Below are 56,767 nucleotides of genomic sequence, written 5' to 3'. Positions count from 1 at the left end.
GCACCGTGGCGCGAAGCGCGCGGTGCGCGCACTGATCCTCACGCCGACGCGCGAACTCGCCGCCCAGGTCGAGGAAAGCGTCCGCGCGTACAGCAAGTACGTGAAGCTGCGCTCGACCGTGATGTTCGGCGGCGTCAGCATCAATCCGCAGATCGATGCGCTCAAGCGCGGCGTCGACATCGTCGTCGCGACGCCGGGGCGCCTGCTCGACCACATGCAGCAGAAGACCATCGACCTGTCGAATCTCGACATCCTCGTGCTCGACGAAGCCGACCGGATGCTCGACATGGGCTTCATCCACGACATCAAGCGCGTGCTCGCGAAGCTGCCGCCGAAGCGCCAGAACCTGCTGTTCTCGGCCACCTTCTCCGATGAAATCAAGGCGCTTGCCGACAACCTGCTCGACTCGCCCGCGCTGATCGAGGTCGCCCGCCGCAACACGACCGCCGAGAGCGTCGCGCAGAAGATCCACCCGGTCGACCGCGACCGCAAGCGCGAGCTGCTCACGCACCTGATCCGCGAACACAACTGGTTCCAGGTGCTCGTGTTCACGCGCACCAAGCACGGCGCGAACCGGCTTGCGGAGCAACTGACGAAGGACGGCATCAGCGCGATGGCGATCCACGGCAACAAGAGCCAGTCGGCCCGTACGCGCGCGCTGGCCGAGTTCAAGACCAGCACGCTGCAGGTGCTCGTCGCGACCGATATCGCCGCGCGCGGGATCGACATCGACCAGTTGCCGCACGTCGTCAACTTCGACCTGCCGAACGTGCCCGAGGATTACGTGCACCGGATCGGCCGCACGGGCCGCGCAGGCGCGACCGGCGAAGCCGTGTCGCTCGTGTGCGTCGACGAAAAGCAGCTGCTGCGCGACATCGAGCGGCTGATCAAGCGCGAGATCCCGCAGGAAGTGATCGCGGGCTTCGAACCCGATCCGAACGCGAAGCCGGAACCGATCCAGCAGCGCCGCGGGCAACAGCAACCGCGCGGTGGTGGCGGTGGCGGCGGCGGCGGCAATCGTCAGCCGCGTGGCAGCGGCTCAGGCCAGCCGGCCGCGAAACGCGACGGCAACGCGCAACCTAAGGCCGCGCAAGCGAAAGCTGCACCGCAGAAGGCCGCGAAGCCGCGCACGCAAGGCGGCGCCGCGGGCAATAGCGGCGGACGTCCGGCGGGCGGCGGCAACGGCGCGCGCCCGGCGAGCGGCAACGCCGCGCACGCGAACCGCAACCGTTCGTCGCGCAGCGGCCAGCGCGGTCACTGAAGCCGCGCGGCCGCGCGCCGCAGGTGCTCGATCTGGCGCTGCCAGCGTGCGAGCACCGCGGCGCGCTCCCCTTCCAGCGTGAACGTGACGCCTGTCGCGAGACGCGCATAGCCGACCCGCTGCGCATCGCCGTGCGCGATCGTCGCGGCGAATCCGGCCAGTCCGCCGAAGTCTCCTTCGAGCGGCGCCATCTCCAGTTGTGCCTGAAAGAACGCACCGTCCGCGACGAGCGTCAACGCGGCGGTGCGCCGTTGCGCGATCGCGCGCGCCGCCCGCGACTGCGGCCAGAGCGCGATCAGCAGCGTGCGCGCATCGTGTGCATAGATCTCGCCGACGCCGAGCAGCGTCGTGCGCAACTGGCCGTCGTCGGTCGCGACGATCAGCGACGCGGCGATATCGGCATGACGCTCGAGTGCGGTGCCGTCGAACAGCGACACGACGGCGGACGGCCACGCGTCGAACGTCCATTGCTCGAGCGCGTGGCGATGGGGATCGGTCATGATGGCGTGGCCCGGGTGCGGATCGGATGAGGATGCGCCAGCATACGCGCGACGGGCCGCGCCGCGGCGATCAGCGCATGAAAACGTGCCGCGTGATCTTCGTGAGCGGATAGTGCACGCCCGGCTGGATCCTCGCGGGCAGATCGAGCGGCTTGAGCAGCATCTTCACGCACATGTCGGCCGACAGGTTGCGCCGGACCAGCGAACTGATGCGTGCGACGCGCTCGCGGTTGTATTGGCTGTCGCCGACGCGATCCGGATAGCGGATCGCGAATACGTGGCGCAGCGCGATCTCGGAATCCTCGTTCTTGATTTCCATCACGCGGCGCGCGAGTGCCCCGAGCACCGCGAGCCGGCCGTTGCCCTCGACCTGGTTGTACTTCTTGAAGAACTTGAAGAAGTGCTTGTAGTGGCGCACTTCGTCCGTGCGGATGTTGTCGGTGATTTCCTTCAGCACCGGCTCGTCCGAGCATTCGTTGATCGCGCGATAGAGCGTGGCCGTGCCCGTCTCGACGACGCAGCGTGCGACCATTTCAAGCGCGCGGGTTTTTTCGAAGGCCTCGACCGAGCAGGTCTTCGAATACTCGGCAAAGAAATTCGCGAACGCGGTATCCCAGTCGAACTCGGGCCACACGTGCGCGATGTACGCCTTCAGCGCGCGGCCGTGCTGCAATTCTTCGTGCTCCCATGCATTGTTGAGCCATGCGGAGACTTCCGGATCGTCGTTGAAGAACTCGCTCAGATTGCTCGTATAGAGATCCGAGCCGCTTTCGATGAACGACGATGCGCACAGCAGCAGCAACAGATCCTCGTTCGCGGCGGCACGCTGACGATCGATCCGGTTCAGGTCGATGTCCTCGATACGCCACGGCATCACATGCGTGGTTTTGGTGTCCATGGTGGTGCGCTCCCAGTCGTCGCGCGGAGGCCGGCCCATGCCTGGGGCACAGGCGCCAGCCGATCCGCAGGCGGCGTTTTACTTGCGTTTATAGTGAATCGGTCCGGCCGAACCATGCTGGCATCTTAGCCGGACTTTGATGTTCGTGCTCCAAAGCACTGACCATGCCCGAGAGGCGCAGTTCCACGGCGTCCGTTGCCGTTCGTTAGACGGGACCTTCAAACCGCTTGCGCGCATTCGATGGTATGCGCCGGTGCCCAAACGAAAACGGGCGGCCGCAGGGCCGCCCGTGATGCAGGGAAACTGCCGGAAAACCGCCGGGAAAGCTGGAAGCGATCCGTCAGAAACCGGCCGCCAGCCCGTCGCGCCGGCTGTCGCTCGCGGCCACGTAGCCGCGCTCCGGATCGTCGGGATCGAGGCGCCAGACGAACTGCCCCGAACCGAAATCCATGTAAGGATCGTCGACCGACTTGATCGTGTGGCCGCGGGCGGCCAGCGCGTCGACCGTCGCGCGGTTCATCGTCGCCTCGACGTCGAGCGTGAAGTCGCGGTTGACCTTCCAGCGCGGCGCGCAACACGCGGCCTGCGGCTGCTGGCCGTAACCGAGCATCCGCACGACGGTCTGCAGATGGCCCTGCGGCTGCATGTCGCCGCCCATCACGCCGAAGCTCATCACGGCCTCGGTGCGGCCGTTGGCTTCCTCGGTGACGAACGCCGGGATGATCGTGTGGAACGGCCGCTTGCCGCCCGCGACGACGTTCGGCGAAGCCGGGTCCATCGAGAAGCCGTGCCCGCGGTTCTGCAGCGCAATGCCCGTGCCGGGCACGACGAGCCCGGAACCGAAGCCCATGTAGTTCGACTGGATGAAGCTCACCATCATTCCGCGTTCGTCGGCCGCCGACAGATAGATCGTGCCGCCCGAATGCGGGCGGCCGGCGGCGAAGTGCGTCGCACGTGCAGGATCGATCAGCTTCGCGCGTTCGGCGAGATACGCATCGTCGAGCATCTGTTCGGGCGTGACGTCCATCGCGCGCGGATCGGCGACGTAGCGATAGACGTCCGCGAACGCGAGCTTCATCGCCTCGATCTGCAGATGCTGCGAATCGACCGAGTCCACTGGCCATTCGGTCACGCCCGCATACTCGGCGATGCCGAGCGCGATCAGCGCGGCGATGCCCTGCCCGTTCGGCGGGATCTCGTGAATCGTGTGGCGGCCGAAGCGCTTGCCGATCGGCTCGACCCATTCCGGCCGGTACGCGCGCAGGTCGGCTTCGGTCAGCGCCCCGCCGCCTTCGCGTGCGAACGCGGCGATACGCTCGGCGAGCGCGCCTTCGTAGAATGCACGGGCACCGTCCTTCGCGAGCGTGCGCAGCGTCTGCGCATGACCGGGCAGGCACATGCGTTCGCCGACGAGCGGCGCGCGGCCGCGCGGCATGAAGGTGTCCGCGAAGCCGGGCAGGCCCTGCAGTTCGGGAACGGCCGCCGCCCACTTGTGCGCGACGATCGGCGGCACCGAATAGCCGCGCTCCGCGATCTCGATCGCCGGCTCGAGCAGGTCCGCGAACGGCAGCGAACCGAACTTCGCGTGCAGCGCTTCCCAGCCCGCGATCACGCCCGGCACGGTGACGGTGTCCCAGCCGCGCGTCGGCTTGTTCGCGATGCCGCGCGCGTCCGCGCCGTGACGCTTGCGGAAGTAGTCGACGTTCCAGGCGGCGGGCGCCACGCCCGATGCATTCAGCCCGGACAGCCGCTCGCCGTCCCACACGAGCGCGAATGCGTCGCCGCCGAGCCCGCACGACACGGGCTCGACGACCGTGATCGCGGCGGCGGCGGCCAGCGCCGCATCCACCGCGTTGCCGCCCTTCCACAGCATCCGCAGCCCGGCCTGCGCGGCAAGCGGGTGCGACGTCGACACGACGTTGCGCGCGAACACCGGGATGCGGGTCGACGGATACGGGTTGTGCCAGTTGAAGTCAGTCATCGCTACCACCTCGTCGAAAGCCGAATGAACGCGCCCGCACGAGCGGGCAATCCGCCATTGCAGCGCGATCGGCGCAATCGCGCAAATTCATTTGTCACATGAATCCATGCAATTTCCGCATGAATCATGCGCGCCGACGTCCGGCAGGCCGGCCGAACGCCGTTGCCGCCCTTACAATACCCGCTCCGTCTCACGACACGACCATCGAGCCATGACCCGAGATCCCCGCCTCACCCTCAACGCGCGCCAGCAGGAACTGCTCGAATGGGTGCAGCGCGACGGCTTCGTGACCGTCGACGATCTCGCCGCGCATTTCGCGGTGACGCCGCAGACGATCCGCCGCGACGTGAACTGGCTCGCCGACCTGAATCTGCTGCGCCGCTACCACGGCGGCGCGAGCCTGCCGACCAGCTCGGAGAACGTGTCGTACACGGCGCGCCAGCGGATGTTCCACGACGAGAAGCGGCGCATCGCGGCGCTCGCGGCGTCGCACATCCCCGACCAGGCGTCGCTGTTCATCAATCTCGGCACGACGACCGAGGAAGTCGCGCGCGCGCTGAACCGCCATCACGGGCTGCACGTGATCACGAACAACCTGAACGTCGCGTCGATGATGAGCGGCTACCCCGACTGCGAGGTGCTGATCACGGGCGGCATCGTGCGGCCGTGGGACAAGGGCATCGTCGGCGAACTCGCGATCGACTTCATCCGCCAGTTCAAGGTCGACTACGCGATCATCGGCACGTCGGCGATCGAGGCCGACGGCACGCTGCGCGATTTCGACACGCGCGAGGTGCGCGTGGCCGAGGCGATCATGCAGCATGCGCGCACGGTCTACCTCGTGACCGACCATTCGAAGGTGGGCCGCCCGGCGCTGGTGCGCCAAGGCCATCTGAGCCAGGTGCACGCGCTTTTCACCGACAAGCCGCTGCCGTCCGACATGGCCGATACGGTGGCCGCCGCCGGCACCCAGGTGTACGTCGCGGAATGACGCTCGCGATGCTGCACCGCACCTGAAACTTCAAGTGAAATCAAGAAGTTGGCGCCGCGCGCGAACCGCTTGTGGCATGCGTTTCTGTCAAACGGAAAATTAACGGGGCACGATTTGTCGTTGCCTGCGCGCTCGACTAGACTCCAGTTCCCCGGCCCGTTCGCCGATCCGCCTGTGCCAGGGCGGTGCGAATCGCAGGCCGGCGAATGCAGCTTTTCCCCCCAAGCCATACCCCCGCGGGGTATCGCGCGGCGGCGTACGCGCCGGCCGCGCGGGCAGTCCGATTGCCATGGAGAGAACGATGCTGAGTCCGCATGAATTCGCCACGCTCTTGCTTGTGAAGGACGCGCCTGATCAGCGCGATATGGATCGGGATGAACTGGACATCCTGCTCGAACAACAGCTCGTCCGCCTGGAAGGGCTCGGCTCGGGGCGCAAATACTGCGTGACCGAGACCGGCGACGCCGCGCTGCGATCCATCAAGTACCGCTATTCGTAAGTCCCGCTGTTCCTGACCTGATCGCGCGGCCGGCATCCGGCCGCGCGGTCGTTCCGGCCTCCCGCCCGTCCGTTCGCCGCTGCCGGCTTCAGCCGCCGCGCAGCGTCGGATCGACCGCCGCCCGCCAGCTGATGGCCTGCGCGCGCGCCCCGTTGAAATAGGCGATCCAGCCGGCGCGCGCCGCCGCGTCGGGCGCCACATAGTGGGCCGAAAGTTCGTTTACGAACGCACAATAGTTCGCTTCGCTCAGCCCGCGATACCGTTTCGCGACGTACGCGTCGTACAGCGTCGAGTAGACCGGCCGCGCGTCCGCGCCCCAGTCGCGCGCCGCGCCGCCGCACGCCGTCTGCAGGTCGACGAACGACGGCGCCCGCCAGTTGCCGGCGAGCGGCGGCGTACCGACGCCGCACCCCGCCAGAAGGACGGCGCACACGCCGGCCCACATCCCAATACGCATGATTCACCTCGCGAAACGGTCGATTCCGCCAGTATCGTCCGGGATCGTGTCGCGCGCTACTGGCCCCGCTTTTTCGAACTTTACTTTTTCGATTTCGTTCGTTAAATTTCGAATTCGAACATTTCATGTTCGCCCTATTTCAACAGACGATAAGGACAGCAGGTGACCCAACCGAATCGCTACGATCTGCTCGTCGTCGGCGGCGGCATCAACGGCGCGGGGATCGCGCGCGACGCGGCCGGCCGCGGCCTGTCGGTCATGCTCTGCGAGCAGGACGACCTCGCGTCGCACACGTCGTCGTCCAGCACGAAGCTGATTCACGGCGGCCTGCGTTACCTCGAGTACAACGAATTCGGCCTGGTGCGCAAGGCGCTGCAGGAACGCGAAACGCTGCTGCGCGCGGCGCCGCACATCATGTGGCCGCTGCGCTTCGTGATGCCGCACATGCCGAACCTGCGCCCGGCCTGGCTGATCCGCATCGGCCTGTTCCTCTACGATCACCTCGCGAAACGCGAACTGCTGCCCGGCTCGCGCGGCATCGACATGCGCCGCCATGCGGCCGGCGCGCCGCTGATCGACTCGATCAAGCGCGGCTTCGTGTATTCCGACGGCTGGGTCGACGACGCCCGCCTCGTCGTGCTGAACGCGATGGATGCGAAGGAGCGCGGCGCCGCGATCCTGACGCGCACCAAGCTCGTTTCCGCCGAACGCCGCGGCGAAGAATGGGAAGCGCGGCTGCAGCAGGCCGACGGGTCGATCCGCGTCGTGCATGCGCGCGCGATCGCGAACGCGGCCGGCCCGTGGGTCGGCGAAGTGCTGCACGGCGCGCTCGGCCGCGGTGCGCATCACAGCGTGCGGCTCGTGAAGGGCAGCCACATCATCACGCGCCGCCTGTTCGATCACGATCACGCGTACATCTTCCAGAACCCGGACAAGCGGATCATCTTCGCGATTCCGTACGAGCACGACTTCACGCTGATCGGCACGACCGACGTCGAATACACGAACGATCCCGCGAAGGTCGCGATCGATCGCGACGAGACGCAGTACCTGTGCGATTCGATCAACCGCTACTTCAAGCGCAAGATCTCGCCGGCCGACGTGCACTGGACCTATTCGGGCGTGCGCCCGCTGCTGGAAGACGAGAACGCGACGAACGCATCGGCCGTGACGCGCGACTATCGTCTCGAACTCGACGACGGCGCGGGCGCCCCGCTGCTGTCGGTGTTCGGCGGCAAGATCACCACGTTCCGCAAGCTCGCGGAAGAAGCCGGCGACATGCTGTGCCGCGCGCTCGGCCGCGACGCGAAGACCTGGACGGCCGGCGTCGCGCTGCCGGGCGGCGACATCGCGAACGCGAAGTTCGACGTATTCGCCGGCGCGTTCGCGAAACGCCATCCGTGGCTGCCCGCCGCACTCGCGCGCCGCTATGCGCGCGCGTACGGCACCCGTGCGGAGCGCGTGATCGACGGCGCGAAGTCGCTTGCCGATCTGGGCGCCGAAATCGCGCCGGGCATCCACGACGCGGAACTGCGCTACCTGCGCGACGCCGAATGGGCGACCTGCGCGCAGGACGTGCTGTGGCGCCGCTCGAAGCTCGGGCTGCACGTCGCGCCCGGCACGCTCGATGCCGTAACCGCCGCGGTCGACGCATGGTTCGCCGCCGCGCATGCGCCGCACGCCTGATTCGAATGCAGTTGCAGTTGCCTGACCGACGTTGACTCACCGACGCGCCGCCCACATGCGGCGCGCATCACAACTAAGCCAATCCACGGATGGAGATGAGAGACATGCAGGACCAGTACATCCTCGCGCTTGACCAGGGCACCACGAGTTCCCGCGCGATGCTGTTCGATCGCCAGGGCAATATCGTATCGATCGCCCAGAAGGAATTCGAACAGATCTACCCCCAACCCGGCTGGGTCGAGCACGACCCACAGGAAATCTGGTCGACGCAAGCCGGCGTCGCCGCGGAAGCCGTCACGCGCACGGGCCTGAACGGCACGTCGATCGCCGCGATCGGCATCACCAACCAGCGTGAAACGACGATCGTCTGGGATCGCGAGACGGGCCAGCCCGTCTACAACGCGATCGTCTGGCAGGATCGCCGCACGGCCGACTTCTGCGATTCGCTGAAGAAGCAGGGCCTCGAAGCGAAGGTGCGCGCGAAGACCGGCCTGCCGATCGACTCGTACTTCTCCGCGACGAAGATCCGCTGGATCCTCGACAACGTGCCGGGGGCGCGCGACAAGGCCCGCCAGGGCAAGCTCGCGTTCGGCACCGTCGACAGCTGGCTCGTGTGGAACTTCACGAAGCACGAACTGCACGTGACCGACGTGACCAACGCGTCGCGCACGATGCTGTTCAACATCCATACGCGCGAGTGGGACAGCGAGCTGCTCGAACTGCTCGACATTCCGCGCAGCATGCTGCCGGAAGTGAAGGCGTCGTCGGAGATCTACGGCCACACGAAGACCACCGTGTTCGCGTCGAAGATCCCGCTCGCGGGCATCGCCGGCGACCAGCACGCTGCGCTGTTCGGCCAGATGTGCACGACCTCGGGCATGGTGAAGAACACCTACGGCACCGGCTGCTTCCTGATGATGAACACCGGCGACAAGCCGATCGAGTCGAAGAACAACCTCGTCACCACGATCGCGTGGCAAATCGGCGACGACGTCCAGTACGCGCTCGAAGGCAGCATCTTCATCGCGGGCGCGGTCGTGCAGTGGCTGCGCGACGGCGTCGGCATCATCAAGACGGCCGCGGAAATCGAGGCGCTCGCGGCCAGCGTGCCGCATACCGACGGCGTCTACCTCGTACCCGCGTTTGCCGGCCTCGGCGCGCCGCACTGGAACGCGCGGGCGCGCGGCTCGGTGTTCGGCGTCACGCGCGGCACGAGCGCCGCGCATCTCGCCCGTGCGGCGCTCGATGCAATCGCATACCAGTCGCTCGACGTGCTGGCCGCGATGGAAGCCGATTCGGGCATCAGCATCGGCGAGCTGCGGGTGGACGGCGGCGCAAGCGCGAACGACCTGCTGATGCAGTTCCAGGCCGACCTGCTCGGCGTCGACGCGGTGCGTCCGCAGATCACCGAGACGACCGCGCTCGGCGCGGCCTACCTCGCGGGCCTCGCGATCGGCTACTGGAAGAACCTCGACGAAGTGCGGAACCAGTGGCAGCTCGATCGCCGCTTCGCGCCGTCGATGCCGAAGGAGCAGGTCGAGCAGCGCATGGCCGGCTGGCAGCGCGCGGTACGCGCCGCGAAGGCCTGGGCCGACGACACGCAGTAACCGCAACACGCTCGAACGAAATACAACAACACCGGCGGACCGCGCGACGCGCGAGTCCGCCGCAATCTACGAGAGACAACATGTCACCTTATATTGCGGAATTCATCGGCACGGCGATCCTCGTGCTGCTCGGCAACGGCGCGGTCGCGAACGTGCTGCTTGCAAAGACCAAGGGCAAAGGTGCGGACCTGATCGTGATCGTGATGGGCTGGGCGATGGCGGTATTCGTCGCCGTCTACGTGACCGCGTCGTTCAGCGGCGCGCACCTGAACCCGATCGTCACGATCAGCCTCGCGCTCGCGGGCAAGTTCGCGTGGTCGAAAGTCGGCGGCTACGTGCTCGCGCAGATGCTCGGCGGGATGGCGGGCGCGTTGCTCGTGTGGCTCGCGTATCGCCAGCACTTCGCGAAGGAAGCCGATGCGGACCTGAAGCTCGCCGTGTTCTGCACGGCGCCGGCGATCCGCAGCGTCACGCACAACGTGCTGACCGAAGCGATCTGCACGTTCGTGCTGATCCTCGGCGTGCTGTACCTCGCGTCGCCGCAGGTCGGCCTCGGCGCACTCGACGCGCTGCCCGTCGGCCTGCTGGTGCTCGGCATCGGCATCTCGCTCGGCGGCCCGACCGGCTATGCGATGAGCCCCGCGCGCGACCTGTCGCCGCGCATCATGCACGCGCTGCTGCCGATCCCCGGCAAGCGCGACAGCGACTGGCGCTATGCATGGGTGCCGGTCGTCGGCCCGCTGCTCGGCGGCGCGGCGGCAGCCGGCCTGTATCTGCACCTGCACGCGACGATCTGATCGCGGTTTGAACGAAGCGCGCGGCCTGCCCTGCCGCGCGCTTCACTGCCTTGCGTTTTTCTACCGGTCGTTCACGGCCGCCACCAGCGACTTCAGCTTCACGCCGACGTCCGCGACCGCCGCCGGCGTCACCTCGATCCCGCGCTCGACCAGCATTCTCGCCACCCGCATTTCCTTCGCGAATCCCGCTGCACGGCCGAAGCCGCTCGCCGCGACGAGCCGAGAGGCCGCGTCGAAATGGAAATGGATGTGCGCATCGTCGCCGAGCACGCGCGCGACCGACTGCGTGCCGAGCGCCGGCTCGCCGGCCACCTGCAACTGCGCATCGTATTGATCGGACCAGAACCACGGCGTGTCGCGATACGGTTCGCCCGCGCCGAGCATGTTGCGGGCGGCGACGTGCGCCTGCGTCTCGGCGCCGTGCCACGTCTCCTGCCGAAGCGGGCGGCCCGACAACACGCTCGGAAACACCGCGACGTCGCCGGCCGCGAAAATGCCGCGCGCCGAGGTCTCGAGCTGCGCATTCACGATGATGCCGCGCTCGACCGCGAGGCCTGCGTCGCGCGCCAGCTCGTCGGCCGGGTCGATGCCGATGCCGGCCACGACCGTGTCGGCGAGCAGCGTGTCGCCGTCGTCGAGCACGACGGCCAGCGCACCGCCCGAGGTCCGCTCGATCGCAACCGGTTTCCGGTTCAAACGGATCGCCACGCCCTGCTCGTCGTGAAGCGCATGCACGCGCGTCGCGATGGCTTGCGGCACCGCGCGGCCCAGCAGCCGCGGCGCCGCATCGAGCACGGTCACGCGGCAGCCGCGCTGGCGCGCCGACGCCGCGACTTCGAGACCGATGAAGCCGCCGCCGATCAGCACGATCCGCGCGTCGGGCACGAGCCGCGCGCCGATCGCGGCCGCGTCGTCGAGCGTGCGCAACGCGAATACGCCGTCGAGCGCCGCGCCCGGCACGGCCAGACGGCGCGCGCGGCCGCCGGTGGCCAGCAGCAGCGCGTCGTAGCCGAGCACGCGCCCGCCCGACATGCGCACTTCGCGTGCGGGCGGATCGATGCGCTCGACGGTCGCGACGATCCGCTCGATACGATCGGCCGCCCATGCTTCGGCATCGCGCAACCGGCATTGCGCCGCGTCGCGCTCGCCCGTCAGCACGCCCTTCGACAACGGCGGCCGCTCGTACGGCGGATGCGGCTCCGCGCCGATCAGCACGATGCGCCCGCGCCAGCCGGACGCGCGCAACACCTGCGCCGCGCGGCCGCCCGCATGGCCGGCGCCGACGATCGCCATCACCCGGTCGCTGGTCATCGCGTCATACCTCGATCAGGATGCGGCCGTCCTCGATCTTCGCGCGGTACGTTCGCAGCTTCTCGCAGGCGGGCGCGGACAGCGGCCGGCCGTCGCGCACGTCGAAGCGGCCATTGTGCTTCGGGCATTCGATCACGTGATCCATCACGAGCCCGTCCGCGAGATGCACCTGCTCGTGCGTGCACAGGCCGTCGCTTGCGTAAACCTCACCGTCGATCCGGTAGATCGCGTACGTGCGGCCGGCATGATCGAAGCGCGCGACGTCTTCGTCATCGATGTCGTGGAGCGCGCCGGTGTCGATCCATTGCGTCATGGTGTGTGTCTCCTTCGTTGGATGTTCGGCAACGTTCATGCACGCGCGGCATCGGGCACCGGCCGCACGACGCAATCGGACGGGTCGCGGGTCTGCCGAATCAGCGCCGGCACGATCTCCGCATAGGCCGCCAGCGTGCTGCGGTACGGCGGCGGCATGTCGGCCTTCACGGCGTCGTGCAGCTTCGGCAGCGCATGGAACGGCACCATCGGGAACATGTGGTGCTCGACGTGATAGTTCATGTTCCAGTACAGGAAGCGGAACACCGGATTCATCATCACGGTCCTGCAGTTGCGCCGGTGATCGAGCACGTTCTCCGGCATGCCCGCGTGCTGCGTGAGGCCGAAATACAGGTACAGCCACGCGCCGTAGAGGCTCGGCAGCCCGATGTAGAGCAGCGGCAGGATCGTGTGCCAGTACACCGCGGCGCCCGTCACCAGCATGTAGATCGCGAGATGGATGCGCGACTCGCGCACGACCTTCGGCCATTCCGATTCGGGCACGTAGGTCCGCTCCTCGTCGTCGAGCCGGCCGGTGACCGACACCGCGATCATCTTGCGCAGCTCGCCGGCCACGTGCTTCAGCGCGACGACGTTCAGCGCGAGCGCGAGCCAGTCGGTCGGCTTCGGCGCGGCGATTTCCGGATCGCGCCCGACGACCAGCGTATCGGTGTGATGGCGTGCATGGCTCCAGCGCCAGGCGGTCGCGCGGCGGAACACCTGGAACGACGCGACCTGATACAACGCGTCGTTCATCCAGCGCGTGCGGAACGCGGTGCCGTGCCCGCATTCGTGCCAGCGCGAATCGGCCGGGCTGCAGTAAAGCGTGCCGTACACGAAGAACGCCGGGATCGCCCACGCCGAATGCGCACGCCACGCCAGCCACGCGAGCGCGCCGCTGATCGCGATCGCCGCGTACCAGACCAGCGTATCGCGAATCGCACGCGCATCGCCGCGCTGCATCAGCTGCTTCATCAGCGGCCGCGGCACCGCGCACCGGTACCACGCGGCGTTGACGAGCCCGGCCGCATGCGCGCGCTCGCCGGCGCCGCCGATCATTCGGTATTCCTGACGGCGCGCTGCCGCGCGCTCGCGCGCCGGGTCGTCGGTATGGGCCACTTCTGTCTCCTCGGGTTCTCGTGCGCGGCAAGCGCTTCGCAACAAGACCGAAATTAGGCGACCGGCCGCCCCGCCTCAATCGAAACGTTGACGAAATTTCGCCATGGCTTTAGCGTTCCCGACAACGCCACGCGATCGATGGCGACCCTCACGATGGAGACGACCATGGCAGGTGAATCCGGGCCGCGCTGGCGCAAGCGCACCGCGCGCTTCGACGAGATCGCGGCGCTCGCCGGCGTCAGCACGACGACCGTCGACCGCGTCCTGAACGAGCGCGGCAGCGTCTCCGCGCAGGCGCGCGAACGCGTGGTGGCGGCCGCGCGGCAGCTCGGCGTGCCGCGGCAACTGCCCGACACGCGGCATGGGCTGATCCACGTCGACGTGCTGCTGCCGGATACCGACGCGCCGTTCTTCCGACGGTTGCAGCAGGCGCTGCAGCGCTCGCTGCAGATGCTCGACCGGCGCGTGGTCGTGCACCGGTCGATCCTGCCCGCCGCCGACGACGAGCGCGCCGCCGTGCTGATCGAGCGGCCCGCGTACCGGCGCGCGGCGCTGATCGTCACCGCGCACGACACGGCCCGCATGCGCGACGCGCTGGCCGGCGCGATCGCGCGTGGCGAGACCGTCGTCACGATGGTCACCGACATCGGCGGCATCGACCGTGCGCACTTTGCCGGCATCGACAACTATCGCGCCGGACGCACGGCCGGCTACTACATCGGCCGCCTCGCGGCGCGTCCCGGCCGCGTGCTGCTGCTCGGCGGCCGGATGGGCTACCGCGCGCACGCCGACCGGATGGCCGGCTGCCGCGACCAGCTCGCCGACGCGTTCGCCGCCCTACGCTGCGACGACGCGCCATTCGAGACGCTCGACCAGGACGACCGCTGCTATCGCGTCGTGTCGAAGGCGCTGCAGGCGCACGACGACGTGGTCGCGATCTACAACAGCGGCGCCGGGTCGGCCGGCATCGAAGCGGCGCTGCGCAAGGCCGGCGCGGTCGGGCGCGTCGTGTGGATCGGCCACGAGATGATCGACCAGCACCGCACCTTCATCGAAGCCGGCGCGATGGATCTCGCGATCGACCAGGATCCCGACGGGCAGGCGATTTCCGCGCTGCAGCACGTGCTGCATGCGTGCGGCATCGTCGAACAGCCGCCGCCGGACGACCCGGTCGAATTCCGCGTGTTCTGCCCGGCGAACGTGAGGACCAGCGCGTACCTGCAGGCGTGAATCCCGCCGCCCGGCGGGCCGCGTGCGCGTGGCGAAAAAATCGACCACGCCATTGGCGATTTTTCGTCAACGTTTGTCATGCAGTCCGCGCCACGCATCCGTACATTGGTCAGTCATCGATAGACGACAACGGACAGGAGACGATGGCTGAACCGATCCTCATCGGCGTGAACCTCGACGGCGTGCTCGAGCACGACGGGCTGCCGCCGCCCTCGCCCGCCGAGCGTTTCCGGAGGGTCGCCGCCGCCGGCGTGTTCGATTACATCGAAAAGAATCCCATGCGCGGCGAAGACCTGTCGCCCTATTTCGCGCTGGTCGACCGCCACGCGCTGCCCATTCGCGTCATCGGCGGCATCTGGTACGCGGGCCGCGACGAAGCGCATGTCGCCGAGATCGTCGCGGCAGGCGCGCGCTTCGGCAGCACGGTGCTCAACTGCCAGTTGTTCGCGCATCACGCGGACGGCCATCCGCTGTCGGACCGCGAAGTTGCCGACTTCTATCTGCGCGCGTACGCATTGGGCGAGCCGGTCAACTGCCTGCCGAGCCTCGAAGTGCACGTCGACATGTGGAGCGAGGATTTCGCGCGCGTGGCGCGCGTCGCGCGGCATGTCGAGCAGGCCGGCGCACCGTTCCGGATCACCCTCGATCATTCGCACCTGCTGTTCAAGATCGGCAATCGCGCCGAACTCGACGCAGCGGGCCTGCGCGAATCGGCCGACGGCGGCCGCGCGATGCTCGACCCGGCGTCTCCCGCCGCGATCTATGCCGACTGGATCGCGCGCGGTTGGGTCGGCCACGCGCATGCGCGCAGCGTGACGCCGAACAATCCCGACAACCGCTGGATGCGCCGCACGGACGGCAGGCCCGGCCGCGGCATCCAGTACCCGTTCGTCGCACCCGCGCCGGGCGCCTATCACGGCGAATGGCGTGCGGCGGCGCTCGACCCGTGGAAAGCCGCGCTGCGCCAGTTGCTGCAGACGCAAGTGCAAGCGCGGGCTCCCGCTCACGCGCAGCCGCCACGACTCGAACAGATCAGTTGCGAGTTCATCCCGTTTCCCGACTACGGCGGCGGCGCACGCTATTCGATCTTCGACAACAACGTCGCGTGCGCGCAATGGCTGCGCGACGCGTGGCAGGCACTCGCCGCGCACGCCGGCGCCTGATTCGGACCCCGCCCCACTCAAGCCCCAAGGACAGAACGATGACGCAAGCCTTCCACTTTTCGCTGAACCGGATGAGCGCGCCGCGCTTGCCGTTCGACCGCTACGTCGCGCTGTGCCAGCGCCTCGGCGTCGACACGATCGAGATCCGCAACGATCTCGATGGCGTCGAGCTCGCCGACGGCACGCCGGCTGCCGCCGTACGCGCGACGGCCGAGGCCGGCGGCGTGACGATCCTGACGATCAACGCGCTGCAGCGCTTCGAGCAATGGAACGCCGAACGCGCGGACGAGGCGACCGTGCTGGCCGACTACGCGGCGCAATGCGGCGCGCGTGCGCTGGTGCTGTGCCCGACCAACAGCCGCGGCGACACGCGCGGCGCCGACGCCCGCCATGCGGATCTCGTGACGGCGCTGAAGGCGTTGAAGCCGATCCTTCAAGCCCGCGGCCTGCTCGGCTTCATCGAGCCGCTCGGTTTCGAGGAATGCGCGCTGCGCCGCAAGTCGGACGCGGTGAAGGGCATCTACGCGGCGGCGGGCGAGCCGGTGTTCCGGCTCGTGCACGACACGTTCCACCATCACCTCGCCGGCGAAGACATCTTCTTCCCGAACCTGACGGGCCTCGTGCACATCTCGGGTGTCGAGGAAGCCGACCTGCCGGTCGACCGGATGCGCGACGGCCACCGCGTGCTGGTCGGCGGCGCCGACCGGCTCGGCAACATCCGGCAACTGCGCGAGCTGCTCGCGCGCGGCTACCGCAGCGCGTTGTCGTTCGAGCCGTTCGCGAGCGAGATCGCCGAAGCCGGCGACATCGAAGACCGGCTGCGGGCGAGCATCGACTACGTGCGCGGCGAGCTGACGGATCGCTGAGCGGACGGTCGTAACGGTGCGCAGGCCCACACCGGTCGCACATCGGGAAAACAACGGAATCCAGAGGAAGACGAAATGATCGAATTCGCTTTGTTCGGCGCGGGCAGAATCGGCAAGATCCACGCGGCGAATCTCGCGCGCCATCCGGGCGCGACACTGAAGTACGTGATCGACCGGCACGCGCCGTCGGCCGAAGCACTCGCCCACACGCATGGCGCGCAAGTCGCCGACATCGAGCGCGCGCTCGGCGATGCGTCGGTGCGGGCCGTCGTGATCGCGTCGAGCACCGACACGCACGCGGACCTGATCGTCGCGGCCGCGAACGCGGGCAAGGCGGTGTTCTGCGAGAAGCCGGTCGACCTCACCGTCGAACGCTCGCGTGCGTGCGCGGACGTCGTGCGGCGCACCGGCGTGACCTGCATGATCGGCTTCCAGCGCCGCTTCGACCCGACCTTCGCGGCGCTGAAGGCACGCGTCGAGCGCGGTGAGATCGGCGCGCCGGAAATGCTGGTCGTCACGAGCCGCGATCCGGGCGCGCCGCCGGCCGACTACATCCGCAGCTCGGGCGGCATTTTCAAGGACATGCTGATCCACGACTTCGACGTGTTCCGCTGGATCCTCGGCGACGAAGCGCAGACGCTGCACGCGACGGGCAGTTGCCTGACCGATCCGGCCGTGCGCGACGCCGGCGACATCGATTCGACCGCCGTGACGATTCGCACGCGACGCGGATTGCTGTGCCAGATCAACACGTCGCGGCGCGCGGCCTACGGCTACGACCAGCGCTTCGAACTGCTCGGCAGCCACGGGATGCTGCAGGCCGGCAACGTGCGGCCGACCGAGGTGAGCGCATGGCTCGCGGGCGGCATCGCGACGGACGTGCCGGAGCCGTTCTTCCTCGAACGCTACCGGCATGCGTACGCGGCCGAGATCGCGCATTTCGTCGACGCGCTGCGCGACGGCACGCCGGTCAGGACGACGATCGACGACGGGCTCGCCGCGCTCGAACTGGCCGAAGCCGCGATGACGTCGTGGCAAACGGGGCGCGTGATCGAGCTGTAACGCAGCAAACGGGGGCGGCGATCCGGGCAAGCGGGCCGCCGCCGCGCGCCCGGCGGCACACCGGCACGGCATGCCGCACCGGCACGGCCGCATCGGGCAAATTTGCCGCCCCGTCGCGCGGCCCGCGCGTGAAAGCACGTATGATGGCGAATCGATCGGCGTCGCCGATATCCCGCGTTTTCATCACCATGCTCGATCACCTCATCTGCGACTGCGACGGCGTGCTCGTCGACAGCGAAGTCATCGCCGACCGCGTGCTGCTCGACACGCTGTCCGCCACGTTCCCCAACCTCGATTTCGAAGCCGCCGCGAAGTCGGCATTCGGCCAGCAGACGTCGCGTTTCCTCACCGGCATCGAATCCCGCTTCGGGGTCGAGATGCCCGCCAACTTCATCGAGACCATCGAGCACAACATCGAAGTCGCGCTCGCGCAATCGCTCGCGCCGATCAGCGGCGTGCGCGACGCGCTGCTGAAGGTCACGCTGCCGGCCGCCGTCGTGTCGAACAGCAGGCTCGTGCGCGTGCGCAGCTCGCTGAAGCGCGCATCGCTCACCGAGATCTTCGGCGAGCGCGTGTTCAGCTCCGAACAGGTCGCGCGGCCGAAGCCCTACCCGGACGTCTACCTGCATGCGGCGCACACGCTCGGCGTCGCGCCGGCGCGCTGCGTCGTCGTCGAGGACAGCATCTCGGGGTTGAATGCCGCGCGGGCGGCCGGGATGAAGACGATCGCGTTCGTCGGCGCGAGCCACATCCCCGACAACTACGCGGATGCGCTGCGCGCGATGGGCATCACGCGGATCATGCGCAAAATGGACGAACTGCCGGCGCTCGTCGAAGCCGGCATGCGCGGCGAATTCGGCGACGTGCAGTCCTGATTGTCATGCGGGCCGGATCGGGTCGATCCGGCCGCGCCCCGGGCGCGCGAACGCGCCCGCCCTTCCCTCGCTCAGGCCGGCTCGCAGCAGCGTTCGCGCGCCGCCGCCAGCGCCTCGCGGAACTCGACGAGCTCCGCGATCGTCAGCATCGGCAGCCCGTGCCGTTGCGCGAAGCGCTCGACATCGTCGCCGCGCGTCATCGTGCCGTCCGGATTCATCAGCTCGCACAGCACGCCGGCCGGCTTCAGGCCCGCGAGGATCGACAGGTCGACCGTGCCTTCGGTGTGACCGCGGCGCGCCAGCACGCCGCCCGGTTGCGCACGCAACGGAAACACGTGGCCGGGCCGCACGATGTCGTGCGGCCTGGCGCCGTCGGCGATCGCCGCGCGGATCGTCGTCACGCGATCGGCCGCCGACACGCCGGTATGCACGCCTTCGCGCGCCTCGATCGACACGGTGAACGCGGTGCCGTTGCGGCTTTCGTTGGTCTGCACCATCGGCGGCAGCTCGAGCGCGCGCACCGTGTCGTCGGTCAGGCACAGGCACACGATGCCGCTGCACTCGCGGATCAGCAGCGCCATCGTCTCGGGCGTGATGCGCTCGGCGGCGACGATCAGGTCGGCTTCGTTCTCGCGGTCGTGGTCGTCCTGCAGCACGACCGCGCGGCCGGCGCGCATCGCGTCGAGCGCAGCGGCGATGCGCGGCGGCACCGGTTCGGAATCCAGCAACGGGAGATCGGCAAAGGCGTCGGCGGGCGCCGACGAAACGGACATCAAGGACATGTGAAACGCTCCTCGCAAATACGATTTGGGCGAAAAACGTTTCAGGGCATTGCAAACAGACAGAACGACAACCCGCTTCGCATGCAGCGCGAAGCGGCCCTGACGGACATGACTATCTGCACATCTTCTCTCATCCGGACTGTAACCGTCGGCTCTGGCATTCGACCAGATCTGCTGACCCCGCGCGGATGCGCGGGCGCTCGCGGGCTCGCCGGCTTACGCCAGCCTACCGCCGGTGGGGAATTTCGCCCCGCCCTGAAGACGCACTGATTGCCGGACGGGAACGCCCCGTCACCGGCGGGCCAAGCATACAACAGCCGCGCGCGACGCGCAGCGAACTACCGGTAAAACCTTACTGACGACCCCGTCTAACGGCGTCGTCCAAACGGCCGGCGGACCGACCCGCGGTCCAGCGAAAGTCGGGGAACGCAGTCGCGCCGCGCGGCCCGCGCGATCAGTTGGCGGCCGCGTGCGCCGCGTCGGGCACGAGCCAGCGCGGCGGCACCTCGGGGCTCACGGTCACGCGGAACGCACGCGCCTCGCTGTCGCCCGGGTTGCGCAGGCTGTACGGCTGGTCGGCATCGAACACGATCGCGTCGCCGGTCGCGAGCAACTGGCGGCGGTCGTGCACGCTGACTTCGAGCGTGCCTTCGCTGACGACGAGGTTGACCGTCGTGCCGGGTGCGCGGCGCGCGCCGGGTTCGGTATGCAGCGGCGCGATCCGCAGCTCGTGGAATTCGGCCGCGGCCGGCTCGCCTTCCGGGTACAGCGCACGTGCCGAGAAGCGGCCGTTCGAGCTGACGACGCGCGACGCGCGCTCGGCCGCCAGGTGCTCGAAACCGTTCACCGCATGGCGCCGCAGGAACGCGGCGACCGACACCTTCAGCGCCGCCGCGATCTTGCAGAGCACCTTGATCGACGGCACGCTGCGCGCCGATTCGATCTGCGCGAGCATCGCGCGCGACACGCCGGACAGCCGCGCGAGCGCATCGAGCGACAGTTGCCGCTCGGCGCGCAAGCGCGCGAGGTTCACGCCGACGACCTGCTCGAGCGCGTCGAGCGACGCGGACGCGCGCAGGTCGGCGGCATTGCCGGACTCGAAGGAAGACACGTCGCGCACGAGCGCCAGGGATGAAGACATAGCATTGCCTCCGGGCCGCCGCGCGGCCCTGCGTAGGGGGTAAGCCGGAATCGGAATCGGGTTGCGCCGGTCATGGCGCGTATCGAGACGCTATCACCCGCCCCTGCACGGGCAAACGAAGTTATCTTCACACCGTTATCAGCATCGCGGAGGAATGCGTTTCTCGCGAACCTTTTCCTGCCGCCATGGCGTCGCCCGCGGCAAGCGCCGCGGCGACGCTCACTGCGCCGCCCGCGCCGCGCCGCGCGCCGGGCCGCGCGCATCGAGCCGCATCGCGAACCCCGTGACGACGAGCGCCGCGAACGTCACCGCGACCGCGACCCACGGCAGCGCATCGAGCGCGAAGCCGTGCTCCAGCGCGACGCCGCCGAGCCACGCACCGCCCGCATTGCCGACGTTGAACGCGCCGATGTTCAGCGTCGACGCGAGATGCGGCGCGCTCGCGGCCTTCTCGACCACGCGCGCCTGCAGCGGCGGCACCGTCGCGAACGCGGCGATCCCCCAGACGAATACGGTGACGGCGGCCGCGACCGGCAGGTGGCTCGTCTTCGCGAACACGGCCATCACGGCCATCAGCGCGACGAGGATCGCGATCAGCGACGGCATCAGCGCGCGGTCGGCGAGCTTGCCGCCGATCGTATTGCCGATCGTCAGCCCCGCGCCGAACAGCACGAGGATCAGCGCGACCGCGCGCGGCGAATAACCCGACACGGTCTCGAGAATCGGCGCGACGTAGGTGAACACGACGAACACGCCGCCGAAGCCGAGCACGGTCATCAGCAGCGCGAGCCACACCTGCGGCTCCTTCAGCACGCGCACTTCGTGGCCGAGGCCGACCGGCCCGCTGTCGTGGCGGTTCGGCACCAGCGCGGCCACGCCGCCGAGCGCGAGCACGCCGAGCGCGGCGACGATCCAGAACGACGCGCGCCAGCCGAGCAACTGGCCGACGAACGTGCCGAACGGCACGCCGAGCACATTCGACAGCGTGAGCCCCGTGAACATCAGCGCGATCGCGCTCGCGCGCTTGTCGGCCGGCACGAGCGACGCGGCGACCACCGCGCCGATGCCGAAGAACGAACCGTGCGCGAACGACGTGACCACGCGCGCGACCATCAGCATCGCGTAGCCGGACGCGATCGCGCACAGCACGTTGCCGACGATGAAGATCGCCATCAGCAACTGCAGCGCGGCCTTGCGCGGCATGCGGCTCGTCAGCACCGCGAGCAGCGGCGCGCCGACCGCGACGCCCAGCGCGTAGCCGGTGACGAGGAGACCAGCCGACGGCAGCGACACGGCCAGGTCGTGCGCGACTTCGGGCAACAGGCCCATGATGATGAATTCGGTGGTGCCGATGGCGAAGGCGCTGATCGCGAGCGCCAGTAACGGAAGGGGCATGACGTTCTCCGGAAGGCGGCGGCCGCGGCGCCGGGTCGGTGCCGCACCGCACAAGAAGCGGGATGTGCGCGCATTGTCCCGAAGACGCCTATATTTGATAATTGGCGTGGCATTTGAACCATTTTCAAATATTTCTGGAAAATCGCATGGACCGACTGGGCGACATCCGGCTGTTCGTCGAGGCGGCCGAGCTGGGCAGCCTGTCCGCCGCCGGGCGCAAGCTGAACCTCACGCCGGCCGCCGCGAGCGCACGGCTCGCGAAGCTCGAGGCGAAGATCGCGACGCGCCTGTTCGAACGCTCGACGCGGCAATTGCGGCTCACCGACGAAGGCAAGCTGTACCTGAACTGCTGCCGCCAGGCACTGCAGGCACTCGACGACGCGGATGCGATGCTGCAGGAGGGCCGCAACGTCGTGAGCGGCAAGGTGCGGCTGTCGTCGACGTCCGATTTCGGCCGCAACCAGCTGCTCGACTGGCTCGACGCATTCACGACGCTTCATCCGGGCGTCACGTTCTCGCTGACGGCGTCCGATTCGTCGTCGAACCTTTGGCAGGACGAGATCGATCTCGCGATCCGCTTCGCCGCGCCGCCCGACGGCGCGCTGATTGCCCGCCGCCTCGCGACCAACCGGCGCGTGCTGTGCGCGGCGCCGTCGTTCGTCGAGCGCCATGGCGTGCCGGCCGATCCGCACGATCTGGCCCGCTTTCCGTGCAACGTGATCACGATCGCGTCCGGCCCGATGAACGTCTGGCACTTCACGCGCGGCGACGAAGTGCAGATCCATACGGTACCCGTGTCGACCGCGTTCGAGACCAACGACGGCGGCCTCACGCGCGAATGGACGCTGCGCGGCCACGGCATTGCGCTGAAGTCGCTGTGGGATATCGCCGACGACGTCCGCGCGGGCCGGCTGCGCGTGCTGCTGCCCGACTGGCGGCACCAGGATGCGCCGCTGCACGCGATCTATCACGGCAAGCGCTACATGGCGCCGCGCGTGCGCGTGCTGCTCGATTTTCTTGTCGAACGCTTCGCGCGCGAGGAAGCGGCGCTCAACGACTTGCTGAACGCGTGCCAATGACGGCCGCCCTCCCGTCATAGAGGGGTCGGAACCGCGAGCCGGCGTCGCGCGCCCGCAACCGGCCGCCCGTCCGCCGTGGCGTGAAAAGCTATAATGGACGGCTTTCCCGACGGCCTTTCCTGCCCGCTGCGCGCGATTCGCGTGCCGCGCACGGCCGTCCCGACTCACCCTTGACGACGCCCCCAGGTCAACCACTGCGAACGGCGAATCCCCATGACCAAGAAAGTTTACGTAAAGACCTTCGGCTGCCAGATGAACGAGTACGACTCGGACAAGATGGTGGACGTGCTCAATGCGGCCGAAGGCCTCGAAAAGACCGACACGCCGGAAGACGCGGACATCATCCTGTTCAACACGTGCTCGGTGCGCGAGAAGGCGCAGGAGAAGGTGTTCTCCGATCTCGGCCGGGTACGCGAGCTGAAGGAAGCGAAGCCGGGCCTCCTGATCGGCGTCGGCGGCTGCGTCGCGAGCCAGGAAGGCGCGTCGATCGTGTCGCGCGCACCGTACGTCGACCTCGTGTTCGGCCCGCAAACCCTGCACCGCCTGCCGCAGATGATCGACGCGCGCCGCGCGAGCGGCCGCGCGCAGGTCGACATCACGTTCCCTGAAATCGAGAAGTTCGACCACCTGCCGCCCGCGCGCGTCGAGGGGCCGAGCGCGTTCGTGTCGATCATGGAAGGCTGCTCGAAGTACTGCAGCTACTGCGTGGTGCCGTACACGCGCGGCGATGAAGTGTCGCGCCCGCTCGACGACGTGCTGACCGAAGTGGCCGGCCTCGCCGACCAGGGCGTGCGCGAAGTCACGCTGCTCGGCCAGAACGTCAACGCCTACCGCGGCGCGCTGACGGCCGGTTCGACCGACATCGCCGATTTCGCGACGCTGATCGAATACGTCGCCGACATCCCCGGCATCGAGCGGATCCGCTACACGACGTCGCATCCGAAGGAATTCACGCAGCGCCTGATCGATACCTACGCGAAGGTGCCGAAGCTCGTGAACCACCTGCACTTGCCGGTCCAGCACGGCTCCGACCGCATCCTGATGGCGATGAAGCGCGGCTACACGGTGCTCGAATACAAGTCGGTGATCCGCAAGCTGCGCGCGATCCGCCCCGACCTGTCGCTGTCGACCGACATGATCGTCGGCTTCCCCGGCGAGACCGAGGAGGATTTCGACAAGATGATGGCGCTCGTGCACGACATGAGCTACGACACCAGCTTCTCGTTCATCTACAGCCCGCGCCCCGGCACGCCGGCCGCGAACCTCGCCGACGACACGCCGCGCGAAGTGAAGCTCAAACGCCTGCAACATCTGCAGGCGACGATCGAGGAGAACGTCGCGCGCATCAGCCAGTCGATGGTCGGGAAGGTCGAGCGGATCCTCGTCGAGGGCCCGTCGCGCAAGGACCCGAACGAACTCGCGGGCCGCACCGAGAACAACCGGGTCGTGAATTTCCCGGCGCCGCTCGCGTCGCACCCGCGCCTGATCGGCCAGATGATCGACGTGAAGATCAACCATGCGTACCCGCACTCGCTGCGCGGCGAGCTCGTGCTCGTCAGCGACGACGCGAGCGCGGCCACCCACTGACCGACTGACGCCCGACAGGAGCCCGACGCTACTTTGAAGACCGTCCAAGCACTGGAATTCACCGCCCCGCGCGACGACAACGCGCGCCTCGCCAACCTCTGCGGCCCGCTCGACGAAAACCTGCGGCAGATCGAACAGGCGCTCGACGTCACGCTCGCGCGGCGCGGCCACCGGATCACGATCCGCGGGCGCGGCGCCAAGCTCGCGCTCGCCGCGCTCGAAAATTTCTACAACCGCGCGCGCGATCCGCTGTCGGTCGACGACATCCAGCTCGCGCTGGTCGAAGTGCGCCACACGGCCGGCAACGGCCGCCAGGAACCGCTCGACGTGCGCTTTCGCGGCGACCCCGACCATCCGTTCGACGAACCCGCCGGGCCGCTCGACGACGAAGCGCTCGAGGAAGCCGCGCCGAAGCTCTACACGCGGCGCGCCGACCTGCGCGGCCGCACGCCCGCGCAGCGCGAATACCTGAAGCAGATCCTGTCGCACGACGTGACGTTCGGCATCGGGCCGGCCGGCACCGGCAAGACCTATCTCGCGGTCGCGTGCGCGGTCGACGCGCTCGAGCGCGACCAGGTCAAGCGGATCGTGCTGACGCGTCCGGCCGTCGAGGCCGGCGAGCGGCTCGGCTTCCTGCCGGGCGATCTCGCGCAGAAGGTCGACCCGTACCTGCGGCCGCTGTACGACGCGCTGTACGACCTGCTCGGCTTCGACAAGACGGCCAAGATGTTCGAGCGCCAGATGATCGAGATCGCACCGCTCGCGTACATGCGCGGCCGCACGCTGAACCACGCGTTCATCATCCTCGACGAGGCGCAGAACACGACGCCCGAGCAGATGAAGATGTTCCTCACGCGGATCGGCTTCGGCTCGAAGGCGGTCGTCACGGGCGACACGAGCCAGGTCGACCTGCCGCGCGGCCACAAGAGCGGCCTCGTCGAGGCGCAACAGGTGCTCGGCGGCGTGCGCGGCATCGCGCTCACGCGCTTCACGAGCGCGGACGTGGTGCGCCATCCGCTCGTCGCGCGCATCGTCGAGGCGTACGACGAATTCCACGCGCAGCATCAGGACGGCTGAGCGGCGGCGCGCTGCCCCGACCTGCCGGCCCGGCCCGCCAGACGGCGCGCCGGGCTTTTTTTCGCCCGGGCGAATTCGGGCGCGATCGGTCGTTTGGTGTATCCTCAACGCGTCCCAATCGCCGCACGCGTCATGAAATCCTCCCGTTCCCGCAAATCCGGCCGCGCCCCGTCCGCCGCGTCGGAATCTCCCCGCCTTTCGCTGTTCGACGCGAAGGGCAAGGCCCGGACCGTCAACGCACAAGGGCTGCGAATCGACTTCCCGGACGGCCGCAGCCTGATGTTCGACCTGTCGGGCAGCTCGGGCGACGCGGCTGTCGCGATCGTCGCGCAGCACAACGATCCGGCGATGCGTGCGAAGCTCGCGCTGCAGCCCGAGCACTACGACAGCGTGACGCTGCACGTCGGCGCCGAATTCGCGCCGCGCGAGGACGATCCGGAAGACGAGCCGCGCGCGCTGGAATTCGAGCTGTCCGTGCAGTACGGCGACGAGATCACGAGCGACGTGCGCAAGACGCTGCCCAAGCGCAAGCTGATCGCCGAATGGATCGAGCCGGCGCTGTTCGCGAGCGCGCAGCTCACCGTGCGCTTCGTCGGCGAAAACGAAGGCCGTACGCTGAACGCCGGCTACCGCCACAAGGACTATCCGACCAACGTGCTGACCTTCGCGTACGACGCGGCGCCCGACGGCACCGTGATCGGCGACCTCGTGCTGTGCTGCCCGGTGGTCGAGAAGGAGGCGCACGACCAGGGCAAGCCGCTCATGGCGCATTACGCGCACCTGCTGGTGCACGGCGCGCTGCACGCGCAGGGCTACGACCACGAGACGAGCGACGAGGACGCGGCCGAAATGGAAGCGCTCGAAGTCGACATCCTCGCGAAACTGGGTTTCCCGAACCCGTATCAGTAAGCCTTCCCCCGATGCGTAACGCCGCGATGCTGCCGCCCGCCTACCCGCCGTCGATCGGCGAAGGCCGTCTGCTGACGGAGGACGAGCTCGCGGCGTCGCTCGCGCATACGATGCGCGACTGGGACGGCCGGCAGGATCTCTGGCTGTTCGGCTATGGCTCGCTGATCTGGAACCCCGGGCTGCCGACCGTCGCCGCCGTGCGCGGCAAGGTGCACGGCTATCACCGCGGGCTCTACCTGTGGTCGCGCGTGAACCGCGGCACCCCCGAACGGCCGGGCCTCGTGCTCGCGCTCGATCGCGGCGGCTCGTGCGCGGGCATCGCGTTCCGGCTCTCCGGCCCGACCGCGCAGCCGCATCTCGAGACATTGTGGAAACGCGAGATGCCGATGGGCTCGTACCGGCCCGCGTGGCTGCCGTGCTCGCTCGAGACCGGCGAACGCGTGAACGCGCTCGCGTTCGTGATGCGCCGCGACGCACCGACCTATACGGGCAAGCTGACCGACCCCGTCGTGAAGGAAGTGTTCGGCTGCGCGGCCGGCCGCTACGGCACGACGCTCGACTACGTGAGCCGCACGGTCGACGCGCTGCGCGCGAGCGGCATCCCCGACCGCGCGCTGGAAGGGTTGCTCGCGCGATGCCGGTGATCCGACACGACGCCCGGCCTGCCGCCATGCGACACAGCGCCGCCCGCGCATCCGCACGAGGAGACTGCCGATGAAACCGTCACGCTGGTCCCGCTGCAGAGTCGCCGCGCTGCTCGTCGCCGCGAGCGTCGCGCTGTCCGGCTGCGGGATACTCGGCTGCGGCGGCGCCGCGACCAACGGCGCGGCCGCCGGCGGCTGCTCGGCCGGCATGCGGTTCTGAGCCGCGCACCGGCGGCGCCCGCCTGCGGCAGAATGCCGCCGTCGTCGGCCGTTTCCCGCGTCGGGGCGCGCAGCCCTTCCCGCAGCCCTTTCCGCCACCGTTTTTTGGCCATCGCGCCCCGCCGGCTCTTTCTGCGATAGGATGGACCCGAGGACGACGTCGCGCCCGGCGCGGCCGCCTGCGAGCGGGGCCCGCGCGTGCCGCCCATCCTGGCCGTGCGGCCGGGTGACACGGCCGCGTCGTGCCCTTGGTGTATCCTTGCCTACTCCGTGACCGCGCGCCCCGGCATGACCCGGGCGCACCACCATGAACGATTCGTATCCCAGTCGTAAGCCAACCGACAAACCGCAAGAAAAGCGCTCGCTGCTCGAGCGCCTGACCGACTTCATCTCGCCCGAGCCCGAATCCCGCGGCGAATTGCTGGAAATCCTCCAGGACGCCCACGAACGCAACCTGATCGACGCCGATTCGCTGTCGATGATCGAAGGCGTGTTCCAGGTATCCGATCTGTGCGCGCGAGACATCATGGTGCCGCGCGCGCAAATGGACGCGATCAACATCGCCGACAAGCCCGAGGATTTCATCCCGTTCGTCCTCGAAAAGGCGCACTCGCGCTACCCGGTGTACGAAGAGAACCGCGACAACGTGATCGGCGTGCTGCTCGCGAAGGATCTGCTGCGCTTCTATGCCGAGGAAGAGTTCGACGTGCGCGGGATGCTGCGCCCGGCCGTGTTCATTCCGGAATCGAAGCGGCTGAACGTGCTGCTGCACGACTTCCGCGTGAACCGCAACCATCTGGCGATCGTCGTCGACGAATACGGCGGCGTCGCGGGTCTGATCACGATCGAGGACGTGCTCGAACAGATCGTCGGCGACATCGAGGACGAATACGACTTCGACGAGGAAGCCGGCAACATCATCGCGGGGCCGGACGGCCGCTACCGCGTGCGCGCGCTCACCGAGATCGAGCAGTTCAACGAGGTGTTCGGCACCGATTTCCCCGACGACGAAGTCGACACGATCGGCGGGCTCATCACCCATCATTTCGGACGCGTGCCGCACCGCGGCGAGAAGCTGCAGCTCGGCAATCTCGTGTTCGAGATCCAGCGCGGCGATGCGCGCCAGGTTCACGTGCTGCTGGTGCGCCGCAACCCGCTCGCCAGCCGTCGCGCCGAAACCTCGCACGAAGACTGACCGTTGCGCGCCAGCCGCGCCTCCTTCAACCGCTCGCCCCTCTTCCGCTTCACATGGACGATCCGATCCCGTCCCGCCCGGCTGGCGGCCTTCTTGCGCCGACGCCCGGCCGCGCACTGCCGCGCTGGCACTATCCGGCCGCGCTGCTCGCCGGCGCGGCCAACACGCTCGCCTTCGCGCCCACGCCGCATGGCGGCTGGCTGCAGCTCATCGTATTCGTCTGGTTTTTCGCGCAGCTGACGCGCACGTCGAGCTGGCGCGGCGCCGCGCTCACCGGCGGCGCGTTCGGCTTCGGCAACTTCATCAGCGGCGTGTGGTGGCTCTACATCAGCATGCACGTGTACGGCGAGATGGCCGCGCCGCTCGCCGGCGGCGCGCTCGTGCTGTTCTCGCTGTATCTATCGCTGTACCCCGCGCTCTCGGCCGGGCTGTGGTCGTTCTGCGCGGGCCATGCGTGGCATCGCCGCGAGCCCGACCCGCGGCCGTTCTCGCCGACCTGGCACGGCGCATTCGCGTTCGCGAGCGCGTGGGCGCTCGGCGAATGGCTGCGCGGCACCGTGTTCACCGGCTTTCCCTGGCTCGGCAGCGGCTACCCGCAGGTCGATGGCCCGTTCGCGGGCTTTGCGCCGGTGGTCGGCGTGTACGGGATCGCGTGGGTGCTCGCGCTGTTCGCCGCACTGGTCGTGCAGGCGCTCGCCGCCGCCCGCCCGTCGCCGGCGCGTGACGGCGGCGACGGCTCATCGAACGGCAACGCCCGCGTGCGCATCGCCGCGCCGGCAGTCATCGCCGTCGCGCTCGTCGCGGCCGGCCTCGGGCTGTCGCAAATCACGTGGACCGTGCCCGCGAACGCGCCGCTCACCGTGCGGCTGCTGCAGGGCAACGTGAAGCAGGACATCAAGTTCGAGCAGGAAGGCATCGACGCGGCGATCAAGATGTACCAGCAGATGATCGTCGAGAAGCCGGCCGACCTGATCGTCACGCCCGAGACCGCGATCGCGGTGATGATCCAGGAACTGCCCGAACCGTTCGCCGTCGCGATCCGCAAGTTCAGCGACACGACCGGTTCGGCCGTGCTGTTCGGCGCGGTCGGTGCGTCGGTGACGGAAGACGGCCGCTACGTCGATTACACGAACAGCCTGTACGGCGTGACGCCGAACTCGCGCGACATCTATCACTACGACAAGCATCACCTCGTGCCCTTCGGCGAATTCATTCCGTGGGGCTTCCGGTGGTTCGTCAATCTGATGAAGATGCCGCTCGGCGACTTCGCGCGCGGCGCGCCCGTGCAGAAACCGTTCCTCGTGCACAACCAGCCGGTCATGGCCGACATCTGCTACGAGGACTTGTTCGGCGAGGAAATCGCCGCGACGATCCGCGACAACCCGCAGCCGCCCGGCGTGCTCGTCAACGTGACGAATCTCGCGTGGTTCGGCGACACGATCGCGCTCGACCAGCATCTGCAGATCGCGCGGATGCGCTCGCTCGAAACGGGCCGGCCGATGCTGCGCTCGACCAACACGGGGATGACGGCCGCGATCGACGCGCACGGTCGCGTGCTCGGCCAGCTGAAGCCGTTCACGATCGGCTCGCTCGACGTGCGGATCGAAGGCACGAGCGGCTTCACGCCGTACGTGACGAGCGGCAACAACATCGTGCTCGCGGTGTCGTTCGTGCTGCTCGCGTTCGGCTTCACGTTCGGGCCCGGGCTGCGCCGACGCAACGGCCGGCGGCACGGCGGCGACGAAGCGCAATGACGCAACGGGCCGGCCGCGCGGCGGCCCGTGACCGCGAACCGGCCGTTCAGGCCTGCCGGGTCGACTGGTCCGATTGATTCGATTGATTCGACGGTTCCTGCCGCGCGGCGACCCGCCGCAGGTCGCGGCTCACTTCCTCCATTACCGGCCCCCACGCGCCGAACGTCGGCTGCCGGTACAACGTCGCGGTCGGATACCACGGGCTGTCCCGGCGATCGAGCAGCCACGGCCAGTGCGGATTCACGTCGAGCAGCACCCAGGTGCGCGCGCCGAGCGCGCCGGCCAGGTGCGCGACCGACGTGCACACGGTGATCACGAGATCCAGCGCGCCGATGAACGCCGCCGTATCGTCGAAGCTCTTCAGTTCGGCCGTGTAGTCCTCGATCGCGAAACCTGCCGCGCGCGCGGCGGCGACATCCGCGTCCGCCCCCGGCTGCAGCGAATGGAACGTGACGCCCTCGATGTCGCGAAACGCGTCGGCATAGCGCTCGAGCCCGACGCGCCGGAACGGATTGCGCTGATGGCCCGCACTGCCCGTCCACACGAGGCCGACCTTCAGCCGGCCGTCGCCCGCGAGCCGCGCGCGCCATGCGTCGCGTGCGCCCGGCTCGGCCCGCAGATACGGCACCGATGCGGCGAGCGTCGATGCCTCCATGCCGAGCATCAGCGGCAGGCCGATCAGCGGCACTTCGTAATCGAATGCCGGCAGCGCGTCGACGCCGCCGCCCGCGCCGAACGTGTCCGCGTGCGCGCCGAGGCTGCGCTGCATCAGCGTGCCGAGCGCCGGAAACGTATTCCACGCGAGCCGGCCGCCCTCGCGATGCACGCGTTCGGCGAGCGGCGCGACGAAGCGGCAGAACTGCAGCACGTCGCCGAGCCCCTGCTCGCCCCACACCAGCAGCGTCTTGCCGGCGAGCGGCTCGCCCTGCCAGCGCGGGCCCGGCAGCGCCGGCCGGCGGCCTCGCAACTCGCCCGCGCCGTCCCAGCGCGCCTCGTGGCCGCGCCAGCCGGCCGCGTGGTTGCCGCGCACGAGCTGGATGATCGCGAGATTGAAGCGGTACGACGCATCGTCGGGCGCCAGCTCGCACGCGCGCGTCGCATGGCGCTCGGCATCGTCCCAGCGCTGCGCCTCCTTCATCGCCATCGCGACGTTGTTCATCGCCAGCGCGTTGTCGGGCGCGAGGTCGGCGAGCCGCGCGGCGCACGCGAGCGCACCGTCCAGATCCTGCGCCGCGATTCGCGCGACGACGAGATTGATCCACGCCTGCACGTCGTGCGGATCGTGCTTCACGGCCGCATCGAGCAGCGCGATCTCGTCCGCGCGGTCACCGCCCGACAGCCGCAGCGCGATCGCGAGGTTGTTGCGCAGCGACGGCCAGCCGGCATCGAGCGCCAGCGCCGCGCGGTACGGTGCGACGGCATCCGCGTGGCGGCCGGCCATCTGCAGCGCGTAGCCGTGGTTGAAGTACGCGTCCGCGCCCGGCTGCGCACGCGCCGCGCATTCGGCGAGCGCAACCGCGTCGGCCATGCGCTGTCGGGCAACCAGCGTGGCCGTGAACTGCGCGATCGCCGCCGCATCGACCGCATGCAGATGGGCGGCGGCGGCGAGCCACAGCTCGTGCGCGGAGCGCTCGCCGCGCGCCTGCGCGTCGGCGGCGCGCCCGAGCAGTGCGAGGAACGGCGGAAGCAGCGGAATCAGAATGTCGGTCGGTTCGTCCATGCAATCGGCATCGGCAAGCAGTGACGCGGCACGCACGACGCGCACCGCAATACGCGCATCTTAACGCCCGCGCGAAGCGCCGTGACATGGGCGCCCGAGCCCGTATGCGCGGGCCGCCGGACCGGTGCGGCAATGCCTGCATCCGCCTTCCGGCCGCATCCGGTCGCCGATCCGGTAAAATTACGCGTTTCAGCACACTAACAAGCCGCGCCGCCGCGCGAGCCGACCCTCCGGGCCCGCCCGGAGCGCCGTCCGCAACGGAGCGCCAGCGCCACGAAGGCTCTTCATGCTTACGTTTCAGCAAATCATCCTGACGCTGCAGTCCTACTGGGACAAGCAGGGTTGCGCCTTGCTCCAGCCCATCGACATGGAAGTCGGCGCGGGCACGTCGCACGTCCACACGTTCCTGCGCGCGGTCGGCCCCGAGCCGTGGCGCGCCGCGTACGTGCAACCGTCGCGCCGCCCGAAGGACGGCCGCTACGGCGAGAATCCGAACCGCCTGCAGCACTACTACCAGTACCAGGTCGTGCTCAAGCCGGCGCCGGAAAACATCCTCGACCTGTACCTCGGCTCGCTCGCAGCGCTCGGCTTCGACCTGAAGCAGAACGACGTGCGCTTCGTCGAGGACGACTGGGAGAACCCGACGCTCGGCGCGTGGGGGCTCGGCTGGGAAGTGTGGCTGAACGGCATGGAAGTCACGCAGTTCACGTATTTCCAGGAAGTCGGCGGTCTCGAATGCAAGCCAGTGCTCGGCGAGATCACGTATGGCCTCGAACGCCTCGCGATGTACCTGCAGAAGGTCGAGAACGTGTACGACCTCGTGTGGACCGAGTGGGAAGAGCAAGGCCCGAACGGCCCCGAGCTGCGCCGCCTGTCGTATGGCGACGTGTACCACCAGAACGAGGTCGAGCAGTCGACCTACAACTTCGAGCACGCGAACGTCGACCTGCTGTTCACGTTCTTCAACAGCTACGAGGCGGAAGCGAAGAAGATGATCGACGCGCAGCTCGCGCTGCCCGCGTACGAACTCGTGCTGAAGGCCGGCCACACGTTCAACCTGCTCGACGCGCGCGGCGCGATCTCGGTCACCGAGCGGGCAGCGTACATCGGCCGTATCCGCGCGCTGTCGCGTCTCGTCGCGCAGGCTTACTACGACTCGCGCGAGAAGCTCGGCTTCCCGATGCTCGGCAACCCGCCGGGCGTGCCGGGCCTCACCACCGACGCCCAGGACGCCGCGCAGCCGGCATGGGCGCCGCCGCTCAAGGTCGAACGCAAGATCGATCAGGACTGACGAGACGAGATTCATTCCAACCATGACGCATAATCATCCCGCCCCCCTGCTCGTCGAACTGCTGACCGAAGAGCTGCCGCCGAAGGCCCTCGCGCGCCTCGGCGACGCATTCGCCGAAGGTCTCGCGCAACGCCTCGCGGCGCGCGACCTCGTCGAAGGCGAACTCGTGTTCGAACGCTACGCCACGCCGCGCCGCCTCGCGGTCGTCGTGCAGAACGTGCGCGCCGTCGCGCCCGATCGCCAGGTCCGCGAAAAGGTCCTGCCCGTGTCGGTCGCGCTCGACGCCGAAGGCAAGCCGACCGCCCCGCTCGCGAAGAAGCTCGCGGCGCTCGGCCACCCGAACGCGTCGATCGCCGATCTCGAGCGCGCGCAGGACGGCAAGGCCGAAGCGTTCTTCATCAACTATTCGGCGGCCGGCGCCACGCTCGCCGACGGCCTGCAGGCCGCGCTCGACGAAGCGCTCGCGAAGCTGCCGATCCCGAAATTCATGACGTACCAGCGCCCGGACGGCTCGGACGTGAAGTTCGTGCGCCCGGTGCATCGTCTGACGGTGCTGCACGACGACCGCGTCGTGCCCGTCACCGCGTTCGGCGTCGACGCCGGCGACACCACGCTCGGCCACCGCTTCCTGTCCGACGGCCTCGTCGCGATCCAGCATGCGCACGCGTACGCCGACACGCTGCGCGACAAGGGCCGCGTGATCGCGCATTTCGCCGATCGCCGCGAAACGATCCGCACGCAGCTGAACGAGCACGCGAACGGCGACACGGTCGTGATGCCCGAATCGCTGCTCGACGAAGTGACGTCGCTGGTCGAATGGCCGGTCGTCTATCCGTGCCGTTTCGAGGACGAATTCCTGCAGGTGCCGCAGGAATGCCTGATCCTCACGATGCAGACGAACCAGAAGTATTTCGCGCTGACCGACGTCGGCGGCAAGCTGCGCTCGCGCTTCCTGATCGTCTCGAACATCGAGACGAAGACGCCGGGCGAGATCATCGAAGGCAACGAGCGCGTCGTGCGCCCGCGCCTCGCCGATGCGAAGTTCTTCTTCGAGCAGGACAAGAAGAAGCCGCTCGCCGAGCGCGTGCCGCAGCTCGCGAACGTCGTCTATCACAACAAGCTCGGTTCGGCGCTCGCACGCGTCGAACGCCTCGAGGCGCTGGCCGGCGAGATCGCCCCGGCGATCGGCGCCGACACCATCCATGCGAAGCGCGCCGCGCGTCTCGCGAAGGCCGACCTGCTGACCGACATGGTCGGCGAGTTCCCGGAACTGCAGGGCACGATGGGCACGTACTACGCGCGCCACGACGGCGAAGCCGACGACGTCGCGCTCGCCTGCGCCGAGCACTACCAGCCGCGCTTCTCCGGCGACGCACTGCCGACCACGCCGGTGTCGACCGCCGTCGCGCTCGCCGACAAGCTCGAAACGATCGTCGGCATCTGGGGCATCGGCCTCGCGCCGACCGGCGAGAAGGATCCGTTCGCGCTGCGCCGCCACGCGCTCGGCGTGCTGCGCCTGCTGCTCGAGAAGCAGCTGCCGCTCGATCTCGTGGCGCTGCTGCGCACGGCCCATGCACGCTTCGACGGCGTGCCGGGCGTCGCCGAATCGACCGACGCCATCTTCGCGTTCTTCATGGATCGCCTGCGCGGCCTGCTGCGCGAGCGCGGCTATTCGGCCGGCGAAATCGACGCAGTGCTGAGCCTGAACCCGACGCGCATCGACGATCTCGTCGCGCGCCTCGACGCGGTGCGCGAATTCACGCACCTCGCGGAAGCCGAAGCGCTCGCGGCCGCGAACAAGCGGATCTCGAACATCCTGAAGAAGTCGGAAGGCGGCGCGAACGGCGCGGTGCAGCCGACGCTGCTCGTCGAGGCCGCCGAGAAGGCGCTGCACGAACAGCTCGCGGCCGTCACGCCGCACGTGCAGTCGCAGCTCGAGGCGCGTGCGTACACGGGCGCGCTGTCGGCGCTCGCCGCGCTGCGCGCGCCGGTCGACACGTTCTTCAACGACGTGATGGTCAACGCGGACGATCCGGCACTGCGCGCGAACCGTCTCGCGCTGCTGTCCGCGCTGCACCAGCAGATGAACTGCGTCGCCGACATCTCGAAGCTCGCCGCATAAGGGCCGCACGATGCCGATCAGCCCCAACCGAAAGCTCGTCGTCCTCGACCGGGACGGCGTGATCAACGTCGATTCGGACGCGTTCATCAAGACGCCCGACGAATGGATCGCGCTGCCCGGCAGCTTCGAGGCGATTGCCCGGCTCAACCACGCGGGCTACCGCGTGGTCGTCGCGACCAACCAGTCCGGCATCGGTCGCGGGCTGTTCGACATGGCCGCGCTCAACGCGATGCACCTGAAAATGCATCGCGCGGCGGCCGCGGTCGGCGCGCGCATCGACGCGGTGTTCTTCTGCCCGCACACGGCCGAGGATCACTGCGACTGCCGCAAGCCGAAACCCGGCATGATGCAGATGATCGCCGAGCGCTTCGAGATCGATCCCGGCCACACGCCGGCCGTCGGCGATTCGCTGCGCGACCTGCAGGCCGGCGTCGCGGTCGGCTTCCAGCCGCACCTCGTACTGACCGGCAAGGGCAAGAAGACGCTCGCCGCGGGCAATCTGCCGGACGGCACGAAAGTCCACGACGACCTGCGCGCGTTTGCGCTCGATTTTCTTTCACACGAACACGAGTGATGCGGCTGCCGCGCGCATCCTCCCCAACGCCAGACTCACGCCGATGCGCTTCGTCCGCTCCCTGCTGCTGCTGATCTACTTCATCCTGTACACGGTGCCGTACGCCACCGCGTGCTTCATCGCGTTTCCGTTCATGCGCCCCGACGCGCGCTACTGGATGGCGGCCGGCTGGTGCAAGTCGACGCTGTGGGTCGTGCGCTGGCTGAACGGCATCCACTATCGGATCGAAGGGATGGAGAACCTGCCCGACGGCCCGGCCGTGCTGCTGTCGAAGCACCAGTCCGCGTGGGAGACGCTCGCGTTTCCGGCGCTGATGCCCAAGCCGCTCTGCTACGTGTTCAAGCGCGAGCTGCTGTACGTGCCGTTCTTCGGCTGGGCGCTCGGGCTGCTGCACATGGTCAACATCAACCGCAAGGAAGGCAAGAACGCGTTCACCTCCGTGATCCGCCAGGGCAAGAAGCGCCTGTCGGAAGGCGCATGGATGATCATGTTCCCCGAAGGCACGCGCACGCCGGTCGGCAAGCAGGGCAAGTACAAGACGGGCGGCGCGCGTTTCGCGATCGAAACCGGCACGCCGGTCGTGCCGATCGCGCACAATGCAGGTCGTGTGTGGCCGCGCAACTCGTTCACGAAATTCCCGGGCGTCGTCACGGTGTCGATCGGCAAGCCGATCCCCAGCGAAGGGCTGACGCCCGACGCATTGAACTCGCAGGTCGAAGCATGGATCGAAGCGGAAATGCGCCGCATCGATCCCGATGCATATCGTCAGGCGGGCAACGCCGGCACCCGCGATGCCGCGCGCGCCTGAAGCCCCGGATTGCAGCCGTTGCGTACGACAAAAAGAAGCGAACTGATGAAACAGCGTCCGCGGCCACGGCCTGCCGTCGTGGCCCTCGATCATCGCCAGATGGATCTGCCGCTCTTCGACGGGCCGGCCGCGGCGCCGTCGGCGCCTGCCGCGCCGCCGGCGCCGCCCGAAGCCGCCCCCGCCGCGCCGCTCGATCCGGGCCCGGCACCCGATCGCTCACGCGTGCGCACGTTCGCGCTCGACAGCCGCGTGCTCGAATACCGGCTGAAGCGCTCGGCGCGCCGCACGATCGGCTTCACGATCGACGGCAGCGGGCTGTCGATCACCGCGCCGCGCTGGGTCACGCTCGCCGACATCGAAGCGGCGATCGCCGAGAAACAACGCTGGATCTTCGCGAAGCTCGCGGAGTGGAAGACGCGCACCGAGCAGCGCGCGCTGCCGCAGATCGACTGGCGCGACGGCGCGCAACTGCCGTATCTCGGCAAGACGGTGACGATCGCGCTCGGCGCGGGCGCCGTCGCCTTCGATGCCGATGCGCTGCGTCTGTCGCTGCCGCTGCCCGTGCAGGCCGACATGCAGCAGATCAAGGATCGCGTGCAGGGCTGGCTGCAAGGCGAAGCGAAACGCATCTTCGGTGAACGCCTCGTGGTCTACGCGGAAAAGCTCGGCGTCACGTATTCGATGTACGCGCTGTCGTCGGCCGCGACGCGTTGGGGCAGTTGCTCGAGCGACGGCAAGATCCGCCTGAACTGGCGGCTGATCCATTTTCCGATGTCGATCATCGACTACGTCGTCGCGCACGAGCTGTCGCACCTGCGCGAGATGAACCACAGCCCGGCCTTCTGGCAGACCGTCGAATCGATCTTCCCCGAGTTCCGCGAAGCGCGGCACACGCTCAAGCATCACCCGCCCGAACTGCTGCCGTCGCTCTGACACGCGCGGCTTGGCCGCCAACGAAACAGGGCGGTGCGGGTTACCCCGCACCGCCCTGTTTCGCTGCTGCGGCGCACGTCGCACGCCGCAGCCCGGTTCATCCGCCGCTTACTTCTTCTGGATGAACTCGATCTTGTAGCCGTCCGGATCCTCGACGAACGCGATCACGGTCGTGCCGTGCTTCATCGGGCCCGCCTCGCGCGTGACCTTGCCGCCTTGCGCCTTGATCTTCTCGCAGGCCGCGTATGCATCGTCGACCGCCACCGCCAGATGGCCGAAGCCGTTGCCGAGATCGTAGGACGGCGTCTCCCAGTTGTGAGTCAGCTCGATCACGGTGCCCGTGCTCTCGTCTTCGTAGCCGACGAACGCGAGCGTGAACTTGCCTTCCGGATAATCCTCGCGGCGCAGCAGCTTCATGCCGAGCAACTCGGTGTAGAACTTGATCGAGCGGTCGAGATCGCCGACTCGCAGCATCGTATGCAGCAAACGCATGTGTTGTACTCCTGTGGGGACTTTCCAGAGCCGGAAATTCTACCGGAGTCGGGTGTATTTCGCTGGCGGCGCCGGAGCGCCTAGTTGGGGCGCCTGGCTGGGGCGCTTAGCCGGGCGCGCCGAGCCAATGCGTGGCCGATGCGGCGCATCGGTTGGCCCCTCGCGAGCACGAGCGCCGCGGCGGAAAACGGCACGACCCGGCTCGCCCGGCCCCCACGCCGATCGGGTAACATCCTTCTACTTCGCACCAAAAGCGGGCATGCATGCCGCCGCCCGACCGCGACCACCCACTCTTCCCTACGTCCCACTGCCGTGCGAAACCGCCGATCCGAGCGCGCCGGACGCGCCGCCCGCCTGACCTCGTCGTCGCCGTACCGCACCCGCGAGGTTCGCCGATGACCGCGCTTGCCGCCGCCCCCGTGCGCCGCGCGCTCGACACGCGCGCCGTCGGCCTGATGCTGCTGCTGTGCGCGATCTGGGGCTTCCAGCAGGTCGCGATCAAGAGCACGAACGCCGCGATCGCGCCGATGTTCCAGGCCGGGCTACGCTCGGTGATCGCCGCGATGCTGCTCTGGGGCTGGGCCCGCACGCGCGGCACGCCGCTGTTTCAGGCGGACGGCACATTCGGCGCGGGGCTCGCGGCCGGTGCGCTGTTCGCCGGCGAATTCGTCTGCGTGTTCTTCGGGCTGACGCTCACGAGCGCGTCGCACATGGCGATCTTTCTGTACACGGCGCCCTGCTTCACCGCGCTCGGCCTGCACCTGTTCGCACCGGGCGAGCGGCTGCAGCGCACGCAATGGGCCGGCGTCGGCCTCGCATTCGCCGGCATCGCGCTCGCGTTCGCGGACGGTTTCCTGAAGCCGCGCGCGCCCGGCGCATCCGTGCTGGCCGGGCTCGCCGGCGACGCGCTCGGGATCCTCGGCGGTGCGATGTGGGCCGCGACGACGGTGGTCGTACGCTCGACGGCGCTCGCGCGGGCCAGCGCGAGCAAGACGCTGTTCTACCAGCTCGCGGTATCGGCGGTCGTACTGGTCGCGCTCGCCGCGCTGTTCGGCCAGGTGTCGTTCGTGCGGGTCACGCCGATCGCGCTGGCGAGTCTCGCGTACCAGTCGGTGATCGTCGCGTTCGTCAGCTACCTGTCGTGGTTCTGGCTGCTGACGCGCTACAGCGCGTCCCGGCTGTCCGTGTTCACGTTCCTGTCGCCGCTGTTCGGCGTCGCGTTCGGCGTGCTGCTGCTCGGCGAAACGGTCGGCTGGCGCTTCATGTCCGCGGCCGCGCTGGTGCTGACCGGCATCGCGCTCGTCAACGCGCCGCCGCGCCGGCGGACGTGACGACCGGCGCAAGACGCGCGGGCAATAAAAAAGCTGCCGGTCAGGCAGCCTCTTCGATACGGTCGACGGCTCGCGCCACGCGCGTCATCCGGCCTTGCGCCGCGCCGCAAGCACCTGTGCGACGCCGACGTATTCGGCCACGCTCACGTCCTCCGCACGGCGCGCGAGATCGAAGCCGAGCGCATCGAAATCGATGGTCTCGCGGTAATCGCCGAGCGTATTGCGCAGCATCTTGCGGCGCTGCGAGAACGCGGCCGTGACGATTTCGCCGAGCAGCACCGGGTCGACGTCCGGCAGTTCGTGCGGCTCGTACGGAATCATCCGGACGATCGCCGAATCGACCTTCGGCGGCGGCTGGAACGATTCCGGCGGCACGTCAAGCATCTTTTCCATCACGTAGCGGTACTGCAGCATCACCGACAATCGCGAAAACGCCTTCGTGCCCGGCTCCGCGACCATCCGCTCGACGACTTCGTTCTGCAGCATGAAATGCTGGTCGATGACCGCATCGGCGAACGTCATCAGATGAAACAGCAGCGGGCTGGAAATGTTGTACGGCAGGTTGCCGACGATCCGGAGCGACGGCTTGTCGCCAGGCGACGCGAGCGAACGGAAGTCGAACGCGAGCGCGTCGCCCGCGTGCAGCTCCAGCAGCGCGCCGAAGCGTTGCTGCAGGCGCCCGATCAGGTCGCGGTCGAGCTCGACCGCGTGCAGCGGCGACTCGGGCGTCGCGAGACGCTCGATCAGCGGCCCGGTCAGCGCGCCGAGCCCGGGGCCGATCTCGACCATCCGCTGGCCGCGCGCGGGGCCGATCGTCGCGACGATCGAGTCGATCACGCCGTGATCGACGAGGAAGTTCTGCCCGAAGCGCTTGCGCGCGAAATGGCCTTGGTGCTGTCTGCTGTTCGACATCGACTCAGTAAAACGAAAAATACGACGAATGGGGTAAAACCGGCAGCGTCAGGCTGCGCGGCGATGGCGCGCCATCGTGACGGCCGTGTCGAGCGCGGCGATCATGCTGCCCGGATCCGCGCGGCCCGTGCCGGCCAGATCGAGCGCGGTGCCGTGATCGACCGACGTACGGATGATCGGCAGCCCGAGCGTCACGTTGATGCCCTCGCCGAACGTCGCGTACTTCAGCACGGGCAGGCCCTGGTCATGGAACATCGCGAGCACGCAATCGGCGTCGGCCAGATGGCGCGGCTGGAACAGCGTGTCGGCCGGATACGGGCCGCGCGCGTCGATGCGCTGCGCGTTCGCGCGGGCCAGCGCCGGCGAAATCACGTCGATCTCCTCGCGGCCGAGATAACCGTTCTCGCCCGCGTGCGGGTTCAGGCCCGTCACGAGGATGCGCGGCGCGGCAAGACCGAAGTCGCGCCGCAGGTCGCGATCGATGATCGCGAGCGTCTCGACGAGCCCGTCGATCGTCAGCGCGGCCGATACGTCCTTCAGCGGCAGGTGCGTGGTCGCGAGCGCGACGCGCAACGGCCGGTCGCCGGTGCCCGCCAGCATCATCACGACGCGCGGCGTATGCGTGCGTTCGGCCAGGTATTCGGTATGCCCGGTGAATGGCACGCCCGCATCGTTGATCGTGCTCTTCTGCAGCGGCGCGGTGACGATCGCGTCGTACCGGCCCGCCAGCGCGCCGTCGATCGCCGCGTCGAGCAGCCCGAGCACGTAGCGGCCGTTCGCCGCGTCGAGCTTGCCCGCCTGCGCGGGCACGGCCAGCGCATGATGCGCGACCGACACCTGCGTGCTGCCGGCCAATGCGGCCAGCGCGGCCGGGCCAGCGCCGACCGCCGCCGCCCGCGCGTCGAGCAGCGCCGCATCGCCGAGCACGGTGAAATGCGCGTCGGGCCAGCGCTGCGCGGCGTCACGCAGCGCCTGCACGGTCAGCTCCGGGCCGACCCCCGCGGGTTCGCCGGTCGTGATCGCGATCTGCAGCGCGGGCGTGGTCATCCGATGCTCGCTCAGTTCGCCGGGCCGACGCCGCCGATCTTGTACTGCACGTACGACGAATCGCGCAGTTCGCGCAGCCAGTCGGCATACGCCTGTTCGGCCTTGCGCTGGCCGATCGCCTGACGGGCGATGTCCATCTGCTGCTGCACCGACCCTTCCGCCTCGCGGCGGTTCAGCACCTGGATCAGGTGGTAGCCGTATTCGGTACGAATCGGCTGGCTGATCTGGCCGTCCTGCAGGTTGTTCATCGCGCGCTCGAATTCCGGCACGGTCTCGCCCGGGCTGATCCAGCCGAGATCGCCGCCCTGCGAGGCCGAACCGTCCTGCGAGTAGGTGCGCGCGAACTTCGCGAAATCGCCGCCGGCCTCGACCTGGTTGCGGATGTCGACCAGTTGCTGACGCGCCTGGCCTTCCGACTTGCCTTCGCCGACGCGCAGCAGGATGTGGCGCACGTGCGTCTGGACGATCTTCGGCGCCGCGGCGCTCGCGCCCTGGCTCTGGCGGCGGTCGACGAGACGCACGATCTCGAAGCCGTCCGGCACGCGGATCAGCGTCGGGTTGACCTGGCCCGGGCGCAGCTTCGACGCGGCGTCGACGACCTCGGCCGGCAGCGCGCTCGGCGCCTTGAAGCCGAGATCGCCGCCCTTCTTCGCGTCGTTCGCTTCGGAGTTGTTCTTTGCGAGCCGCTCGAAATCGGCGCCCGACTTCGCCTGCTGCAGCAGCGCTTCGGCCTTCTTCTGCGCGGCTTCGATATCGGCCTGCGGCGCGTTGGTGGGCGCCTTGATGAAGATGTGCTGGAAGCGCAGGTCCTGCTGCTGCGACGCGTTCGGCCCGCGCTGGCTCGCAATGTAGTTCGCGACCTCGGCGTCCGACACCGTGATCTTGCCGTCGACCTCGCGCTCGCGCAGCTTCGACAGCATCAGCTCGGTGCGCGCGTCGTTCGTGAAGATGCTCCAGGGCACGCCTTGCGCCTCGAGACGCGCGCGGTACTGGTCGAGCGTCATCCCGTTCGCCTGCGCGAGGCGCTGCAGCGTGGCCTGCACGGTCGCATCGTCGATGCGGATCCCGTCGTCCTTGGCCTTCTGCACCTGGATACGTTCGAGCACCATCTGGTTCAGCACCTGCGCGCGCAACTGGTCGGCCGGCGGCACCGGCGCGTTCTGCTGCTGCAGCCGGCGTGCGATCAGGCCCACGCGCTGGTCGAGTTCGCGGCCCGTGATCACGTCGTTGTTGACGACCGCGACGACTTCGTCGGCGAGCTGCGCACCTTGCGAACCGAGCGCCTGCGCCGCGGCCGGCGCGGCGGCGAGCAGCGCGGCGGACGCGGCGAGGCTGGACACGACTGCCGCGAAACGAAGGGTTTTCTTCATTGCCACTGAAACTCCATTGAAATCGTGCTGACCGGTGCAGACATGCCGGCGTTACTCGTAGTTGCTGAAGCGGGACATCGGCGGCGGCGGCGGCGGCAACGGCGTGTAGCCCGGCACCCCGGCGCGGAATGCGGACACGAGGCCGTTGTCGACGGTCGACAAGCCCTTGAGCGTCAGTTGCATCATGAATCGCGTCGACGAGTTCTGCTGTCCCGACGAATTGATGCCGTTCGCGGCCCGCTGCACCCCGACTCCGAGCGCCCAGCAATCCGCGTCGTATTGTAAGCCGACCAGACCGTCGACCACGCGATCTCCGGCGAGGTCGTAGTTGAAACGGCCGATCGCATACAGGCGGCGCGTGAGCGGCCATTGCGCGGACACCAGGAACTGGTTGATCGGCTGGTTGTCGAGCGTGGTGTTCGCGCGCGTATAGCGGTAGCCGACGTTGATCACGCGGCGCTCGCCCGGGCTGTAGCCGAAACCGACGCTCGACTTCACGAGCTGGTTGTTGTTCTGGTTGTACTGGAACGCCGTTTCCGACATGAAGCCCGAGCCGAGCTTCAGCGCGGCGCCGACGATCAGGTCCGAGTGACGCGCCAGCACGGCGCTCTGCCCGGGGTTCAGCGTGACGCGCTGATCGGCGAAGTAGTACTGCTGCGCGATCACGAAGCGCGCGCGCTCGTCGCCGGTGCGCGGATCGATGAAGCGCGACGTCAGGCCGGCCGTGATCCGGTTCGCATCGGCGATCCGGTCGTTACCGACGTACGTGTTCGGCTGGTAGATCTCCGCGAGGCCGAAGTCCGATTCCGCGGTGTCGAACAGCGGCGCGTTGGACTGGTCGCGATACGGCGTGTACACGTAGTACAGGCGCGGCTCGAGGGTCTGGATGAAGTCCTGGCCGAACAGGCGCACCGAACGATCGAAGATCAGGCCCGAATCGAAGCTCACGGTCGGGATCGACTCGGTGAAACGCTTCGGGCTGTTCGGCGTGGTCGACGACAGGTAGTTCAGGTCGTACGACGCGAAGTGGTACTGGACCTTCGGCACGGCGAAGTAGCCGGGGCCGTACACGCCGTACGAGATGTACGGGTTGAAGACGATCCGGTCGCCCTGGGTCGCATCGGCGGTCGTGATGCGAAACCGCGAATAGTCGGCTTCCGCGCCGAAGTCGAAGCCGCCGACGTTGTACTTCGTGTACTTCACGTTCAACTGCGGCTCGCGGCTGTACGGCGCGATCGACGGCGGCAGCGTCTGCCAGTGCTGGTAGCGCGCGAGCACCGACCACGGGCCGTTGTTGTACGTGAGGCCGGCTTCCTGCTGGTACAGCGTCTGCGTGCCGTTGATGAACTGGTTCGCCGACCCGAGGTCTTCGGGATACGTGTTGTCCGAGACCTTGTTGAAGTAGACGTAGCCGCCGAAGCCGCCGCCGAAATTCTGCTGGTGCTGCCAGTAGATCGCGTAGCGGTTGCGGTGCGCGAGCCGGTCATCCGGCAGGTAATTGGCCGTAAACGTGCCCGAATACGACGGCGACAGGTAACGGAACGTCGCTTCGGCCATCACGCCGCGCCGCGAGATGATGCGCGGCGTGAGCGTGAGGTCGCGGTTCGGCGCGATGTTGAAGTAGTACGGCAGCGACAGCTCGAAGCCGTTGTTCGAGTTCATCGAGAACGTCGGCGGCAGCAGGCCGCTGCGCCGCTCGCCCGACAGCGGGAACGTCATCCACGGGCTCGCGAAGATCGGCACGCCCTGGAAGAACAGCACGCCGTTGCGCGCGGTGCCCTCGTCGGCGCCCGTATCGAAATCGAAGCGGCTGCCCTTGATGTACCACGCGGGGTTCGTCGAGCACTGGCACGCCGTATACGTGCCGTTGACGAACACCGAGCGCTCGTTGTCGACCATGTCGACGCGCTCCGCGCTGCCCGACCCGCCCGTCACGTTGAAGTGATACTTCGGCGCGGTCATGAAGCCCTGGCTCGCCTCGATCTTCAGGTGCGCCTCGGGGCCCGCGAACGACGTACCGCCATTGACCACCTTGACCTGGCCGTACGCATCGGCCATGTCGGTATCCTGATCGTAGTGGATCGCGTCGGCCTTCACGACGGCGTCGCCGCGCCGCAGCTCGGCCGAACCCTTCGCGGCGAGGTCCTGCTCGGCGGTGCCGCTCGTATGGTCGGCGATCACGAAGGCGGCCGGCTTCGCGCCGTCCTTCAGCGGATGATCCTCGAGCTGGGGCGCGAGACGCAGATCCCACGGCGAGTCGAGCGGCTGCGGCTGCGCAGCCGCACCCGACAGCTGCGCGTACGACACGGCCGGCACGAGGCCGGGCACGGCCAGCAGCGCGAGCGCGAGCCGCCGTTTGCGCGGCGCCCCGTCACCGGGGAAAACATTCGGGAATAGCGGTTTGGGCGGCATCTATCGTTTGGCGAATCGCCCCTTGTCAGCCGCATCTGCACGGCACCTTCGCGCGCGGCGGGCCGCGCCGTCGAGCCGCGACTGCGGCTCTTCGCAAACCGGGGAGGCGATCGGGCGGACGGCGCGACAGGCGGCGGGCCTGCACGGCGGAAGCTGACGCGGGGCGCGTCAAAAAAGTCGTGGGGTATTATATGGCAAGACGTTCCCCCCTCCGCCGAGTTTCATGACGCCCCCATCCGCCGCATCCCAGCCCGACGCCCGCCTCGAAGCGCTCACCGCGTGGCTGCACCCGCTCGCCGAGCGGTATGCCCTCGACCTGTCGACGCTCGCGCCCGCCTCGTCGGACGCCAGTTTCCGCCGCTATTTCCGCGTCGCGTCGGCCGCCAGCACCGGCGGCACGCTGATCGCGGTCGATGCGCCGCCGCCCGAGAAGTGCCGCGAGTTCGTCCAGGTCGCGCAGCTGCTCGCCGCGGCCGGCGACCACGTGCCGGACGTGCTGGCCCACGATTTCGACGCGGGCTTCATGCTCGTGACCGACCTCGGCCGCACGTCGTACATCTCGGTGCTCGATCCGGCCGATCCGGCCGCCGCGCGAGCCCTGATGCGCGCCGCGCTCGATGCGCTGATCCGCTTCCAGCTCACGTCGAAGCCCGACGTGCTGCCGCCGTTCGACGAAGCGTTCCTGCGCCGCGAAATGGAGCTGCTGCCCGAATGGTTCGTCGGCCGCCACCTCGGCAAGCCCGTCACCGACGCGATGCGCGGCACGCTCGACCGCACGTTCGCGCTGCTGGTCGCGAGCGCGCACGCGCAGCCGCAGGGCTTCATGCTGCGCGACTTCATGCCGCGCAACCTGATGGTGTGCGAGCCGAACCCGGGCGTGCTCGACTTCCAGGATGCCGTGTACGGGCCGCTGACGTACGACGTCGTGTCGCTGCTGCGCGACGCATTCGTCAGTTGGGACGAGGAGTTCGAGCTCGACTGCTTCGCGTACTACTGGGAAAAGGCCAAAAAGGCCGGCCTGCCGGTCGATCCCGACTTCGGCGAGTTCTACCGTCAGCTGGAATGGATGGGGCTGCAACGCCATATCAAGATCCTCGGCCTGTTCGCGCGCATCAACTACCGCGACGGCAAGCCGCATTATCTGAACGACCTGCCGCGCTTCCTCGCGTATGCGCGCAAGGTCGCGCTGCGCTACCGCCCGCTCGGGCCGTTCGCGAAGCTGCTCGACGAGTTCGAGGGCAACGCACCGGCCGACGTCGGCTATACGTTCTGAGCGTCCTCACACCCAGTCGAACATGAGCACTACCCTGACCACGGCGATGATTTTCGCCGCCGGGCGCGGCGAACGGATGCGCCCGCTGACCGACACCCGCCCGAAGCCGCTGCTCGAAGCCGGCGGCAAGCCGCTGATCGTGTGGCAGATCGAGGCGCTCGCGCGTGCGGGCATCGAGACCATCGTGATCAACCACGCATGGCTCGGCGAGCAGATCGAAACCGCGCTCGGCGACGGTTCGCGCTGGGGCGTGCGGCTCGCGTATTCGGCCGAGGGCGAAGCGCTGGAAACCGCCGGCGGCATCGCGCAGGCGCTGCCGCTGCTCGAGCGCGACGGCCAGCCGGCCGTGTTCGCGGCCGTCAGCGGCGACGTGTACTGCGCGTTCGACTACCGGACGCTCGCACCGCGCGCCGCCCGGATGGCCGTGCTCGATACGCCGGCAATGCACCTCGTGATGGTGCCGAACCCGCCGTTCCATCCGGCCGGCGACTTCGCGCTCGGCGACGACAGCCGTCTCGCGCTCGACGGCGCCGCGCGCTTCACGTTCGGCAACATCGGCCTGTACGACACGCGGATGTTCCGCGACCTGGCGCCCGGCACGCGGCGCGCGCTGACGCCGTACTATCGCGCGGCGATCGAAGCCGGCCACGCGAGCGGCGAACTGTACGAAGGAATCTGGGAGAACGTCGGCACGCCCGCGCAGCTCGGCGAACTCGACGCGCGGCTGCGCGCCGCCGCGGGCTGATCGTTTCGCGGCTGACTGCCGGTTCGCCGGCGCGGCGGCCGATGGGCCGATGGGCTGACGGGTCGACGACGGCGCCCGGTCAACCGGCCGCGAACCGATCCGGAATCGAGTGGAGCGAACGCCCCGCCGGTTCACCCGGCCGTGCCGCCGCCACGCTGCCGGACAGCCGGCAACCCGCCCGCCCGGGCCGCGCACCGCCTCGTGCGACACCCGCACTCACGCGGCCTCGGCCTCTTCTCCGCCGGCCGCCGCGCGTTGCTGCTGCAGCGCCCACATCTGCGCATACAGCCCGTCGGCGCGCACGAGTTCGTCGTGCGTGCCGCGCTCGACGATCCGCCCGTGGTCCATCACGAGGATCTGCTGCGCGTGCACGACCGTCGACAGCCGGTGAGCGATCACGAGCGTCGTGCGATGCCGCGCGATCTGGTCGAGTTCGTGCTGGATCGCGCGTTCCGAGCGCGAATCGAGCGCCGACGTCGCTTCGTCGAACAGCAGCACCGGCGGATCCTTCAGCAGCGTGCGCGCGATCGCGACGCGCTGCTTCTCGCCGCCCGACAGCTTCAGCCCGCGCTCGCCGACCGGCGTGTCATAGCCCTTCGGCAGACTTTCGATGAAATCGTGGATGTGCGCGGCGCGCGCGGCCGCGACCACCTCGTCGCGGGTCGCGGTCGGCCGGCCGTACGCGATGTTGTAGTAGATCGAGTCGTTGAACAGCACGGTGTCCTGCGGCACGATCCCGATCGATGCACGCAGCGATTCCTGAGTGACGTCGCGGATATCCTGGCCGTCGATCCGGATCGCGCCGCCCGCCTGCCGATCGAGATCGTAGAAGCGGAACAGCAGCCGCGACAGCGTCGACTTCCCCGAACCGCTGTGGCCGACCACCGCGGTCGTCGTGCCGGCATCGATCGTAAACGTCACGTCGTGCAGGATCTGCCGCGACGGCTCGTACGCGAAGTTCACGTGCTCGAAACGCACCTGCGCGCCGGCCACCGCGAGCGGCGGCGCATCGGGCCGATCGGCCACCTCCTTCGGCGCCGACAGCAGCCCGAACATCCGGTCCATGTCGGTCAGGCTCTGCTTCAGCTCGCGATAGACGACGCCGAGGAAGTTCAGCGGAATGTACAGCTGCAGCATGAACGTGTTGATCAGCACGAGATCGCCGAGCGTCAGCTTGCCTGCGAGCACGCCCTGGGTCGCGCGCCACAGGATGAACACGAGCCCCGTGCCGATGATTGCCTGCTGGCCGAAGTTCAGCACCGACAGCGAGTTCTGCGAGCGGATCGCGGCCTTCCGGTAGCGCTTCAGGTTCTCGTCGTAGCGCTGCGCCTCCCACTCCTCGTTGCCGAAGTACTTCACCGTCTCGTAGTTGATCAGCGAGTCGATTGCCCGCGAGTTCGCGCGCGAATCGAGTTCGTTCATCGTGCGGCGAAAGTGCGTGCGCCAGTTGGTGACCTTCACGGTGAACACGATGTACGTGACCAGCGCCGCGAACGTCACGTATGCGTAGTAGGCCTCGTACTTGACCACGAAGAAGCCGAGCACGAGCCCGACCTCGACGAGCGTCGGCAGGATGCTGTACAGCGAATACGAAATCAGTTGCTGGATGCCGCGCGTGCCGCGCTCGATGTCGCGCGACATGCCGCCCGTCTGGCGTTCGAGGTGAAACCGCAGCGACAGCCCGTGCAGATGCCGGAACACCTGCAGCGCGAGCTGGCGCACCGCGCTCTCGGTGACCTTCGAGAACAGGATTTCGCGCAGCTCGGTGAAGAGCGACGTCGACAGCCGCACGAGCGCATACGCGAGAACCAGGAGCCCGACGCCGCCCGCGAGCACGATGCCGGCCGACTGCTCGGCACGGCCGAGCGCGGTGAGCTGCTGCACGTAGGACAGATGGTCGACGATGCGCTTCATCACGACCGGCACGCCGAGGTTCGCGACCTTCGCACCGATCAGGCAGCCGAGCGCGAGCGCGACGCGCCATTTGTAGGTGGTCAGGTACGGCAGCAGCGACCGGATGGTCTGCCAGTCGTTGCGAGGCCCGGTCGAAGCCGGCGCGGGCTCGCCGGAAGCGGGAAATCGGCGCATGGAGGGAAGGGTTGTGCGGCGACACCGGACGCGCGTATCGGCGGCCGGCTCGCGCGCTTTCTCGTACAATTTGCGAACGTTGTATTGTCGCAGAAGCCGCTTCGCGCCGCTGCCGGCGCCCTCGCCGGCCGGGCTGCGCGCGGCGGCCCATTTATTACAGGATGAAAGCCCCCGCCATGACCGATTCGACCCTCGATCTCCCGCAGAAGCAGCCCGCGCTGCGCGTCGTCCCGCAACCGCACGACGCGAACGTTCACGGCGACGTGTTCGGCGGCTGGATCATGTCGCAGGTCGACATCGCCGGCTCGATTCCCGCGAGCCAGCGCGCGAACGGCCGTGTCGCGACGGTCGCGGTCAACTCGTTCGTGTTCAAGCAACCGGTATTCGTCGGCGACCTGCTGAGCTTCTACGCCACCATCATGCGCACCGGCAATACGTCGATCACGGTCGACGTCGAGGTGTACGCCCAGCGCATGCGCCTCATGGGCGAAGTCGTGAAGGTGACCGAAGCGACGCTCACGTACGTCGCGACCGGCTCCGACCGCAAGCCGCGGCAACTGCCGCCGCTCTGACGGGCAGGCGCCGTCGCAGCGCGGCAGGCGGCCGTCAGTGCGTGGCCGTCAGCCCGAACTCCCGCATCGCGGGCAGGAAATCGTGATTCAGCGTCGGCTTGCGCGACAGCTTGACGAGCACGTAGCGCTGGAACGGTGCGAGCCGCTGCCACTGCACGAGCGCGGGCGCCGGCAGCCCGGCCAGCGCGCTCTGCTCCACGAGCGACTCCGGCACCGTATCGACGACGCGCCAGGCCGGCTGCTCGTCCGGCTGGAACCATGACGGCTCCAGATCGGCGTGCGTGCGCAGCATTTCGAACAGCGCGTGATCGAAGTTGGGCTCGATCGCGGTGTCGTCGTCGGCCGGAAAGCGCGCGAGCAGCTTGCGGTCCTCGAGCGGCAGCAGTTGCCACTGTTCGAGCGAAATCCGCAGCCCGAAGCGATCGAGATTGAAACGCACGATCATCGGGATATACGTGAAGTTTTCCGACGAATCGTGTTCGAAGTTGAAGAGCAACGGAGCGTCGCTGAGTCCCATGGTCGTTACCTGACGTGGCGGATGCCGGCGCGGCCGGCTTGCCTGAGGTATTTTAGAACCTCTGCGCGCGGGTGGCGGCACGATCGTCGCCGGCCGTGCTTCGAATCAACGGGAGTGCTCGTGAATCCGACCCAATCAGACGAACCGCGCGACGAACTTCGCGATGAACCGCGCGGCGCGATCGAGCTGCCCGTGAGCCGCACGCGCGGCGGCGCGGTCCAGACCGCGCACGACTTCGTCGGCCAGGAATGGCCGGTCGCACTCGTCTTCAACGGCATCTCGCACGCAGTGATGATGTGTACGCCATGCGACCTCGAAGCGTTCGCGGTCGGCTTCGCGATCTCGGAAGGGATCGTTGCGCGCGGCAGCGACATCAAGGACATCGAGGTGATCCTGCACGCCGACGCGCCGCTGCCGCATGCGGAAGTCCACCTGGAAGTCGTCCAGCAGGCGTTCGCCGCGCTGAAGGACCGGCGCCGCGCGCTCGCGGGGCGCACGGGCTGCGGCGTCTGCGGCATCGAAAGCATCGACCTGCTCGACCTTGCGCCCGAACGCGTGCCCGATACCGGCTTTCTCGCGCGCCTCGCGCCCGACGCGCTCGCGCGTGCCGCGCATGCGCTGCCGGCACACCAGGCGCTCACGAAACTGACCGGCGGCCTGCATGCGGCCGCGTGGTGCGACGCAACAGGCGCGATCCGGATGGCCTTCGAGGACGTCGGCCGCCACAATGCGCTCGACAAGCTGATCGGCTCGCTCGTGCTGTCGCGCGCCGACACCACCGACGGCTTCGTGTTCCTGTCGAGCCGCGCGAGCTACGAGCTCGTACGCAAGGCCGCGCGGGTCGGCATCCCGCTGGTCGCGACCATCTCCGCACCGTCGTCGCTCGCGATCGAGATCGCGAAGGCGGCCGGCTTGCGGCTCGTCAGCTTCTGCCGCGAAACGGGCCACGTCGACTACGGCACGGCCTGATCGCAATCGCGCGCCGGCGATCCGCCGCCGGCGCGGCCCGCTCCATCAGTCGAACTGACGGAAATCCGGCTTGCGCTTCTCGAAGAACGCCGTCATCGCCTCGCGCGCTTCCGGCGCGCGCAGCATCGCGGCGAAGTGGCGCGCCTCCTCGGCCATCCGCGCGGGCGTCGCCACGCCGCCCGTATCCTTCAACAGCGCCTTCGTCACACGCAGCGATGCCGCAGGCAACGCCGCCAGCTTCGCCGCCTGCTTCGCCGCGAATGCGTCGAGTTCGGCCGCCGGCAGCACGCGATTGACGATGCCGATCCGGTGCGCCTCCAGCGCGTCGAACGCTTCGCCGAGCAACAGCTTCTCGGCGGCGACCTGATGGCCGGCCAGGCGCGGCAGCAGCGCGCTCGACGCGGCTTCCGGGCACAGCCCGAGCTGCGCGAACGGCAGCGAGAACGTCGCGGTATCGGCCGCGTAGACCAGATCGCAGTGCAGCAGCATCGTCACGCCGACGCCCACCGCGATGCCCGGCACCGCCGCCACGATCGGCTTGCTCGCGCTGCTGATCCGCGCCAGAAACTGGAAGACCGACGCGGTATCGTCCTTCGGCGGCGACTTCAGGAAATCCTCGAGATCGTTCCCCGCGCTGAAATTGCCGTCGCTGCCGCGCAGCAGGATCACGCGGACCGCCTTGTCTTCCTGCGCGTCGGCGAGCGCATCGGCCATCGTCTGGTACATCGCCGCCGTCAGCGCGTTCTTCTTCGCCGGGCGCGCGATCGTGATCGTCATCACGCCGTCGGCGCGCTCCACTTGAATGTCGGCCACAACCGTCTCCTTGAACTGTCCTCTACCGGAATAAAAAACGGTGCGCGAGCTCGTGGCCCGCGCACCGTCGTCGCTTTTCGTCGCGTCCCGCTTACAGGCGTTCGATGATGCCCGCGGCGCCCATGCCGGTGCCGACGCACATCGTGACCATCCCGTACTTCAGGTTGCGGCGGCGCAGGCCGTGCACGACGGTCGCCGCGCGGATCGCGCCGGTCGCGCCGAGCGGGTGGCCCAGTGCGATCGCGCCGCCCATCGGGTTGACCTTCGACGGATCGAGGCCGAGGTCGCGCATCACCGCCAGCGATTGGGCGGCGAACGCTTCGTTCAGCTCGATCCAGTCGAGATCGTCCTGCTTCAGGCCGGCGGCCTTCAACGCGGCCGGAATCGCTTCCTTCGGGCCGATGCCCATGATTTCCGGCGGCACGCCGCGCACCGCGAAGCTCACGAAGCGCGCGAGCGGCGTCAGGTTGAACGCCTTCAGCACTTTCTCCGACACGACGAGCAGCGCGCCGGCGCCGTCCGACGTCTGCGAGCTGTTGCCGGCCGTGACCGAGCCCTTGTTCGCGAATACCGTGCGCAGCTTCGCGAGGCCTTCGATCGACGTATCCGCGCGCGGACCTTCGTCGAGCTTGATCTCGCGCGTCTTCACGTCGATTTCGCCGGTCGCGAGGTTCGGGAAGCGCTCGGTGATCGTGTAGGCGGCGATCTCGTCGTTGAACTCGCCGGCCTGCTGCGCGGCGAGCGCCTTGCGGTGCGACTCGACCGAGAACGCGTCCTGGTCCTCGCGGCTCACCTTCCACTGCTCGGCGACGCGCTCGGCCGTCAGGCCCATCCCGTACGCGATGCCGAAATCTTCGTTGCGATCGAAGATGTGCGGCGACATCGACGGCTTGTTGCCCATCATCGGCACCATGCTCATCGACTCGCAGCCGCCCGCGAAGATCGCGTCCGATTCGCCGACGCGGATCCGGTCGGCCGCCATCGCCAGCGCGGTGATGCCCGACGCGCAGAAGCGGTTGACCGTCACGCCGCCGACCGTCTGCGGCAGGCCGGCGAGCAGCGCGCCCATGCGCGCGACGTTCAGGCCCTGCTCGGCTTCCGGAATCGCGCAGCCGATGATCGCGTCCTCGATCAGCTTCGTGTCGAAGCCGGGCACCTGCGCGACCGCCGACTTGATCGCGTGGACCAGCAGCTCGTCCGGCCGCGTGTTCTTGAACACACCGCGCGGAGCCTTGCCGATCGGCGTGCGGCTGGCGGCGACGATGTATGCGTCTTGCAATTGTTTGCTCATTTCAGACTCCTTGTCCGCTCTGTCCGCTCGCTCAGTTACGCACCGGCTTGCCGGTCTGCAACATGCCCATGATCCGTTCCTGCGTCTTCTGCGTGCCGAGCAACTCGACGAACGCACGGCGCTCCAGCGCGAGCAGCCACTGCTCGTCGACGAGGCTGCCGGCTTCGACGTCGCCGCCGCACACCGCTTCGGCGATGCGGCTCGCGATCAGGTAGTCGTGGTCGCTGATGAAGCGGCCGTCGCGCATGTTGACGAGCGATGCCTTGATCGTCGCGATCGCCGAGCGGCCTGCCACCGGCACGTCCTTCGCACGCAGCGGCGCACGGTAGCCGACGGCGGCCAGCGCACGCGCTTCCTTCTTCGCGGTGTCGAGCAGTTCGAACACGTTGAAGACGATCGTGTCGGACGGCTTCACGTAACCCATCGCGCGTGCGTCGTGCGCGGACGCCGACACCTTCGCCATCGCCGCGTTCTCGAACGACTTCGTGACGAACTTCAGGATGTCGGTGGTCGCGTTCGCGGCCGTCGCGGCGTCCGCCGCGCGCAGCGCCGCTTCCTTCAGGCCGCCGCCCGCCGGCACGAGGCCGACGCCCACTTCGACGAGACCGATGTAGCTCTCGACGTGCACGACACGCTTCGCGCTGTGCAGCATCAGCTCGCACCCGCCGCCGAGCGCGATGCCCGACACGGCCACCACCACCGGCACGTTCGCGTACTTCACGCGCAGCATGCCTTCCTGGAACTTCTTCACGAACGGCTCGATGCCCTTTGCGCCGCCCATCATGAACGCGGGCATCGCCTCCTCGAGGTTCGCGCCGGCCGAGAACGGGCCGCCCGGCGTGCCGAGCTTCAGCGACGTCGGCTGCCAGATCACCACGCCCTTGTAGTCCTTCTCCGCGAGTTCGATCGCCTGCACGAGGCCGTCGATCACGCTCGGTCCGATCGTGTTCATCTTCGACTTGAACGACACGATCACGACGTCGTCCTCGCCGGCACGATCGTCGACCCACGCGCGCACCGCGTCGGTTTCGAACAGCGTCTTGCCGTACGTCTTCGGATCGGCGCCCGCTTCGCCGAGCAGCGGCGCACGGAACACCTGCTTGTCGTAGACCGCGAGGTCCGAACGCGGCACGAAGCGCTTCGATGCCGGCGCCCACGAGCCTTCGGCCGTGTGCACGCCGCCCTTCTCGGCGACCGGGCCTTCGAGCACCCACGACGGAAGCGGCACGTTCGCGAGCGCCTTGCCGGCCGCGATGTCTTCCTGCACCCACTCGGCAACCTGCTTCCAGCCGGCGGCCTGCCAGCCTTCGAACGGGCCCTCGTTCCAGCCGAAGCCCCAGCGGATCGCGAGATCGACGTCGCGCGCGTTGTCGGCGATCGATTCGAGATGCACGCCGATGTAGTGGAACACGTCGCGGAAGATCGACCACAGGAACTGCGCGTGCGGATGGTCCGTCTCGCGCAGCAGCTTCAGGCGCTCGGCCGGCGGGCGCTTCAGGATGCGGCCGACCGTTTCGTCCGCCTTCGCGCCCGAATCGACGTAGGTGCCCGTCTTCGCGTCGAGCACCTTGATCGCCTTGCCTTCCTTCTTGTAGAAACCGCCGCCCGTCTTCTGGCCGAGCGCGCCCTGCTTCACCAGCTCGGCGAGCACGGCAGGCGTCTGGTAGACCGGGAAGAACGGATCGTCGGCGAGGTTGTCCTGCATCGTCTTGATCACGTGCGCCATCGTGTCGAGGCCGACCACGTCCGCGGTGCGGAACGTCGCCGACTTGGCGCGGCCGAGGCGGCTGCCCGTCAAATCGTCGACTTCGTCGAAGCGCAGGCCGAACTTCGCGGCCTCGGTGATCACCGCGAGGATCGAGAAGATGCCGACACGGTTCGCGATGAAGTTCGGCGTATCCTTCGCGCGCACGACGCCCTTGCCGACGACGCTCGTCAGGAAGGTTTCGAGCTGGTCGAGGATCTCCGGGCGCGTATGCGCGGTCGGGATCAGCTCGACGAGGTGCATGTAGCGCGGCGGGTTGAAGAAGTGCACGCCGCAGAAGCGCGACTTCAACTCGTCCGAGAAACCTTCGGACAGCTTCGTGATCGACAGGCCCGACGTGTTGGTCGCGAAGATCGCGTTCGGCGCGATGTGCGGCGCGACCTTCTTGTACAGGTCGTGCTTCCAGTCCATCCGCTCGGCGATCGCCTCGATCACGACGTCGCATTCCGCCAGCTTCGCGATGTCGTCTTCGTAGTTGGCCGCCTCGAGGTACTTCGCATCGTCCTTCACGCCGAACGGCGCGGGCGACAGCTTCTTCAGGTTCTCGATCGCCTTCAGCGCGATCGCGTTTTTCGGGCCTTCCTTGGCCGGCAGGTCGAACAGCAGCACCGGCACGCGCGCGTTGACGAGGTGCGCGGCGATCTGCGCGCCCATCACGCCGGCGCCCAGCACGGCGACCTTGCGAATCAGGAAATTGCTCACGGGATGTCTCCGGATAGTGTCGTGCAGCGCGGAATGTGAGGGCTGCACGGCGAAGTGAGTACCAGGAACCGTTGCGTTCGGGCGGCGCGCGACGCGCACCGCCCGGACTCGCGTCAGAACAGCGATTCGTCGACTTCCATCAGCGTCTTCGAACCCGCGCGCGCGGCGCGGATCGTCGATGCCGTCTCGGGCAGCAGACGCGCGAAATAGAAGCGGGCCGTCGCGAGCTTCGACTTGTAGAACGGATCCCCCGATGCTTCGTTGTCGAGTGCGAGGCGCGCCATCCGCGCCCAGAAGTACGAGAACACCAGGTGGCCGACGGTGCGCAGGTACGGCACGGCCGCAGCGCCGACTTCGTCGGGGTTCTGCATCGCCTTCATGCCGATTTCCATCGTCAGCTTCTGCACCTTCTCGCCGATGTCGGCGAGCGGGTTGATGAACTCGGCCATTTCCGGCTTCACGCCTTCGGCTTCCGCGAATTCCGTCACGAGCTTGCCGAACTTCTTCAGCTTCGCGCCCATGTCGCCGAGCACCTTGCGGCCCAGCAGGTCGAGCGACTGGATCGAGTTCGTGCCTTCGTAGATCATGTTGATCCGCGCGTCGCGCACGTATTGCTCCATGCC

Annotated in this window: 51 protein-coding genes and 1 riboswitch (2 of these 52 cut by a window edge); of the genes, 29 read left to right on the top strand and 22 right to left on the bottom strand. The window is 68.3% G+C overall.

Annotated features, from left to right (window positions below):
- Positions 1-1,261, top strand: partial view of a DEAD/DEAH box helicase gene (locus tag C4B30_RS12210; RefSeq protein WP_027785347.1) — the 3' portion only. 206 nt of this gene lie to the left of the window's left edge; 1,261 of the gene's 1,467 nt are visible here — the last part of the coding sequence; its start codon lies beyond the left edge, outside the window; it ends in the stop codon at positions 1,259-1,261.
- Here C4B30_RS12210 and C4B30_RS12205 read toward each other — a convergent pair.
- The 3 genes from C4B30_RS12205 to C4B30_RS12195 all read right to left on the bottom strand — a co-directional run bounded on the left by C4B30_RS12205 (position 1,255) and on the right by C4B30_RS12195 (position 4,640).
- A complete protein-coding gene (locus C4B30_RS12205; protein WP_027785348.1) occupies positions 1,255-1,761 on the bottom strand; it encodes a hypothetical protein in 507 nt (168 codons plus the stop codon). The two genes, C4B30_RS12210 and C4B30_RS12205, sit on opposite strands and share 7 nt — an antisense overlap.
- Positions 1,762-1,831: 70 nt before the next feature.
- Positions 1,832-2,659 carry a ferritin-like domain-containing protein gene (locus C4B30_RS12200; protein ID WP_027785349.1) on the bottom strand — a complete coding sequence of 276 codons (828 nt, stop codon included), beginning with the start codon at positions 2,657-2,659 and terminating at the stop codon, positions 1,832-1,834.
- A 340-nt stretch (positions 2,660-2,999) separates the two neighbouring features.
- Positions 3,000-4,640, bottom strand: coding sequence for a gamma-glutamyltransferase family protein (locus C4B30_RS12195; RefSeq protein WP_027785350.1), 1,641 nt, complete (start codon positions 4,638-4,640; stop codon positions 3,000-3,002).
- A gap of 211 nt (positions 4,641-4,851) precedes the next feature.
- Between C4B30_RS12195 and C4B30_RS12190 the strand changes: the two genes are divergently transcribed.
- Positions 4,852-5,631 (top strand): DeoR/GlpR family DNA-binding transcription regulator, encoded by a 780-nt coding sequence (locus C4B30_RS12190; protein WP_027785351.1) that lies wholly within the window; start codon positions 4,852-4,854, stop codon positions 5,629-5,631.
- A gap of 301 nt (positions 5,632-5,932) precedes the next feature.
- The gene (locus C4B30_RS12180; RefSeq protein ID WP_006477892.1) at positions 5,933-6,130 is read left to right on the top strand and encodes a hypothetical protein; all 198 of its coding nucleotides are present in this window, start codon (positions 5,933-5,935) and stop codon (positions 6,128-6,130) included.
- Positions 6,131-6,218: 88 nt separating this feature from the next.
- On the opposite strand, the gene C4B30_RS12175 is transcribed toward C4B30_RS12180, so the two are convergent.
- The gene (locus C4B30_RS12175) at positions 6,219-6,587 is read right to left on the bottom strand and encodes a hypothetical protein (RefSeq protein WP_027785352.1); all 369 of its coding nucleotides are present in this window, start codon (positions 6,585-6,587) and stop codon (positions 6,219-6,221) included.
- A 162-nt stretch (positions 6,588-6,749) separates the two neighbouring features.
- On the opposite strand from C4B30_RS12175, the gene glpD reads away from it, so the two are divergent.
- From glpD to C4B30_RS12160, 3 genes are all read left to right on the top strand, one after another.
- The gene (gene glpD, locus C4B30_RS12170; protein WP_027785353.1) at positions 6,750-8,273 is read left to right on the top strand and encodes a glycerol-3-phosphate dehydrogenase; all 1,524 of its coding nucleotides are present in this window, start codon (positions 6,750-6,752) and stop codon (positions 8,271-8,273) included.
- Between the two features lie 104 nt (positions 8,274-8,377).
- Complete coding sequence (gene glpK / locus C4B30_RS12165; RefSeq protein ID WP_027785354.1) at positions 8,378-9,880, top strand: glycerol kinase GlpK; 1,503 nt, start codon at positions 8,378-8,380, stop codon at positions 9,878-9,880.
- Between the two features lie 80 nt (positions 9,881-9,960).
- On the top strand, positions 9,961-10,677 hold the full coding sequence (locus tag C4B30_RS12160) for an MIP/aquaporin family protein (protein ID WP_027785355.1): 717 nt from the start codon (positions 9,961-9,963) through the stop codon (positions 10,675-10,677).
- A gap of 60 nt (positions 10,678-10,737) precedes the next feature.
- On the opposite strand, the gene C4B30_RS12155 is transcribed toward C4B30_RS12160, so the two are convergent.
- The 3 genes from C4B30_RS12155 to C4B30_RS12145 are packed head-to-tail and all read right to left on the bottom strand — an operon-like array spanning position 10,738 to position 13,419.
- Positions 10,738-11,988 carry an NAD(P)/FAD-dependent oxidoreductase gene (locus tag C4B30_RS12155; RefSeq protein WP_027785356.1) on the bottom strand — a complete coding sequence of 417 codons (1,251 nt, stop codon included), beginning with the start codon at positions 11,986-11,988 and terminating at the stop codon, positions 10,738-10,740.
- 4 nt (positions 11,989-11,992) lie between these two features.
- The gene (locus C4B30_RS12150; RefSeq protein WP_027785357.1) at positions 11,993-12,301 is read right to left on the bottom strand and encodes a non-heme iron oxygenase ferredoxin subunit; all 309 of its coding nucleotides are present in this window, start codon (positions 12,299-12,301) and stop codon (positions 11,993-11,995) included.
- A gap of 35 nt (positions 12,302-12,336) precedes the next feature.
- Entirely contained in the window at positions 12,337-13,419 is a 1,083-nt protein-coding gene (locus tag C4B30_RS12145) for a fatty acid desaturase family protein (RefSeq protein ID WP_027785358.1), read from the bottom strand.
- Positions 13,420-13,584: 165 nt separating this feature from the next.
- Between C4B30_RS12145 and C4B30_RS12140 the strand changes: the two genes are divergently transcribed.
- From C4B30_RS12140 to C4B30_RS12120, 5 genes are all read left to right on the top strand, one after another.
- A complete protein-coding gene (locus C4B30_RS12140; RefSeq protein WP_027785359.1) occupies positions 13,585-14,649 on the top strand; it encodes a LacI family DNA-binding transcriptional regulator in 1,065 nt (354 codons plus the stop codon).
- Between the two features lie 143 nt (positions 14,650-14,792).
- Positions 14,793-15,812 (top strand): hypothetical protein, encoded by a 1,020-nt coding sequence (locus C4B30_RS12135; protein WP_027785360.1) that lies wholly within the window; start codon positions 14,793-14,795, stop codon positions 15,810-15,812.
- Between the two features lie 38 nt (positions 15,813-15,850).
- Complete coding sequence (locus tag C4B30_RS12130; protein WP_027785361.1) at positions 15,851-16,678, top strand: TIM barrel protein; 828 nt, start codon at positions 15,851-15,853, stop codon at positions 16,676-16,678.
- 75 nt (positions 16,679-16,753) lie between these two features.
- Positions 16,754-17,740, top strand: a complete 987-nt coding sequence (iolG, locus tag C4B30_RS12125; RefSeq protein ID WP_027785362.1) for an inositol 2-dehydrogenase — start codon at positions 16,754-16,756, stop codon at positions 17,738-17,740.
- Positions 17,741-17,928: 188 nt separating this feature from the next.
- A complete protein-coding gene (locus C4B30_RS12120; protein ID WP_027785363.1) occupies positions 17,929-18,615 on the top strand; it encodes an HAD family hydrolase in 687 nt (228 codons plus the stop codon).
- A 71-nt stretch (positions 18,616-18,686) separates the two neighbouring features.
- Here C4B30_RS12120 and ribB read toward each other — a convergent pair whose 3' ends face one another.
- From ribB to C4B30_RS12105, 3 genes are all read right to left on the bottom strand, one after another.
- A complete protein-coding gene (gene ribB, locus C4B30_RS12115) occupies positions 18,687-19,397 on the bottom strand; it encodes a 3,4-dihydroxy-2-butanone-4-phosphate synthase (RefSeq protein WP_027785364.1) in 711 nt (236 codons plus the stop codon).
- Positions 19,398-19,515: 118 nt separating this feature from the next.
- Positions 19,516-19,664: riboswitch (FMN riboswitch) on the bottom strand.
- Between the two features lie 187 nt (positions 19,665-19,851).
- The gene (locus C4B30_RS12110; protein ID WP_027785365.1) at positions 19,852-20,538 is read right to left on the bottom strand and encodes a helix-turn-helix domain-containing protein; all 687 of its coding nucleotides are present in this window, start codon (positions 20,536-20,538) and stop codon (positions 19,852-19,854) included.
- Between the two features lie 219 nt (positions 20,539-20,757).
- Positions 20,758-21,933 carry an MFS transporter gene (locus tag C4B30_RS12105; protein WP_027785366.1) on the bottom strand — a complete coding sequence of 392 codons (1,176 nt, stop codon included), beginning with the start codon at positions 21,931-21,933 and terminating at the stop codon, positions 20,758-20,760.
- 146 nt (positions 21,934-22,079) lie between these two features.
- On the opposite strand from C4B30_RS12105, the gene C4B30_RS12100 reads away from it, so the two are divergent.
- The 8 genes from C4B30_RS12100 (at position 22,080) to lnt (ending at position 30,397) form a co-directional block, all read left to right on the top strand.
- Positions 22,080-23,012 carry a LysR family transcriptional regulator gene (locus C4B30_RS12100; RefSeq protein ID WP_027785367.1) on the top strand — a complete coding sequence of 311 codons (933 nt, stop codon included), beginning with the start codon at positions 22,080-22,082 and terminating at the stop codon, positions 23,010-23,012.
- Between the two features lie 213 nt (positions 23,013-23,225).
- The gene (gene miaB, locus C4B30_RS12095; protein ID WP_027785368.1) at positions 23,226-24,599 is read left to right on the top strand and encodes a tRNA (N6-isopentenyl adenosine(37)-C2)-methylthiotransferase MiaB; all 1,374 of its coding nucleotides are present in this window, start codon (positions 23,226-23,228) and stop codon (positions 24,597-24,599) included.
- 33 nt (positions 24,600-24,632) lie between these two features.
- Positions 24,633-25,676: a PhoH family protein gene (locus C4B30_RS12090; protein WP_027785369.1), complete on the top strand. Its 1,044-nt coding sequence runs from the start codon at positions 24,633-24,635 to the stop codon at positions 25,674-25,676.
- A 132-nt stretch (positions 25,677-25,808) separates the two neighbouring features.
- Positions 25,809-26,585, top strand: coding sequence for an rRNA maturation RNase YbeY (ybeY, locus tag C4B30_RS12085; protein WP_027785370.1), 777 nt, complete (start codon positions 25,809-25,811; stop codon positions 26,583-26,585).
- Positions 26,586-26,596: 11 nt separating this feature from the next.
- Positions 26,597-27,229, top strand: a complete 633-nt coding sequence (locus C4B30_RS12080) for a gamma-glutamylcyclotransferase (protein WP_027785371.1) — start codon at positions 26,597-26,599, stop codon at positions 27,227-27,229.
- A gap of 70 nt (positions 27,230-27,299) precedes the next feature.
- Entirely contained in the window at positions 27,300-27,449 is a 150-nt protein-coding gene (locus tag C4B30_RS35640) for a hypothetical protein (RefSeq protein WP_167375372.1), read from the top strand.
- 306 nt (positions 27,450-27,755) lie between these two features.
- Entirely contained in the window at positions 27,756-28,643 is an 888-nt protein-coding gene (locus tag C4B30_RS12075; RefSeq protein ID WP_027785372.1) for an HlyC/CorC family transporter, read from the top strand.
- A 53-nt stretch (positions 28,644-28,696) separates the two neighbouring features.
- Entirely contained in the window at positions 28,697-30,397 is a 1,701-nt protein-coding gene (gene lnt / locus C4B30_RS12070) for an apolipoprotein N-acyltransferase (RefSeq protein ID WP_027785373.1), read from the top strand.
- Between the two features lie 46 nt (positions 30,398-30,443).
- Here lnt and C4B30_RS12065 read toward each other — a convergent pair whose 3' ends face one another.
- Positions 30,444-32,117 carry a hypothetical protein gene (locus tag C4B30_RS12065; protein WP_034185489.1) on the bottom strand — a complete coding sequence of 558 codons (1,674 nt, stop codon included), beginning with the start codon at positions 32,115-32,117 and terminating at the stop codon, positions 30,444-30,446.
- Positions 32,118-32,403: 286 nt separating this feature from the next.
- On the opposite strand from C4B30_RS12065, the gene glyQ reads away from it, so the two are divergent.
- From glyQ to C4B30_RS12040, 5 genes are read left to right on the top strand one after another with little or no spacing between them, the layout of a single operon-like run.
- Positions 32,404-33,408 (top strand): glycine--tRNA ligase subunit alpha, encoded by a 1,005-nt coding sequence (gene glyQ / locus C4B30_RS12060; protein WP_080681364.1) that lies wholly within the window; start codon positions 32,404-32,406, stop codon positions 33,406-33,408.
- A 22-nt stretch (positions 33,409-33,430) separates the two neighbouring features.
- Positions 33,431-35,530, top strand: coding sequence for a glycine--tRNA ligase subunit beta (glyS, locus tag C4B30_RS12055; RefSeq protein WP_027785375.1), 2,100 nt, complete (start codon positions 33,431-33,433; stop codon positions 35,528-35,530).
- 10 nt (positions 35,531-35,540) lie between these two features.
- Complete coding sequence (gene gmhB / locus C4B30_RS12050) at positions 35,541-36,104, top strand: D-glycero-beta-D-manno-heptose 1,7-bisphosphate 7-phosphatase (RefSeq protein ID WP_027785376.1); 564 nt, start codon at positions 35,541-35,543, stop codon at positions 36,102-36,104.
- Positions 36,105-36,147: 43 nt separating this feature from the next.
- On the top strand, positions 36,148-36,912 hold the full coding sequence (locus C4B30_RS12045) for a lysophospholipid acyltransferase family protein (RefSeq protein ID WP_027785377.1): 765 nt from the start codon (positions 36,148-36,150) through the stop codon (positions 36,910-36,912).
- 45 nt (positions 36,913-36,957) lie between these two features.
- Positions 36,958-37,845, top strand: a complete 888-nt coding sequence (locus tag C4B30_RS12040; protein ID WP_027785378.1) for a M48 family metallopeptidase — start codon at positions 36,958-36,960, stop codon at positions 37,843-37,845.
- Between the two features lie 108 nt (positions 37,846-37,953).
- Here C4B30_RS12040 and gloA read toward each other — a convergent pair whose 3' ends face one another.
- Entirely contained in the window at positions 37,954-38,337 is a 384-nt protein-coding gene (gene gloA / locus C4B30_RS12035; protein ID WP_006477863.1) for a lactoylglutathione lyase, read from the bottom strand.
- A 395-nt stretch (positions 38,338-38,732) separates the two neighbouring features.
- On the opposite strand from gloA, the gene C4B30_RS12030 reads away from it, so the two are divergent.
- Positions 38,733-39,668 carry a DMT family transporter gene (locus C4B30_RS12030; RefSeq protein ID WP_027785379.1) on the top strand — a complete coding sequence of 312 codons (936 nt, stop codon included), beginning with the start codon at positions 38,733-38,735 and terminating at the stop codon, positions 39,666-39,668.
- Positions 39,669-39,752: 84 nt separating this feature from the next.
- Here the strand turns inward: C4B30_RS12030 and rsmA are convergent, their stop codons facing one another.
- From rsmA to C4B30_RS12010, 4 genes are read right to left on the bottom strand one after another with little or no spacing between them, the layout of a single operon-like run.
- Positions 39,753-40,580 carry a 16S rRNA (adenine(1518)-N(6)/adenine(1519)-N(6))-dimethyltransferase RsmA gene (rsmA, locus tag C4B30_RS12025; RefSeq protein WP_027785380.1) on the bottom strand — a complete coding sequence of 276 codons (828 nt, stop codon included), beginning with the start codon at positions 40,578-40,580 and terminating at the stop codon, positions 39,753-39,755.
- Positions 40,581-40,628: 48 nt separating this feature from the next.
- Positions 40,629-41,627 carry a 4-hydroxythreonine-4-phosphate dehydrogenase PdxA gene (gene pdxA, locus C4B30_RS12020; protein ID WP_027785381.1) on the bottom strand — a complete coding sequence of 333 codons (999 nt, stop codon included), beginning with the start codon at positions 41,625-41,627 and terminating at the stop codon, positions 40,629-40,631.
- Between the two features lie 11 nt (positions 41,628-41,638).
- Positions 41,639-42,997, bottom strand: a complete 1,359-nt coding sequence (locus C4B30_RS12015; RefSeq protein WP_027785382.1) for a peptidylprolyl isomerase — start codon at positions 42,995-42,997, stop codon at positions 41,639-41,641.
- A 51-nt stretch (positions 42,998-43,048) separates the two neighbouring features.
- Positions 43,049-45,409, bottom strand: coding sequence for an LPS-assembly protein LptD (locus C4B30_RS12010; RefSeq protein WP_027785383.1), 2,361 nt, complete (start codon positions 45,407-45,409; stop codon positions 43,049-43,051).
- A 223-nt stretch (positions 45,410-45,632) separates the two neighbouring features.
- Between C4B30_RS12010 and C4B30_RS12005 the strand changes: the two genes are divergently transcribed.
- Positions 45,633-46,682 carry an aminoglycoside phosphotransferase family protein gene (locus tag C4B30_RS12005; RefSeq protein WP_027785384.1) on the top strand — a complete coding sequence of 350 codons (1,050 nt, stop codon included), beginning with the start codon at positions 45,633-45,635 and terminating at the stop codon, positions 46,680-46,682.
- A gap of 22 nt (positions 46,683-46,704) precedes the next feature.
- Positions 46,705-47,427: an N-acetylmuramate alpha-1-phosphate uridylyltransferase MurU gene (murU, locus tag C4B30_RS12000; protein ID WP_027785385.1), complete on the top strand. Its 723-nt coding sequence runs from the start codon at positions 46,705-46,707 to the stop codon at positions 47,425-47,427.
- Between the two features lie 216 nt (positions 47,428-47,643).
- Here the strand turns inward: murU and C4B30_RS11995 are convergent, their stop codons facing one another.
- Positions 47,644-49,515: an ABCB family ABC transporter ATP-binding protein/permease gene (locus C4B30_RS11995; RefSeq protein ID WP_027785386.1), complete on the bottom strand. Its 1,872-nt coding sequence runs from the start codon at positions 49,513-49,515 to the stop codon at positions 47,644-47,646.
- A 176-nt stretch (positions 49,516-49,691) separates the two neighbouring features.
- Here C4B30_RS11995 and C4B30_RS11985 point away from each other — a divergent pair, with 176 nt between their 5' ends.
- On the top strand, positions 49,692-50,087 hold the full coding sequence (locus tag C4B30_RS11985; RefSeq protein ID WP_027785387.1) for an acyl-CoA thioesterase: 396 nt from the start codon (positions 49,692-49,694) through the stop codon (positions 50,085-50,087).
- 34 nt (positions 50,088-50,121) lie between these two features.
- On the opposite strand, the gene C4B30_RS11980 is transcribed toward C4B30_RS11985, so the two are convergent.
- A complete protein-coding gene (locus tag C4B30_RS11980; protein ID WP_027785388.1) occupies positions 50,122-50,604 on the bottom strand; it encodes a nitrate reductase associated protein in 483 nt (160 codons plus the stop codon).
- Positions 50,605-50,718: 114 nt separating this feature from the next.
- Here C4B30_RS11980 and fdhD point away from each other — a divergent pair, with 114 nt between their 5' ends.
- Positions 50,719-51,573 carry a formate dehydrogenase accessory sulfurtransferase FdhD gene (gene fdhD / locus C4B30_RS11975; RefSeq protein ID WP_089499158.1) on the top strand — a complete coding sequence of 285 codons (855 nt, stop codon included), beginning with the start codon at positions 50,719-50,721 and terminating at the stop codon, positions 51,571-51,573.
- 45 nt (positions 51,574-51,618) lie between these two features.
- On the opposite strand, the gene C4B30_RS11970 is transcribed toward fdhD, so the two are convergent.
- From C4B30_RS11970 to C4B30_RS11955, 4 genes are all read right to left on the bottom strand, one after another.
- The gene (locus tag C4B30_RS11970) at positions 51,619-52,386 is read right to left on the bottom strand and encodes an enoyl-CoA hydratase (RefSeq protein WP_027785390.1); all 768 of its coding nucleotides are present in this window, start codon (positions 52,384-52,386) and stop codon (positions 51,619-51,621) included.
- 91 nt (positions 52,387-52,477) lie between these two features.
- Entirely contained in the window at positions 52,478-53,677 is a 1,200-nt protein-coding gene (locus C4B30_RS11965; protein ID WP_027785391.1) for an acetyl-CoA C-acyltransferase, read from the bottom strand.
- 31 nt (positions 53,678-53,708) lie between these two features.
- Positions 53,709-56,144 (bottom strand): 3-hydroxyacyl-CoA dehydrogenase/enoyl-CoA hydratase family protein, encoded by a 2,436-nt coding sequence (locus C4B30_RS11960; RefSeq protein WP_027785392.1) that lies wholly within the window; start codon positions 56,142-56,144, stop codon positions 53,709-53,711.
- 113 nt (positions 56,145-56,257) lie between these two features.
- On the bottom strand, positions 56,258-56,767 hold the 3' portion of the coding sequence (locus C4B30_RS11955) for an acyl-CoA dehydrogenase C-terminal domain-containing protein (protein ID WP_027785393.1). 1,278 nt of this gene lie beyond the right edge of the window; only the last 510 of its 1,788 coding nucleotides appear in the window; its start codon lies beyond the right edge, outside the window — the gene reads right to left on this strand; the stop codon is at positions 56,258-56,260.

Origin of the sequence: Burkholderia sp. BE12, assembly GCF_002959955.1 — a bacterium.
GTDB lineage: Bacteria > Pseudomonadota > Gammaproteobacteria > Burkholderiales > Burkholderiaceae > Burkholderia.
The sequence above is the reverse complement of the archived record's forward strand: the minus strand, read 5'-3'. Positions and strand labels throughout refer to the sequence as shown.

Bases quoted from the DNA above. Each gene is read 5' to 3' on its own strand.
- C4B30_RS12175 (WP_027785352.1), bottom strand. From the start codon at position 6,587: ATGCGTATTGGGATGTGGGCCGGCGTGTGCGCCGTCCTTCTGGCGGGG.
- C4B30_RS11995 (WP_027785386.1), bottom strand. From the start codon at position 49,515: ATGCGCCGATTTCCCGCTTCCGGCGAGCCCGCGCCGGCTTCGACCGGG.
- miaB (WP_027785368.1), top strand. From the start codon at position 23,226: ATGACCAAGAAAGTTTACGTAAAGACCTTCGGCTGCCAGATGAACGAG.
- glyS (WP_027785375.1), top strand. From the start codon at position 33,431: ATGACGCATAATCATCCCGCCCCCCTGCTCGTCGAACTGCTGACCGAA.
- glpK (WP_027785354.1), top strand. From the start codon at position 8,378: ATGCAGGACCAGTACATCCTCGCGCTTGACCAGGGCACCACGAGTTCC.
- C4B30_RS12110 (WP_027785365.1), bottom strand. From the start codon at position 20,538: ATGTCTTCATCCCTGGCGCTCGTGCGCGACGTGTCTTCCTTCGAGTCC.
- C4B30_RS12065 (WP_034185489.1), bottom strand. From the start codon at position 32,117: ATGGACGAACCGACCGACATTCTGATTCCGCTGCTTCCGCCGTTCCTC.
- C4B30_RS12205 (WP_027785348.1), bottom strand. From the start codon at position 1,761: ATGACCGATCCCCATCGCCACGCGCTCGAGCAATGGACGTTCGACGCG.
- C4B30_RS12045 (WP_027785377.1), top strand. From the start codon at position 36,148: ATGCGCTTCGTCCGCTCCCTGCTGCTGCTGATCTACTTCATCCTGTAC.
- C4B30_RS12105 (WP_027785366.1), bottom strand. From the start codon at position 21,933: ATGCCCCTTCCGTTACTGGCGCTCGCGATCAGCGCCTTCGCCATCGGC.
- rsmA (WP_027785380.1), bottom strand. From the start codon at position 40,580: ATGTCGAACAGCAGACAGCACCAAGGCCATTTCGCGCGCAAGCGCTTC.
- pdxA (WP_027785381.1), bottom strand. From the start codon at position 41,627: ATGACCACGCCCGCGCTGCAGATCGCGATCACGACCGGCGAACCCGCG.
- C4B30_RS12005 (WP_027785384.1), top strand. From the start codon at position 45,633: ATGACGCCCCCATCCGCCGCATCCCAGCCCGACGCCCGCCTCGAAGCG.
- C4B30_RS35640 (WP_167375372.1), top strand. From the start codon at position 27,300: ATGAAACCGTCACGCTGGTCCCGCTGCAGAGTCGCCGCGCTGCTCGTC.
- C4B30_RS12180 (WP_006477892.1), top strand. From the start codon at position 5,933: ATGCTGAGTCCGCATGAATTCGCCACGCTCTTGCTTGTGAAGGACGCG.
- C4B30_RS12155 (WP_027785356.1), bottom strand. From the start codon at position 11,988: ATGACCAGCGACCGGGTGATGGCGATCGTCGGCGCCGGCCATGCGGGC.
- gmhB (WP_027785376.1), top strand. From the start codon at position 35,541: ATGCCGATCAGCCCCAACCGAAAGCTCGTCGTCCTCGACCGGGACGGC.
- gloA (WP_006477863.1), bottom strand. From the start codon at position 38,337: ATGCGTTTGCTGCATACGATGCTGCGAGTCGGCGATCTCGACCGCTCG.
- C4B30_RS11985 (WP_027785387.1), top strand. From the start codon at position 49,692: ATGACCGATTCGACCCTCGATCTCCCGCAGAAGCAGCCCGCGCTGCGC.
- C4B30_RS12075 (WP_027785372.1), top strand. From the start codon at position 27,756: ATGAACGATTCGTATCCCAGTCGTAAGCCAACCGACAAACCGCAAGAA.
- C4B30_RS12040 (WP_027785378.1), top strand. From the start codon at position 36,958: ATGAAACAGCGTCCGCGGCCACGGCCTGCCGTCGTGGCCCTCGATCAT.
- C4B30_RS12130 (WP_027785361.1), top strand. From the start codon at position 15,851: ATGACGCAAGCCTTCCACTTTTCGCTGAACCGGATGAGCGCGCCGCGC.
- C4B30_RS12160 (WP_027785355.1), top strand. From the start codon at position 9,961: ATGTCACCTTATATTGCGGAATTCATCGGCACGGCGATCCTCGTGCTG.
- C4B30_RS12100 (WP_027785367.1), top strand. From the start codon at position 22,080: ATGGACCGACTGGGCGACATCCGGCTGTTCGTCGAGGCGGCCGAGCTG.
- murU (WP_027785385.1), top strand. From the start codon at position 46,705: ATGAGCACTACCCTGACCACGGCGATGATTTTCGCCGCCGGGCGCGGC.
- C4B30_RS12015 (WP_027785382.1), bottom strand. From the start codon at position 42,997: ATGAAGAAAACCCTTCGTTTCGCGGCAGTCGTGTCCAGCCTCGCCGCG.
- C4B30_RS11965 (WP_027785391.1), bottom strand. From the start codon at position 53,677: ATGAGCAAACAATTGCAAGACGCATACATCGTCGCCGCCAGCCGCACG.
- C4B30_RS12135 (WP_027785360.1), top strand. From the start codon at position 14,793: ATGGCTGAACCGATCCTCATCGGCGTGAACCTCGACGGCGTGCTCGAG.
- C4B30_RS12200 (WP_027785349.1), bottom strand. From the start codon at position 2,659: ATGGACACCAAAACCACGCATGTGATGCCGTGGCGTATCGAGGACATC.
- glyQ (WP_080681364.1), top strand. From the start codon at position 32,404: ATGCTTACGTTTCAGCAAATCATCCTGACGCTGCAGTCCTACTGGGAC.
- iolG (WP_027785362.1), top strand. From the start codon at position 16,754: ATGATCGAATTCGCTTTGTTCGGCGCGGGCAGAATCGGCAAGATCCAC.
- C4B30_RS12190 (WP_027785351.1), top strand. From the start codon at position 4,852: ATGACCCGAGATCCCCGCCTCACCCTCAACGCGCGCCAGCAGGAACTG.
- C4B30_RS12030 (WP_027785379.1), top strand. From the start codon at position 38,733: ATGACCGCGCTTGCCGCCGCCCCCGTGCGCCGCGCGCTCGACACGCGC.
- lnt (WP_027785373.1), top strand. From the start codon at position 28,697: ATGGACGATCCGATCCCGTCCCGCCCGGCTGGCGGCCTTCTTGCGCCG.
- C4B30_RS12140 (WP_027785359.1), top strand. From the start codon at position 13,585: ATGGCAGGTGAATCCGGGCCGCGCTGGCGCAAGCGCACCGCGCGCTTC.
- ybeY (WP_027785370.1), top strand. From the start codon at position 25,809: ATGAAATCCTCCCGTTCCCGCAAATCCGGCCGCGCCCCGTCCGCCGCG.
- C4B30_RS11980 (WP_027785388.1), bottom strand. From the start codon at position 50,604: ATGGGACTCAGCGACGCTCCGTTGCTCTTCAACTTCGAACACGATTCG.
- C4B30_RS12195 (WP_027785350.1), bottom strand. From the start codon at position 4,640: ATGACTGACTTCAACTGGCACAACCCGTATCCGTCGACCCGCATCCCG.
- C4B30_RS12120 (WP_027785363.1), top strand. From the start codon at position 17,929: ATGCTCGATCACCTCATCTGCGACTGCGACGGCGTGCTCGTCGACAGC.
- C4B30_RS12080 (WP_027785371.1), top strand. From the start codon at position 26,597: ATGCGTAACGCCGCGATGCTGCCGCCCGCCTACCCGCCGTCGATCGGC.
- ribB (WP_027785364.1), bottom strand. From the start codon at position 19,397: ATGTCCTTGATGTCCGTTTCGTCGGCGCCCGCCGACGCCTTTGCCGAT.
- C4B30_RS12010 (WP_027785383.1), bottom strand. From the start codon at position 45,409: ATGCCGCCCAAACCGCTATTCCCGAATGTTTTCCCCGGTGACGGGGCG.
- C4B30_RS12150 (WP_027785357.1), bottom strand. From the start codon at position 12,301: ATGACGCAATGGATCGACACCGGCGCGCTCCACGACATCGATGACGAA.